Origin of the sequence: Microvirga aerilata (assembly GCF_016743775.1) — a bacterium.
Taxonomy (GTDB): Bacteria; Pseudomonadota; Alphaproteobacteria; order Rhizobiales; family Beijerinckiaceae; genus Microvirga; species Microvirga aerilata.
This window is the reverse complement of the sequence record NZ_JAEQMY010000011.1, coordinates 110,800-157,034: the sequence shown is the minus strand read 5'-3', so window position 1 is coordinate 157,034 and position 46,235 is coordinate 110,800. Positions and strand designations below refer to the sequence as shown.

The window sequence follows — 46,235 nt, the reverse complement described above, 5'->3', positions numbered from 1 at the left end:
GCCACGGGAATGGAGCATGGCCAGAGCGCAGTTCGCCATTCTCTTCGAAGGCCGCTTCAGGCTGGGATGATGAACCCGGCCCGTACACGGAAATTCTGGCAGTTCCCAGAAAACCTCATAGCCCCGACTCATGCAAAGCGCCAAGAAATTCGATTTCTGCACAACCTTAGGATGCTGTCTAGTCCAGCTCACCACTTCGACTTATTTGGTTGTGGAAGAGGTGATACTTTGGTAAGTGTTTCTCTGCTGATAAGATGCAACTTACAGACACAGCCTCAACGAGTTCCAGGTATCTAGAACTTTGGCTACGCTCAAGCGATTAACTCGGCTCAATCCGAAGCCACACGATCATTCCTTTATTCACCAAGCCAAAACATCCTGCCCCCCATACCGCAATCGTCCCCTACAACAGGAACGCAGGTCCGGTTCGCTCACGCTGCTAGCCGAACAGGTCATCGTCATCACGGGAGCCAGCCGCGGCATCAGGCTGCTGGCGGCAAGGCAGGCAACGCGCAACGGGGAGGCACTGGGTGCCGAGAGCGACGGCAGGCGCGGTGAGGCCTATGTCACTGAGGCAGTCGATGGATAAGACTTGGAGCACCTCACGCAGGCTCGGTCCGGCGGTTCAACGCGTGAGCCACCGACTGCCCCATAGCACCTACGAGTCCCTCTCCCAAAAACCAAAAGGGCGGCCGCAAGGGCCGCCCGTTCCGCCTCGATAGTGGATCGCGGGCTTAGAGCCGCCCCATCAGCAGCAGGACGATGAGGATGAGGAGGACGACGCCGAGGAGGCCGCTCGGGCCGTAGCCCCAGCCGCGGCTGTGCGGCCAGGCCGGCACCGCGCCGATGAGCAGCAGGATGACGAGGATGAGCAGGATGGTGCTGATACCCATGAGAAATTTCCCTTTTCGTTAGGCTGCCGCCAAGCGCGGCCGTTCGGAGGGGGAAACTTGGCCATAAGGCAGAAAGTTCCCACAAAGGTGCCTGTGGATAGCCCTTCCGGGAATGGGGTCCTAGGGGAACGATCACAATGGCTTGACGTTACCTCCTCGCCGATAGGGTGCCGCCACTAGAGCGTCCCCTGCGGGAGGTCGCCAAGCCTCGATGGTCCAGGACAACCCCATGCAGAAGAAGAATCCCCCTTACATGCCCCCACATGATTCAGAGACTGTCCCGGGCCTCGGTTCCTCCTCACCCGCCCTCAGCCGCTCGGTGCAGGCCCAGCTCGGGCAGCGCCTGCGCCAGTTCTACGAGACCCTAGCCCTGGGCGAGCAGCCGGTTCCGGACCGGTTCATCGCGATCATCAGCCAGCTCGACGACGGGAAGCGCGAGAAGCAGCAATCATGAGCATCGACGGTGACATTCGCAATTCCATGCTCAAGGCGACCCCGAACCTGCGGGCCTTCGCCATCTCGCTGACCAACAACGTGGACCGCGCGGACGACCTGGTGCAGGAAACCCTCATGCGGGCGATCGCCAATATCGACCGCTTCCAGCCCGGCACCAACATGCAGGCCTGGCTCTTCACCATCCTGCGCAACCTGTTCCACTCGGAATACCGCAAGCGCCGCCGGGAGGTGGAGGACGCGGACGGGAAATACGCCGCCGCCCTTTCGGTGCAGCCGGACCAGCTGCCCCATCTCGATTTCGAGGACCTGCAGAAGGCCCTCGCCCGCCTGCCCCACGACCAGCGCGAGGCGCTGCTCCTGGTGGGAGCCTCGGGCTTCTCCTACGAGCAGGCGGCGGAGATCTGCGGCTGCGCGGTGGGCACCATCAAGAGCCGCGTGAACCGCGCCCGCAACCGCCTCGCCGAGCTGATGCACTTCACCGACATGGACGAGGATATCGGCCCGGACCGGGTCACCCTCTCGGTGATGCACGCGGTCGCCTGACGGACAGGCAGGCCCTCACGGCAATCCGGCGAACGCAATTCACAGACCAGAGCCCGATCGTGGATCCCCTTCCCTCGCTTCGCTCGCCGGGGATGACAGCGGAGCGCTGACCGTGGTGCTCTCACCCCGGTGTCATTCCCGGCCGGAGCGTCAGCGGAGGGGAAGGGAATCCACTCTCACGCGCACCGCCATGGATCCCCGTCCCTCGCCTGCGGCTCGCGGGGATGACAGGGGAGCGCTAATCTTGTGGCGCTGACCCCAGTGTCACGTCCGGAAGAATGCGCCGCGGAGGCGAAGGGAGTCCGCTCGAACGCTGGCGCTGTGGATCGCTTGTCCGGCCCGAGGTCGGGGATGGGACGGGAAGGCCGGAGCACCGGGCCTCGAAGGCGGACCCGGTTCCGCAGGAGGCTTCAGCGACGCCGGAACTGCTGGTTGCCGCGCTGCGGCGGGCGGGGGCCGGAGGATGCGCCCGAGTCCTTGTGACGGAAGATGAGGCGGCCCTTCTCCAGGTCGTAGGGCGACATCTCGACGGTCACGCGGTCGCCGGCGAGCGTCTTGATGCGGTTCTTCTTCATCTTGCCGGCCGTGTAGGCGATGACCTCGTGCCCGTTGTCGAGCTGCACGCGGTAGCGCGCGTCGGGCAGAATTTCGGTCACAAGTCCTTCAAAGGTGATCAGTTCTTCCTTTGCCATGCAAAGCTTTCCTCACAACAAAAAAGCCGCCCCTGACCCGGAACGGCTGATCGGCAAGAGAGCGTGCCGTGGCACGCCCCCCGTCATCAAACCTTATGCGTTCTGCAGGTTCACTGCAGACGCGCGGCCGGTGCGCTGGTCGGTCTGAAGCTCGTAGGAGATCTTCTGACCTTCGCGCAGGCCGCGCATGCCGGCACGCTCGAGCGCCGTTGCGTGGACGAACACGTCCTTGCCGCCGTTGTCGGGCTGAATGAAGCCATAACCCTTGGTTTCATTGTACCACTTCACGGTTCCCGTTTCCATGGGAATTCCTTTCACTGTCGTTTGCACGTGGATATGGGCCGCAAAGCCAGACATCCGTTAGTCGATAGATGGTAGAGAAGGAACGTGCGCTCGGCAGTGCCAAAGCGTGAAGCCCAGTCGTCCGGCCAAATGTCGATACGAATTTAACTAGGGGAAGGTTGGGGCAATTGCAAGGCAACGCTGCCAAAGGAACGCTCTTCGGCAGCCCTTGGAATTTCAGCCGCCCCTGATGCTGGAGATGAGGCCCTGCAAGGCTTCCTCGCCCTCCGGCGTGAAGCGGATTTCATCGCCGTCGGCCTCGATGAGCCCCTGCCCCTGGAGCTCGCCCACGGCCGTGTCGCTGGCCTTGTGGCCCGAGCCGTCCCGCTGCACCACGCTGCGCACCGTCTGCCCGCTCGACAGCTGGTGATAGGCCGCAAAGGCGAAGACCGCCAGCGCCTCGTCGCTCAACCCTGACAAACCCGCCATACTATCCTCGCCGTTCACGCATCCCGCAGCACGATTGCGGCGGGACGATTGCACCACCGGTTCAATGCGAAGGCGGCCGGACCGTTCAAGCGCGGCGTTAAAAACACCCGGAACGGGCCCGGCCCCGTCCCAGGAACGCACCTTGCGGCCTCCACGTTGGATGGTGGGGACCTGCCCATGTGATCAGGACAACCAACCGATCAGGACAACCGACGCGATCAGGACAACCGAGGAGCGCTCTCATGGCAAACGACCGGCACCGCTATGATCAGGACCGCAACCAGGATTTCGACCGGCGCGACCGCGAGGACGACGGCTACATCGCCCGGCGCGGCTTCGGCAACCGGAGCGCGGGCTACGACCGCGGCTCCGGCTCCGACCGGCGCAACGCCCCGGGCCACGACCGATCCGGCTCCGAGAGCTTCGGCCGCGGCTCGCGCGACTACAACGAGGACCGCGGCTTCCTCGAGCGGGCGGGCGACGAGCTCAGGTCCTGGTTCGGGGACGACGAGACGGAGGACCGCCACGGCGGCGGCATGCGCGGGACCGGCGGGCACCGGGGCCGCGGGCCCAAGGGCTACCAGCGTTCCGACGCGCGCATCCTGGAGGACGTGAACGAGCGCCTCACCGAGGATCCGCACATCGACGCGTCCGAGATCGAGGTGACGGTGTCCGACCGCGAGGTGACCCTGACAGGCACGGTCAACAGCCGCTTCGAGAAGCGCCATGCGGAAGACCTCGCCGAGTCCGTGTCCGGCGTCGCCCATGTGCAGAACAACCTGCGCATCCAGCAATATGCCGATGCGGGCATGGGCGGCAGCATGCTGTCCGGGGCGGGCGCCGCAGGCGCGGGCTCCACCGGCACGCCGCAGGTGGGCGCCGGCCCGACCGCCACGCCCCGTCGACGGGGCGGATCGAACCAAGGATGATCCCGCCCCGCCCGCGGCTTTTCCCCTGAAAAGCCGCAGATCGCCCGTGAAGATGCGCCCCGCCCTCTTGGGTGACGGGGTGCATCTGTCGTACCAAGGCCCTTACCTTTCCCTGGACGCCCGCAACCCCATATGTGACGGGAAGGACGAGGACGACAATGGCAGGAATATCCGTCACGCTTGAAGGCGACAACATCCAGCTTGCTTTCCAGAAGGGCGAACAATCGACGGCCGTGGTCATGGATCCCCACGCCGCGCGCTCGCTCGTCAAGGCTGTCGGCCAGCTCCTGGCCGCCATCGGCGAGAGCAGCGAAGAAGGCGAGGATGCGCCGGAGGAGCTGGTGGACGTCACCTCCCAGACGATCGATGTGGGCATGGACGAGCACGGCATGGCGGTGGTTGCCCTTCAGGCCGGCATGATGCCGCCCTTCCTGCTGCGCCTGAAGGACGACGAGGCACGGCACATCGCCACGAGCCTTTTGGAAATCCTGAACAGCCCCCGGGACGTTCGCGTATCGCACGGGGATCACTAGAGCATCGGGTGACCGGACAGCCAGGCAGCGGCACGAATTGGATGACCTTCGCCATTCGCGTCACTCCCGGCCGGGTGGTAAGGGGAGCGAATTCATAGGCTGAGGCTCGTCGTGGATCCCCTTCCCTCACTTCGTTCGCCGGGGATGACAGGGTAGTGCCGACCTCGTGGCTCTCACCTCGCAACGCCCGCCTCAGTGTCATTCCCGGCCGGAGCGCAGCGGAGGGGAAGGGAATCCATAGCGCGGAGCATGTGGGTGGATCCCCTTCCCGGTCCTGCGGACCGCCGGGGATGACAACGGCACACCCTCACTGTGATTCCCGGCCGGAGCGAGGCGAAGGGGAAGCGAATCCACTCAGTGGCCCTCCCCCATCGCTCCCCTTCCCGGCCTGAGGCCGCCGAGAACGACACAAGGGCGGAGCACCCTTTGAGGTCTGCACGATGCGCTGGCCTGACCCAACGTTTCGCGAGCATTCAGAAAAGAATTGATCCCACTACACACGTCTGACATATGTAATGTTATAAACATAAACTTGGCTGTGCCGGCCGGCACGGGCGCATGCGAGACTATGACATGACGGACTGGTCGGCGGGCTATGTTGTCGATGTGGATTACACCCATGGCTTCTATCAGGAGCTGACCCCCAGCCTCCTGAGCTTCTTCGCGTTGCTGCAGGGCGTTCAGGCGCCCGATCCCGGCGCAAGCTCGCTGGCCTATTGCGAGCTTGGATGCGGCCAGGGCTTCTCGACCAATCTGCTCGCCAGCGCCAATCCGCACATCGAATTCCATGCCACCGACTTCAACCCCGCCCACATCGCAGGCGCGCGGGACCTGGCCCGCTCGGCCGGGATCGAGAACGCACATTTCTACGACGACAGCTTTGCCGAATTCCTGACCCGCAACGATCTTCCGGCGTTCGACTTCATCACCCTTCACGGCATCTACAGCTGGATCTCTCCGGAGAACCGGCAGGCCATCGTGGGGTTCATCCGCAAGAAGCTGAAACCGGGCGGGCTCGTCTACCTGTCCTACAACGCCATGCCCGGCTGGGCCTCCATGATGCCGCTCAGGCGGCTACTCGTGGAGCATGCGGCGGCTCAAGGGTCCGCGCAATCGCTCCAGGCGCGCATCGCCGCGTCCCTCGGCTTTGCCGACAAACTCGGCAGCCTCGACGCACGCTACTTCGCCAATCACCCCAAGCTCGCGGGCCGCGTGGAAAAGCTCAAGGGGCAGAACCCCAACTACGTCGCCCATGAGTATTTCAACCGGGACCTGACCCCGTTCTACTTCATGGACGTGGCGCAGGAGCTTGCAGAGGCGAAGCTGACATGGGTGGGCCCGGCCAATGCGCTCGACACCCTGGACGAGATCAACCTTACGCAGGAGCAGAGGGAGTTCCTCGCCGGCATCGACAACGTTGCCCTGCGCCAGACCACGCGCGACCACATCGTCGACCAGCAGTTCAGGCGCGACATCTTCATCAAGGGTCCCGTGCGGCTTTCGCCCCACCTCGTCCGCGAAAAATGGCTCGAGACGCGCTTTGCCCTGTCCGGCCCCAGCGCCAGGATCCCGCGCGAGCTGCGCGGCATGCGCTATACGATCAGGCTGCAGAGTGCGGTGTACGATCCGCTGATCGCAGCCCTCGAAGCGGGCCCGCGATCCCTACGCGAGATCGCAGGCGAGCCGGCTCTTGCGGGCATCTCCGTCAACCGCCTGATGCAGGCGATCACGATGGTTGCGGCGGCGGGCGTTTGCCATCCTTGCCTTCCGGCACAAGGCCTTGCCGAGCGAAAGCTCCGGACCGACCGGTTCAACAGGACGGTTGCCGCGCACGCCCGCTTCGAGCGCCGGTACGGCTCCTTCGCTTCGCCGGTGACCGGCGGCGGCATCGCGGCCGAGCACATGCATCAGCTCATGTGGCTCGGCCTGCAGGCCGATGCCGATATTCCGCGCTTTGTCGCAAAGGTTCTGGCGCAGGCCGGTCAAGGCCTGCTGAAGGACGGCAAGCCCTTGCCGGCGGACGAGACCGTGGCGGAGCTGCAGCGGCGCTTTGCCGGGTTCGAGCAGGAGACCCTGGGCGTCTGGAACGCCCTCGGCCTCGGCGCTGCGTCCCCCCGCAAAGTTGCGAACGCGGCAGCCTAGGGCTCGAGCCGCAAGGCCCGCGCGGGGTGTTAAGCCCGGCCGCTGCGGAACTTCATCAGGGCCATTCTGTTGTCGAACGCGGGTCACTATTGGCCGCGCTTCGGACAAGGACCATGGCCGTTCACGATCCAGATCTCACCTCCAACGCCCTTGCGGGCGTTCCCGTCATGGACGCCAAGGCGGAGCCGACCCTCAAATACCCGGAGTCCGAGGCTTTCTACGCCGAGGCCCTGCGCGAGCTGAACCAGCTCGGCCTGCCCTTCCTGCTCGCGGGCACCTACGCGCTTTCGGCCTATACGGGCATCACCCGCCCGACGAAGGATCTCGACATCTTCTGCAAGGCCGGCGACTACACGCGGGTGCTGTCCCACTTCAAGGGACTGGGCTACTCCGTGGAGATCGAGGACGACCGCTGGCTCGGCAAGGTCTTCAAGGGCCAGTACTTCTTCGACGTGATTTTCGCCTCCTCGAACGGCACGATGCCCATCGGCGATCCGTGGTTCGAGCATGCGCGCCAGATCGAGGTGTTCGGCTCGCCCGTGCGCATCGTCGGGCCGACCGAACTCGTCTGGTCGAAATGCTTCATCCAGCTGCGCCACCGCTACGACGGCGCCGATGTGGCGCACACGATCCTGAAAGCCCACGACCAGATCGACTGGCACGGGTTGCTCGCCTACATGGAAGTGCATTGGGAGGTGCTGCTCATGCACCTGCTCAACTTCCGCTGGATCTACCCGTCGGAGCGCGACAAGGTGCCGGCCTGGGTGATGGACGAGCTTCTCGACCGGCTCTCGAAGCAACGGGACCTTCCTCCCCCGCAGATGAAGGTCTGCCGCGGGCGGATGTTCTCGCGCATCGATTACGAGATCGACGTCAAGGAATGGGGCTTTGCCGACGTGGGCGGTGAAGGTGAATGGCGGAATGAGTGACGAACAGGAACCCTTGCAGGAATCCTTGCAGAAACCCTTGCACAAACCCTTGAGGATCGCGGCCATCGGCGATCTTCACGTTCGCGAGGACAATGCTGAATCCTATCGCGACCTGTTCGGTGAAATCTCCAGGGAGGCCGATGTGCTCGTGCTTGCCGGCGACCTAACGGATCTCGGCAAGCCGAAGGAAGCGGAGCTCCTGGCGCAGGACCTGAAGGCCTGCTCGATTCCCGTCGTCGGCGTGCTCGGCAACCACGATTACGAATGCGGCGCACACGAAGAGGTGGCGCACATTCTGCGCGAGGTGGGCATGAAGGTGCTCGACGGGCAATCCGTCGAGATCGACGGCGTGGGCTTCGTCGGCGTGAAGGGCTTTGCCGGCGGCTTCGGGCGGCGCATGCTGGGCTCCTTCGGCGAGCCGGCCATCAAGCAGTTCGTCAACGAGACCATGAACGAGACGCTGCGGCTCGAGAACGCCATGCGCCAGGTGCGCGCCAAGCGCTCCATGGTGATCCTCCATTACGCGCCGATCGCCGAGACCATCGAGAGCGAGCCGCTGGAGATTTATCCGTTCCTCGGCTCGTCGAGGCTCGCCGAGACCATCGACCGCTTCAAGGTCAACGCCATCGTGCACGGCCATGCGCATCGGGGCCGCTTCGAGGGGCGCACGCCGGGCGGCCAGCCGGTCTACAATGTGGCCAAGCACATCGAGAAGCCGACCGGAAAGCCCTACGCCATCCTGGAGATATGAGCCGGCGGCCGAAGCCGTCGGCTCATGGGGTCGGCATCCTCAAAGACGAATGCCCGGATCGGTCGGATTGCCCGGCAGGTAATCGGGCTCGGAGCCCGGCCCCTTGGGGTCTGTGATGCCCGGATCGTTGACCGGATAGGGCGTGCGCGGCCCCGTCGGTCCCGTATCCGGCTCCTCGTCGGGGAACGATCCCGGCGGCACTTCGCTCGGGATGTTGCCCCCTGGCAAAGGCTCGTTCGTCGGCACTCCTGGATTGACCATCGTGTCTTCCTCAATCTGTTAAGCCGTGACTGGGTCAACCGGCCCATACGGAAGGGGTTCCGGCCTGGGGCCGTGCGGAACACCTCCCCGGCTCATCCGTTCCCAGGCTGATCCCAAACAATGGAGAAGTGCCATGCCTGACATCAAACAGGCCAAAATCCTCATCATGGCCACCGATGGCTTCGAGCAGTCGGAGCTGATGGTCCCGCAGGAAAAGCTCTCGGAGGCCGGTGCGACGGTCGAGGTCGCGGCCCCGAAATCGCGCATGAAGTCCGGCAAGATCTACGGCTGGGACGAGAACGACTGGGGCAAGACGGTTTCCGTCGACAAGGACATCGAGGACGTGGATCCGGCGGACTACGACGCGCTCGTGCTGCCGGGCGGGCAGATCAATCCGGACAAGCTGCGCGTGGAGCCGAAGGCCATCGAGATCATCCGCGCCTTCTACGCCTCGGGCAAGACGGTGGCGGCCATCTGCCATGCGCCGTGGCTGCTCACCGAGGCCGGCGTGATCAAGGGCCGGCAGTGCACGTCCTATCACTCGATCAAGACCGACGTGATCAATGCGGGAGGCCAGTGGCGCGACGAGACGGTGGTCACCGATCACGGCCTCATCACCAGCCGCAACCCAGGCGACCTCGATGCCTTCGTGGCCAAGATCATCGAGGAGGTGCGCGAGGGCTCCCATGCGGGCCGGCGCGAAGCGGCGGAGTAAGTTTTCTCGACCTCTGAGGCTGCTCGGGCGACCGGGTGAGGCCTCTTCGTCATGATCTTACTCGGTCGTCATGGAACCCTCCACGTCATGGCCGGGCCTGTCCCGGCCATCCCGACACGGAACGGCGCAGCGTCTCAGACAAGCGGGATCACCTGCACAAGGCCGGCGACCACGCGAGGAGGCTGATGGACCTTTATGAGTGATCTTCTCAGGACATGAAAAAAGCGGCCGGTGAGAACCGGCCGCTTTCGTATTCGGATGGGTGAGGCGTTGTTAAGCCTGCTGGATCGCCGAGATCTTCCACGAGCCGCCCTGATCGCGGCGGAAGGTCCAGAGCTCGGTGGCTTCCTCGATCTTCGTCGGGTCGCCCTCGACCACCTTGCCCGTGGCCTTGTCGAGCATCACGTCGGTGATCGCAAAGCGCATGGCGACGGTGGCGTAGTCCGTGGCGCCCTCGCGCCAGGCCTCGGCCAGGTCGCCCTGGTTCAGGCTCACGTTCGACAGCTTGTTCACGACGCCGCGGGAGGTGTTGTCGTTGAGCTCCTCCTGGATGTAGCCGGCCATCTCGGGGGTCGCCAGCGTCCAGAGCTTGGCGACATCCTGGCGCGAATAGGCGTCCTGCATCTCGACCAGGCCACGCTCGAACTCGGCGTAATCCCGCTCACCGATGCCGATCTCGTCGCGCACGCCGGGGCGGCGCTGCGCCCCTTGCGGCTGCGCGCCCTTGGCCATCCCGCCGAGCGCGCCGCCAAGGGCACCGCCCAAGCCGCCGCCAAGACCACCACCGAGCCCGCCACCGAGCCCGCCTGCCATGCCGCCCGTTGCGGGGCGTCCACCGGTCGGCGGCACGCTGCCGCCCATGGTGGAGCGGGCATAGCCGTCACCCGAGCCCGCATAGGCCGGCTGCTGGCGCCGGTTGCGGAACCACTTCATGGCGAAGGACACCAGCAGGACCACGAGGCCGATCTGCAGCAGAAGGCCGAAGATGGAAGCCAGGCCCGCGAGCCCGCCGAAGAAGCCGTTGCCCATGAGCATGCCGAGCAGGCCCGCGCCGAAGAGGCCGGCCATGAGGCCCGTGCCGAAGCCGAAGCGGCGCGGCTGCGCCACGTTCGGGGCGGGTGCGCCCGGACGGGTCACGTTGGGGCCTTGGTTCGGGATCTGAGAGCGCTGAATCGGGGCAGCCGCATCCGGCGCCGTCCTGGTTGCCGGCGGAGGCGTGTAGGTGCGCGAGCCGCGCGAGCCGAAGCCGCCGCTTCCCCGCCCGACGCGAGCTTCGGCCGCGCTGCCGGCAAGGACCAGAGCGGTCGCCAGGGCGATCATCACGCGGCTTCGGCGAGAAGCAAGGTTCATCATCGGTTTGTTTTCATCCCTTGGAGCACGATGCTCTTGAGAGATAATGTGGTGATGCCGTGAGGGTTGCGAAAGGGCTCGGCCGTTCGATTTTCGTCTAAGGCCGGTCCGGCAAATCCAGCCCGGCACCGTCATCCCGGGGCCGCTGAAGCGGAGCCCGGGATCCATGAACACGACGTTTTCAGGAAAGAGCGAGCAGCGTTGCGCCTCGCCCTGTCATCCCGCCGGTGCGGGGATGACAGGGCGAGAATGACATTGGGGGCTCAGAGCCTCAGTGTCCCTTGGCCTGCTTCAGCCCGTCGATGCGCTTCGAGGCTTCGGCCTTGTCGAGATCCGGGTCGAAGGCCTCCGGCTTGTGGGCCTGCTCGGACAGGGTCTTGAGGTAGGACGCCTGGGCCCCCGTCATGGGCTCGTCGCCGGTCACCCAATCGGCCGGGTCCTTGATCTGGTTGTCGGACGGATCGGGATTGGTCTTCGGATTGGATGCCTCTGCGGAATCCTTGTGGTGCTTGGAAGAACCCGTCGAGGCTTTACCGTTCGTCGTCATGGGAGACTCCTATTGTTCTAGTTTTGTTCTTTCAGGAGAACACCCTTTCAGGGCATTGGTTCCTCAGGGAAAGACGGATTACTCCACCGGACTCATCCCCGTTATCCACAGATCCCGCCCTCGACTTGCCGCCAAGCTTATGTTCTTGCTTTGTTCATTGTACGCGAAGCGGATGGATGGCGATGCGCAAGCCCACGGGCCTGGAGCGGCTTTATGTCGACTTCGATTCCTTCTTCGCCAGCGCCGAGCAGCACCTCCGGCCCGCTCTCCGGGGCAGGCCCGTCGGGGTCATTCCGGTCGATTCCGAGCACACGGGCCTCATCGCCGTCAGCCGCGAGGCCAAGGCGCTCGGCCTCAAGCGCGGCACCTATGTTCGCGACGCCCGCAGGCAATGCCCCGGCCTCGTCCTGGTGACGGCCCGGCACGAGCTTTATGTGGAGCTGCACCGGGCCATCATAGCGGCTATCGAGACCGTGGTCCCGGTCAAGGCCGTGTGCTCCATCGACGAGATGGTCTGCGCCCTTCTGCCGTCCGAGCAGGCCCAGGCGCTGGCGGTCGGCAGGCGCGTGAAGGAAACCATCGCCCGCGATATCGGCCCTACCCTCACCTGCTCGGTGGGCCTCGGCCCCAACGATCTTCTCGCCAAGATCGCGGCCGAGATGGAAAAGCCCGACGGCCTCGTGGCCCTCGGCCCGGACAGCCTGCCGGGTCCCCTGCTGGCCCTGAGCCTGACCGACATTCCCGGCATTGCCAAGGGCAATGCGGCCCGGCTCGCCCGCGCGGGCGTCTGCGACATGGCCGCCCTCCTGCGGCTTCAGCCCAAGGAGATGCGCCGGCTCTGGGGCAGCGTCGAGGGGGAGCGGCTTTGGATGGGGCTTCACGGCTACACGGTGGAGCGGCCCGAGACGCGCCGGCGCATGTTCGGCCACGGGCGCGTTCTTCCCGCCGAGTGGCGCTCGCTCGACGGCGCCTACGCGGCTGCCCGGGTTCTTCTGGCGAAAGCGGCCAGCCGCATGCGCCGGTCCGGCTTCTCGGCCCGGGCGCTCGCCCTTTGGCTCACCGACCGGCACAGCGCCGGCTGGTACGGGGAGGAGCGGTTCGGGCCGACCTGGGACGACCCTTCCCTACTGGCCTCGCTCGCCCGCCTCTTCCTCCACGCCGAGCGCGAGAGCATGAGCCGCAGCCGCAGCGTCCACATCGCCCTGCACGATCTGGTGCCCTTGTCCGACATCGAGGGGGATCTGTTCGACCACACGGCGCAGGCGCAGCTCAAGCACCGCCTGGAATCCCTGTCCGTGATCGCCGACCGGCTCAACGCCCACCACCGCAAGACGCTCCTGCATTGGGGGCCGCTGGTCACGATCCCCGGAGGCTATGCGGGCGCGAAGATCGCCTTCAACCGCATTCCCGACGCGGAGGATTTTTGAGATTTGAACAAAGTATCATTGCTCGGCAAATGGACGAATGGCACGTTGGGCCTATTGGCCGCTTCAGCCCGTACTGGAGAAGCTGCTTCTGAAGGGCCCTCAATGACCAAACGTGCAATCATTCCGCCTGAATTTCGAACGACAGCCGAACAATTGAAAATGTCCCCCGCCGTTGTGTCCGGCGACCATGTTTTTCTGACAGGCGTCACAGGCAGCGATGCACGGGGGCAGATGCCGGATGATGCGGAAGCTCAAATCAGAACCGCTTTTGAGAAGATCGGATGCGTTTTGCGCGCGGGCGGCCTGACATTTCACTCCATCGTCGAGATGACGACCTATCATATGGGGCTGCGGGATCATTTCGATCTCTTCAACTCCATTCGTCTCGAATACCTGAATGAACCTTATCCAGCTTGGACGGCGGTTGAAGTCGCAGGTCTCAGGCGTGAGGGGGCGATCGTCGAGATCCGTGTGATCGCTTATTCTGAGCCTCGTGATTGAGGCTTTGAACCTGGACTGGTCGTAACAGCCCTTGGGATCGATGCGTCCTGCCTTCAGCAGTCCCTTGGCATCATGTTCTTGGCGCCCTTGGACGTGAATGCCCGGCGCGAAGCCGGGCATGACGCTGCAGTGACGGGGCGGGTAAGCCTTATGCCGCCTTGGCCTTGGGCTGAACTTCGGACATGTAGTCCTCCATCAGCACCTTGGTCATGTTGCCGGGCTTGTAGGTGTGGGGGCCGATCTCGGACACGGGGGTCACTTCCGCGGCCGTGCCGGTGATGAAGCTTTCGTTGAAGCTCGGGAGTTCGTCCGGCATGATCCGGCGCTCCGCCACCTCGAAGCCGCGGCGCTTGGCGAGATCGATCACCGTGCGGCGCGTGATGCCGTCGAGGAAGCAGTCGGCCATGGGCGTATGCACCACGCCGTCGCGGATGAAGAACACGTTGGCGCCCGTGCATTCGGCCACGCGCCCCTGCCAGTCGAGCATCAGCGCGTCGGCATAGCCCTTGCGCTCCGCCCTATGCTTGGAGATGGTGCAGATCATGTAGAGGCCCGCAGCCTTCGCCTCGGAAGGCGCGGTCGCCGGATCGGGACGGCGGTACTCCGCCATGTCGATGCGGATGCCCTTCATCTTCTGGGCCGGGTCGAAATAGCTCGGCCACTCCCAGGACGCGATGGCGAGGTGGATCTTGTTGTCCTGGGCGGCCACGCCCATCATCTCCGATCCGCGCCAGGCGACAGGGCGCAGATAGGCGTCCTTCTGGCCGTTCTTCTCCAGAACGAGGCGCTTGGCGGCGTCGATCTCGGCCGCCGTGTAGGGGATCTCGAAGTCGAGGATCTGGGCCGACTTCTTGAGGCGCTCCGAGTGTTCGGTGCACTTGAAGATCTCGCCCCCATAGGCGCGCTCGCCTTCGAACACGGAGGATCCGTAGTGCAGCCCGTGCGAGAGCACGTGAAGCTGGGCGTCCCTCCAAGGTACGATCTGCCCGTCGTACCAGATCCATCCATCACGTTGATCGAAGGGGGTCGCGGACATCATCTATCTCCTTGGCTATCGGCCTTTGCGGCTGCCGGGGCCGTGTAATTTCCGGCTTGCTTCCACATGATTTCGATTTCATTCATTTCGCGGAAGCGGCTTGACGAGTAACAATCGTCCTGAGATATGTCAACAAGGCTGACATAAAATTTGGGACACGGATGGTGCCTGACGCAATCCCGGCTTTGAAGACCCAGCAACCCGGCAAGGATCCCGGCAAGGATCCTGGCAAGGACATCCTGGCCGAGCTGCCGGCCTACGACCTCATCGAACTGTTCTTCTTCGCCTATCGCGACTTCGTCAGCGATCCGGACAGGATCCTGGACGAATACGGCTTCGGGCGGGCCCATCATCGGGTCCTGCACTTCGTCAGCCGCCAGCCGGGGCTGACCATCGCGGAGCTTCTGGACATCCTGAGGATCACGAAGCAGAGCCTCAATCGCGTCCTGAAGGAACTCCTGGAGAAGAACTTCATCGAAAGCCGGACGGGCACCTCTGACCGGCGCCAGCGGCTTCTCTTCGCCACCGCCCAGGGCCACGAACTCGCCCTGAAGCTCGCCAAGCTGCAGACCCGGCGCATCATGCGGGCCTTGTCCGAGATGGAGCCGGAGGCCAAGGAGCTGGTGAGCGGCTATCTCCTGCGCCTCATCGACCCGGACGACACCGCCCATGTGAAGCAGCTCGTGTTCGGCCCCAAGGAGACCCACAAGGAGACCTGATCGCGCAAACCTGATAAAGCAGGGTCCGACACAAGAAGCCTGGCGCCCCATGGATGCACGCATCGACATTCCCGACCATGCCCCGCACGTACTCGTGGTGGACGACGACCGCCGCCTGCGCGACCTCCTCACCCGCTTCCTCACGGAGAACGGCTACCGGGTGACCGCCGCCGGCAGCGCCGCGGAGGCGCGGGCGAAGGCGGGCAACTTCGTCTTCGACGCCCTGGTGCTCGACGTGATGATGCCGGGCGAGAGCGGGTTCGACTATGCCCGCAGCCTGCGCGAGCACTCGCAGGTGCCGATCCTGATGCTGACGGCTCGCGCCGATACGTCGGACCGGGTGACCGGGCTCGAGATCGGCGCGGACGACTACCTGTCCAAGCCCTTCGAGCCGCGCGAGCTGCTGCTGCGCCTCGGCAACATCCTCAAGCGCGCGGCGCCCGTGGCGGGCGCGCCGGGCGGGGATGCGCCGGAGACCATCCATTTCGGCCCGTTCTCGTACCGCTTCGACCGCGGCGAGCTGCGGCGCGGGGACGAGGTGGTGCGCATCACCGAGCGGGAGCGCGAGATCCTCACCATTCTCGGCACCCAGGCCGGAGGCCACGTGCCCCGCGAGGCGCTCGCCGGCAACGGGATCGCCGCCAACGAGCGCACGGTGGACGTGCAGATCAACCGCCTGCGGCGCAAGATCGAAACCGATCCGGCCAACCCGCTCTTCCTGCAGACCGTGCGCGGCATCGGATACCGCCTCGTGACCGACCGATGAAAATCGGCGCGACCCTGCGTTACTCCCCTCTCGACCATGCCGGGCGCTGGCTCAGCCGGTATCTGCCGAAGGGCCTTTACGCCCGGGCGCTCATCATCATCATCGCGCCGGTGATCCTGCTGCAATCGGTCGTGGCTTATGTGTTCATGGAGCGGCATTACGAGCTCGTGACGCGCCGCCTGTCCTCGGCGGTGACGGCGGATATCGCGGCCCTCATCGACATCTATGAGAGCTACCCGCAGGATCAGGACACCACGGTCTTGTCCCGCATCGCGTCCGAGCGCCTGCAGCTCGACGTGGACATCCTGCGCGACACGGACCTGCCGCCCCCGGGGCCGAAGCCGTTCTTCTCCATTCTCGACGAGACCCTGTCCAACGAGCTGCGCCGCCAGATCGACCGTCCCTACTGGATCGACACGGTGGGGCGCTCGAACTACGTGGAGGTGCGCGTCAAGCTCGACCAGCGCGACGTGATGCGGATCCTGGCGCGGCGCAGCCAGGCCTATGCGTCCAACTCGCATATCTTCCTCGTGTGGATGGGCGGCTCCTCCTTTGTGCTGCTCGGCATTGCCATCCTGTTCCTGCGCAACCAGATCAGGCCCATCCTGCGCCTTGCGGAAGCCGCCGAAGCGCTCGGCAAGGGACGCGAGATCGAGTTCCGCCCGCGCGGTGCGCGGGAGGTGCGCCAGGCGGGCCATGCCTTCATGGAGATGAAGCGGCGCATCGAGCGCAACATCGAGCAGCGCACCACCATGCTCAACGGCGTCAGCCACGACCTGCGCACCATTCTCACGCGCTTCAAGCTGTCGCTGGTGTTCCTCGATCAGACCCCCGAGGTGGAGGATCTCAAGCGCGACGTGGACGAGATGAGCCGGATGCTCGAAGGCTACCTGGCCTTTGCCCGCGGCGACGGGGGCGATGCGGGCGAGCAGGCGGTTGCGACCGATCTGCGCCAGCTGCTGGAAGAGGTGCAGGCGGACGCCGAACGCCAGGGCCATGTGACGGAACTCGACATCGTCGGCGACCCGATCATCACGGTCCGGCCCGACGCCTTCCGCCGGCTTCTCTTCAACCTGGTCTCCAATGCGGCCCGGCACGGGGACAGGATCGAGATCACGGCCAACCACGAAACGCGCTGGCTCGTTCTGCATGTGGACGACGACGGGCCGGGCATTCCGGCAAACCTGCGCGAGGAGGTGTTCAAGCCCTTCGTGCGCCTGGACGAGGCCCGCAACCAGGACGAGGGCGGCTCAGGGCTGGGTCTCGCCATCGCCCGCGATGTCGCCCGCTCCCACGGCGGCGACATCGTGCTCGGCGACAGCCCGCTCGGGGGCTTGCGCGCAACGGTGCGGCTGCCGGCCTAGTGCCTCGACAGATCGTCATCCTGGGCGGCGAAGCCGCTCCGGGAGCGCGAGCAGAACGAAGCGCGGAGACTCAACCCTATCATTCCCGGCCGGAGCGTAGCGAAGAGGAAGGGAATCCATAACCGCTGACGACGCCAGGATGAAGCATCGTCAGCGGTTATGGATTCCGGGCTCCGCTTCGCGGCCCCGGAATGACAGTGCTAGGCTGGTTTGCGTCAAGCCTAATACAGCCTTCCGCCCACCGGCACGTCCCGGTCGGGTCGGATCAGCATGACGTTGCCGTCCGCATCCGGTACCCCCAGGGTCAGAACCTCCGACAGGAACGGCCCGATCTGGCGCGGCGGGAAGTTCACCACCGCCATGACGAGCGATCCGACGAGGTCGTCCGGCGAGTGGTTCACCGTGATCTGCGCCGACGAGCGCCTGGTGCCGATCTCGGGCCCGAAATCGATGGTGAGCTTGAAGGCGGGCTTGCGCGCCTGCGGGAACGGCTCCACGGCGGTGACCCGGCCGACGCGGATGTCGACCTTCAGGAAGTCGTCGAAGGCGATCTGCGGTACTGCCGAATTCGTCTGATCCATCGTGCCCCCTGATCGATAGTTCTAGATGGCCGCCGCGGGATTGTCCGCATCCCCGTCGCCGGTGCGGCGCGTGTCCCGGCGGGACGACCGGCGGCCTTGCATGAAGGCGCGCCCGACGGCCCGCAGGGGCGCGCTCAGGCGGCGCAGGTCCTCGGCACCCTCCAGGATGCGCTCGCCCCGGCGCAGTTCCCGGTCGAGCCGCGCCATGGTTCTGGCAAGGGTCGGATCGTCGTCGTCGAGCCAGGTGCGCATGGTGTTGGCATAGACCAGAACCGCGCCCTGGAGCTTCAGGGCTCCGAGCGGCCCTTCCGTGCTGATGCCCGCGGCAGCCAGCATGAAGCGCTGGGAATTGAGCGATACCTGGTTGAGGGCCGCCAGCGACGCGGGGTCGTAGCGCAGATCCTGCGAGATCCGCCGCAGGGCGGTTTTATAAGGCTCGAGCGCATCGAAACGGCGCATCAGCACGTCGAAGATGCGCTCCCGCGCGGGCTCGCCGGCAAGATCTTCGGTCGTTCCCTCGAGCACCTGCCGGTCGACCTGTCGCGACAGGGCGCCCAGCACCGCTCCCTTCGACGGAAACAGATCGCGGAACTCGGCCAGCGACACGTGTGCGGCCTTCGCCACGTCGTTGATCTCGATCTCGTGCCAGGCTCGCTTTGCCGCGAGATCCATGAGGGCCTCGACGATTGCCTTGCGCTTATCCGTTGGAGCTTCTGCCGTCACGATAAACCTCCTGAACACCAATTTTCAGGACTTGATATAGGTGCTCGCAGCCCGATCCCCATGCCGGTCAGCCGGCGAGTTCCTCCGCACGCCGCTTTGCCGCAGCCACCGCGGCGCGCATGAGCGCCTTCAGGCCGTTCGGTTCCGCCATGAGAACCTCGAGGGCCGCCGCCGTGGTGCCGCCCGGCGAGGTCACGTTCTGCCGGAGCGTTGCAGGCGGCAGCTCGCTCTGGAACAGCAGCTCGCCCGCCCCGGTCACGGTGGCCCGGGCAAGGCGCTGCGCCAGGTCGGCCGGCAGGCCGGCGGCGGCGCCGGCCTCGGCCAGGCATTCCACGAGGTGAAACACATAGGCCGGGCCGGAGCCCGACACGGCCGTCACCGCGTCGATCAGGTCCTCGGACGGGAGCCATTCGACGATGCCGTTGCTGCTGAGCAGCGCGTGGGCCATGAGCCTCTGCGCCTCGCTCACCCGCTCGTTGACGGCGGCTCCCGTGGCGCCGCGCCCGATGCTAGCGGGCAGGTTCGGCATGGCGCGCACGACGGCGCCGGCAGCGGGAAGCCGGCCCAGCAGATCGCCGATGGTCTTGCCCGCGAGAATGGAGATGATCAGGGTGTTGGGCCCGAGCCAGCCGTTCAGGGCGGCTGCGGCCTCGTCCAGCATCTGCGGCTTGATCGCCAGCACCAGCACATCGGGAGCAGCCGGGCTCGCAGGGTTCAGGGCGATGCCCTTCTCCCGGCAGAACCGGGTCATGTCGTCGGACGGTTTCGGATCGAGAACGGTAACGCCCTCAGGCCTCATGCCGACCTTCAGCCAGCCCTCCAGCATGGAGCCGCCCATCTTGCCGGCTCCGACGAGTACCAGGGACGACGGCAGGTGCGAGGGGCTGGACAGCATGGCAGATCCTGACAGGTGGGAAGTGGAAGGAATTGTCTATCAACTTCCAGCTCGCCCTGTCGAGGCGCTCGTCAAAGCTCTAGGCCGAGCCCTCGGTTTCGAACAGGACGCTGTCGAGGGCTTCGCGGGCCGACTTGCCGGCCCAGATCACGAATTGGAACGCCTGGAAATACCGCTCGCAGGCCTCGACGGCCACGCGCAGCATGGTCTCGCACTGACCGTCGGTGGGATCCGCGCCGCCCGCCAGCAGGAGGGCATGGCGGAACATCACCACGCTCTCGGTGCTCCACAGGTCGAAATGCCCGACCCAGAGCTGCTCGTTGATGTAGGAGATGAGCTGCAGCACCTCCTGGCGCCGCCGCTCGGGAACCTTGAGGTCGAAGGCGCAGGCCATATGCAGGGCCTCCACATCCTCGATCCAAGTAAACGCAACGTCGTAATCCGCCCAGCGGCCCGATACGGACACGGACATCTCGTCCGCTTCCGCCCGGTCAAAGATCCAGTGCCGCAGGGACGCAAGCCGCTCAACGACGTCGAGGGGATGTTCCGATCGGTCTACTTCAAGATGAATCTGCGACATGTGGATCCAAGAAGCTCGCTTGCCTGAATATGGTAAACACATCCAGCCAACACCATTGCGTCCATTCGAGTTATATTTGGAAGGCTCTTCCGGAATACCTTGGATATTCGGAAGTCCTGCCGCCTCAGCCTCGAATCGGCTCGTGATTCACAGTGTTAGATTTCAGCCTTGGCCACAATGCGTTTGGCTCACCTGTCCACAACAGGAGCCCTGCCCCCGGCGCAGGCTGGCCGCCCGCTCAGGTCAGGGCGCGGCGGTGCCCGCGCTGCCGGCGGGGGAGAGCTTCGCCTCGAGCTCCTTCACCCGAGCCTCCAGCCGCTCGTTCTCCTCGCGAGCCGCAACCACCATCTCCCGCAGGACCTCGACCTCCTCGCGGGTGGCCACGTCCATGTCCTTGATCAGGCGCTCGAACTGGCTGCGGACCACGGTCTCGACCTCCCTGCGGACCCCCTGCGCCGCGCCGGCAGCGTCAGTGGCGAAGCGGGCGAGTTCGTCGAAAATCCGATTGGAAGATTGGGTCATGGGTGCAAAGTCCACAGCGTGCGGCGGGCCTCTTCAGCCCTGGAACGCCACATGTGGGCGCATTCGCCACAAACTGCAACAGGGTTGACGATCCAGGCCTCAAGGGTCCAATGGCAGGGCGTTCGATCAGGGCCCCCTCATGCCGCTCTCCTTCCCCATCATCGATCCGGTCGCCATCGCCATCGGCCCCATCGCGATCCGCTGGTATGCGCTTGCCTATGTGGCGGGCCTCCTAGGCGGCTGGTTCTATGCCAAGCGCCTTGCGGCCAGAGCCGATCTCTGGGGCTCCCTGCGCCAGCCGAAGCCCATCGACGTGGACGATCTGATCGTGTGGGTCGCCCTCGGCGTCGTCCTGGGAGGGCGCGTCGGCTACGTGTTGTTCTACAACCTGGGCTCCTATCTCTCGCAGCCCTCGGAAATCTTCGCCATCTGGCGCGGCGGCATGTCGTTTCACGGCGGCTTCCTGGGCGCCATCCTGGCCATCGTGCTCTTTGCCCGCTCCCGCCGGCTCAATCCGCTGGCCATGCTCGACATGGCCGCCGTGGTGACGCCCATCGGCCTGTTCTTCGGGCGCATCGCCAATTTCATCAATGGGGAGCTGTGGGGCCGCCCCGCACCCGATTTCCCCTATGCGGTGGTCTTCCCTCATGCGGGCCCCGAGCCCCGGCATCCGAGCCAGCTCTACGAGGCCCTGGGCGAAGGACTGATCCTGTTTATCGTCATGGCCTTCGCGGCGCGCCGGTTCGGCTTTCGCAGGCCCGGCCTCCTCGGCGGCATCTTCGTGCTCGGCTATGCGGTCGCCCGCATCGTCTGCGAGTTCTTCCGCGAGCCCGACGCCCAGCTCGGCTTCCTCTTCGGCTCTTCCGTTCAGGCGCTCAGCGGGGGCATCACCATGGGCATGCTCCTGTCGATTCCCATGGCGCTCGTCGGAGCAGGCGTCATCGTGATGGCCGCGCGCGGGCTGACGCGGCCCTCGGCACCCGCCGCCGAGGCCGCGTGAAGCGTCTCGCGAACACGATGCGCGAGATGATCGCCCAGGAGGGGCCGATCACCGTCGAGCGCTACATGAGCCTGTGCGTCCGGCATTACTACGCCACGCGGGATCCCCTGGGAGCTGCGGGCGATTTCACCACGGCTCCCGAAATCAGCCAGATGTTCGGGGAGCTGATCGGCCTCTGGATGCTGGAAGTCTGGAACGCCATGGGCCGCCCGGCCCCCTGCCGGCTCGTCGAGCTGGGTCCGGGGCGCGGCACCCTCATGGCGGACCTGCTGAGGGCGACGAGGCTCCTGCCCGACTTCAAGGCTGCCGCATCCGTGCATCTTGTCGAGACGAGTACCTCTTTAAGGCAGCGGCAGCAGGCGATGCTTGCCCCCTTGGGCTTTTCCGTTGAATGGCACGACCGGCTGGAGGACGTGCCGCCGGGCCCGACCCTGCTCGTCGCCAACGAATTCTTCGACGCCCTGCCCGTTCGCCAGTTCGTGGCGACCGAGCGCGGCTGGTGCGAGCGGCTGGTGGGCCTCGAGGGCGAGTGCCTGATCTTCGGGCTCAGGCCCGAGCCGGAGCAGGCCCTCGGCAATCCGCTGCGCCTTGGCGATGTTCTCGAATGGCCCGCCGCCTCGGTCGATCTCATGGGCAGCCTTGCCAGGAGGCTCGCGCTGGATACGGGCGCGGCCCTGATCGTGGACTACGGCTATTGGGGCCCCGCCTTCGGGAACACGCTGCAAGCGGTGAAAAAGCATGCTCCTGTGGACCCGCTGGACGAGCCGGGAGAGGCTGACCTGACCACCCATGTGGACTTCCAGCGTCTGGCCCATGCCGCCTCGCAGCAGAACGTGCGCCTCCACGGCATGGTCCCGCAGGGCAGTTTTCTCGAGATCCTCGGCCTCGGGGCAAGGGCCTCCGCCCTGAAAGCCCGCGCAACGCCCGCGCAGGCGGATGAGATCGACAAAGCCCTCGCGCGCCTGACGGAACGAGGTCCGAAGGGCATGGGGGAGCTGTTCAAGGTCATAGCCCTTACACACGAGGGGCTTGAAGCCGTCCCCGGATTGCCCGCCCTTTCGTCTTTTTCATGAGATCCTGGAAGCCATGTTCATCGAAGCGCCCACTCTCGCCTCCCTTCCCCAAGTTCGCCACGCTTTCTTCACCCGGCAGGGCGGCGTGTCGGACGGGATCTATGCTTCGCTCAACGGCGGGGTCGGCTCGTCCGACGAGCCGGCAAGGGTGCAGGAGAACCGTCGCCGCATGGCAGAGGCGCTAGGCGTTGCGCCAGGTGCCCTGATCAGCGTCCATCAGGTTCATTCGCCGGACGCGGTTCTCGTTGAAGGCTCCTGGACGGGCGAGCGCCCGAAGGCAGACGCCATGGTGACGGCGGTGCCGGGCCTGGCGCTGGGCATCACCACGGCCGACTGCGGCCCGGTTCTGTTTGCCGACCCTGGCGCTCGCGTGATCGGCGCGGCCCATGCGGGCTGGCGCGGGGCCGTGACGGGGGTGCTCGAATCCACTCTCGAAGCCATGGAGCGGCTCGGCGCCCGGCGCGAGGCGACCATCGCGGTCCTTGGTCCCACGATCAGCCAGAAGGCCTATGAGGTCGGCCCTGATTTCATCGAACGCTTTACGAAGGAGGCCGCCGGCTTCGAGCACTTTCTCGGGCAGGCGGAAAAGCAAGGGCACGCCATGTTCGATCTTCCAGGCTTCATCGGCGCCCGCCTGAACGCGGCAGGAATCGGCGCGTTCACCGATCTCGGGCTCTGCACGTATTCGGACGAGGAGCGGTTTTACAGCTACCGCCGCACCACTCACCGTAAGGAGCCCGATTACGGCCGCCTGATCTCGGCCATCGTGCTCACTCCTTGATGCCGGCCACGTCCGGGGTTTCCCAGGCAAGATGCTGACCGCCGTCGACGGCGATCATCTGGCCCGTGACGCTGCGGGCGCCGGCCAGATAGAGCACCGCGTCGGCGATCTCATCCGGCGTTCCGCCATGGCCGAGAGGCACGGCGCTGCTCTGCTTGGCAAAGTCGTCATCGCCCTGGCGCACGTTCGACAGGGTGGGACCGGGACCGATGGCGTTCACGCGGATGCGCGGGGCAAGGGCCTGGGCCATGGTCTGCGTCGCGGTGAACAGGGCGGCCTTCGTCAGGGTGTAGGAGAAGAACTGCGGCGTCAGCTTCCAGACGCGCTGGTCCACGATGTTGATGATGCACCCTTCCCGATCCGCCGGCAGTTGATGCGCGAAGTCGCGCGCCAGGAAGGCCGGTGCTCGCAGGTTGACGGCAAAGTGCCGGTCCCATCGATCCTGCGACAGGGTCTCCACCTCGTCCGGCTCGAATTCCGAGGCGTTGTTGACAAGGAGCGTTAAGGGACCGAGCGCCCGCACCGCATCCCCGACCAAACGCCCGACGGCGTCCGCATCCGCCAGATCGCCCTGGACGATGGCCGCCCTGCCGCCGCTCCCCCGAATGTCGGCAGCGATCCTCTCCGCCTCATCGGCCGAGCGGCGGCAGTGGATGGCCACCGCATATCCCTCACGGGCCAGACGTTCGACGAGCTTTCGGCCGATCCGCTGGGCACCGCCGGTAACGAGAGCCGCTTTATCCATATTTTCCTCACAGATCGTCATCAAGTGGCGTCAGCTAGGCCGGCCGAACAAGAAAATGACATTTTTTCGCTCCGCCGTCGAACAAATGGCCAAGCTCCGCGTTGGGGACTCCAGCGATGCCAAAGGGGAATTGCACGCACAATGCCGCCACAATCCTGCCACAGCTCTTCTTGGCTGCTGTGGTTGTCAGGTCACAGCCCTCGACCGGTTGTCGCTCTATAAACGTATAGTGCCCGGCCCGATCCCACGGATTGGCGGATCAGGCTGGCATGACATCGATTAGGAAAGAGAAACCATGAAGAAGATTCTTCTCGCCAGCGTCGCTCTCTTCGGCTTCGCCGGAGCTGCCTCCGCTGCGGACCTCCCGATGCGCTCCGCTCCCCCGGCTCCGATCGTGGCGGCTGCTCCGATCTTCACCTGGACCGGCTTCTACGTCGGTGTGAACGCCGGCTATGGCTGGAGCAACGACGACTTCGACGCATTCGACGCAGCCGATGTGGATGACGACGGCGGCTTCGTGGGCGGCGCCCAGGTTGGTTACAACTACCAGATCGGCTCCTTCGTGGTCGGTCTCGAAGGCGACATCCAGTACGCCGACTTCGGCGCCGAGGGTGCGTTCGACTTCGACGGCGACGGCGATGACGACACGTTCGAGAGCAGCGACTGGTTCGGCACGGTGCGTGCTCGCGCCGGTGTGGCCTTCGGCCAGGCTCTGATCTACGCCACCGGTGGTTTCGCCTTTGCTGACGACGCCAACGGCTGGACCGTCGGTGGTGGTCTCGAGTACGCCTTCACCAACAACCTGTCGGCCAAGATCGAAGGCCTGTATGTCAACTTCGAGGAAGATGACATTGCCGGCTTCGAGATGGAAAACGACTTCGGCGTCGTGCGCGCTGGTCTGAACTTCCGCTTCGGCACCTACTAAGATCCGTCTCTCCCGAGACAGAAAAGGCCCGGAGAAATCCGGGCCTTTTTTATTTACGGCGTCACCCGGGTCTTGGCGAAGGCCGGGACGCGGGCTTCGAAGTCGGCAAGCCATGCCACCAGCCCGGGATGGCTCTCCCGCCACCGTCCGCCAAAGCGAAGATCCAGATAGCCCAGGGCGCAGGCAAGAGCGATCTGGCCGATGTGCAGCTTCTGGCCGGGGGTCGACAGGTGGGCTTCCGCATGGGCGAGGCCGCGCCGCACCTTGTCCGCCTGGTGCTCGACCCATTTCGCCTCATGCCTGTCCGCCGGCCGGAAGCGGTTCTCGTAAACCTGGAGCAGGGCCGCATCCATAATCCCGTCCGCCAGAGCCTGATCGCGCAACGCGGCGAACCTCTCCTCGCCGCCCGGGACGACCTGCCCGCCTCCCGCCAGGTGATCCAGGTACTCCACAATGACGCGCGAGTCGTAGAGCACCTCGCCGCTCTCCAGGATCAGGGCCGGGATCTTGCCCAGGGGATTCTGCTGGCGAATGGAGTCTTCCGGGTTCAGGGTATCCGAATCGACGATCTGGATCCGATCGGACAGGCCGAGGATCGATGCCGAGAGTTTGACCTTCCGGCCGAAGGGTGACGCGGGCGAAGAGCGAAGAACGAGCATAGTGTGAATCCTGTCGATGAGACTGGCAGGATTCATGGACGCCCGGGGCTCAAGCGGCAATCGGTTTTATGGAGGCGGCCCGAAGGCTTCACAGCGATAAGCGCCATAGCCGCCCCGCGACAGCCGTTCGGCCAGGGCCGGCAGGAGCGTTTCCGCTTCCTGCTGCAGGGACCAGGGCGGGTTGAGGACGAAGAGCCCGCTGCCGTTGAGCCGGGTCGGATCGCGCGGATCGTCCACATAGAGCTCGAGGCGCAGTCCGGGACGCGGACTCTCCTGGTGCAGCCTTGCCGCAACAGCATCGACGGACCCGACATCCTTGACCGGATACCAGCCGGCATAGACGCCCGTCGGCCACTTCCTGAGAGCAGCAATCAGTTCGGTGCCGAGGCGCTCCAGTTCATTCGGTTTCTCGTAAGGCGGATCGATCAGCACAAGGCCCCGCTTCTCCTTCGGCGGGATCAGGGCATGAAGCGCCGTCCAGCCGTCGAGGTGCATCACCTTGAGGTTCGCGACCTCGTTGAAGGCCTCGCTCAGCACCGCATGGTCGGCCGGATGCAGCTCCACGAAGACCCCCCGGTCCTGCCGCCGCAGGACCTCGCGCACGATGGCCGGCGAACCGGGATAGGCGGTGTCGCCATGCCTTGCGCGCACATCCGCGATCACCCTCCGATACGGCGCGAGGATCTCCTCCACCTCGGGCGCGAAGGCCTCGTCCAGGCGCCCGATCCCTTCGGCCCACTCCCCCGTCCGCCCCGCTTCGTCGCCGGCAAGGTCGTAGAGGCCGATCCCCGCATGGGTGTCGATGACGCGAAGCGGCGTGTCCTTGCGCTGGAGATAGGCCAGGATCCGCACCAGAAGGGCGTGTTTCATGACGTCGGCGAAGTTGCCGGCGTGAAAAGCATGACGATAGTTCATGGTCGTCCTATCGGACCGCCGGGACCGTGATCTCGCCCGAGCGGCAGCCGTCGCGATCGACCTCGGGGCACTGGCGGAACCCCCGGAGATCCTTGTCGAGGCAGATGCGTACTTCCTGGAAGATCCGCCGTCCACAGGAAACCGAAATCATGTCGGCGCGCAGGCCCGGATTGCTGCCGATGAAGGCTCCCTCGATCTCGCTTGGGAGCACCTTGGACCTGCTGTCCAGGACCTTGAGGCTGTCGGGGATGCGCACGAGATCCCGAGCCCGCCGGACCGCCCGGAAATAGCCGCTGGGCGTTTCGCCCGTGCAGGTTCCGTGCTTGCGCCACTGGTAACGGGCCAGATTGTCGTCGGGAAAGAGACCCTGGCTTTCCGCGATGGAGGTCTGCGGCACGAAGCGTCCGCCGGGCTCGCAGAAGCTGGGATAGCCCTGCTCCCTCTGCGGCCAGAGGCCATGGGTCACGAAGCCAAGGCCGCTGCCGCTGCTGCATTGCTGGCTCCGGCTGCCGCTGTTCTCACAGAATCCGGGCGACCAGGACAGGGCCAGCACATAGAAGTCGAACTGTCCCATGGGCGCGCCTCTCGTCTCCCGGGGAGATTGGGCCGCAGACGGGAGGGAGAGAAGGCAGGCGCCCGCGAAGGCCAGGCACCGGCGCAGGATCAAGGAGCGGCCTGCTTGCAATGGGGCGCGTAGGCATAGTGGCGGTCGAGGCCGTCCACGCAGGCTTCCGTATCCCAGCCGATGCCGATGAAGCCCAGATCCTCGCGGATCGAGAAGTTGATCTTCCGCTTGTAGCCGTCGGACACGATCACGGTGCCCGTGCAGAAGCGGCGGGGAATGTAGTCGAGGCCCCAGGGACGCCATGCCACCTGCTGAACCCTTTCGAAGCCCACAATCTTGAGATTGGAATTCCAGAACCGGTATTCCTTGTTCTCGAAGTTCGAGCTGATGTCCTGAAGCACCGAAGGATCGGCGCAGGCAGGGAGCGATGCGTCGAAGGGTTCCTCGCGCCGCTCCGCCGGGTTTATCTCGCGGGCAAGCGCCGGTGCGCTCAACAGCATGCAGGAGATAAAAGCCGCCAGCCACTTCATTCGGATGCTCCAACAGATCTTCGGTCTTTATAACGTCGACCATGTGGGCGAAGCCTAAGAAGGTCAAGGCTCCGCTTGCGGTTTAATAGATCCCGTGGCTGTTCAGCACCATCGGCTCGCCTGTCCGAGGGCGCCCGCTGGCCGGTGGAGCATAGGTCTGTTCCGGGGAGCGGCTCAGGGGGCGCAGCGGCTGGGCATAGGGCTGCGATGGCAAAGCCCGCGACGAACCCGCGCTCTGGCCCGGCAGGTCGGCCACATATCCATTGGCAGCCGGATAGCGCGGTGACGGAGGCTGAGACACAGGGGCGGATACGGCAGGCGGAGCCAGGGGAGCCCGCATGGACGAAGCCGGCGCTGCGGGGGCATAGGCCTCCCCTTCCGGCACATCCTGCTCCAGATCCACGGACGGCAGATCGCCGGATGCGGCGACGCTTTGAATAACCTCGCGGCTCCGCTCGGGATCGATCCGGGGCGTGAACTTGAGTAGCGGCTTGCAGATGCGCCGCACGCCGCGGGGATCATGCCGGGCCAGATCGATGTGCAGGTGATCGTAATGGAAGGCATCCGATCCCGGGCCCAGAACGGTCGTGAAATAGCGGCAGGCGCCGATGAAGGCCTCCCGCAGGAACTCCTGCTCGTCGGAGGCGCCCTTCCATCCTTTCACGACGGAGATCTCCCGCCCATCCGCAAGGACGAAGCCCATGACGTCGAGAGCATTGCCGAAGGAGTGCTCGGAGAGCTTGGCGCCCCTCTGGTTGTTGCGGGGGCGGCAGGAGTAGGACCCGGCCTTCAGATCGGCTAGGGGAACGCCGAAATACATGAGAGCTGCGGGCTTCACGATCTCTTCGAGCCAGGTGTCGATGCGCGGAATGATCGGACAGGCCAGGGTGACCTTCGATTTCAGCCCCACCTCACCATTGGTAAAGGCCGAGACCTTGAAGGGGTAGTCCATCCCGCAGACGCCGGGGCCCTCGATCTTGGAGGACAAGGCCATATAGGCCGAGGGCTGCACGAGGCGTTGCGACAGGCACGCCTCCTCGGCCTGCGCGCGCCAAGGCTCGCGCTGCTCGAAACGGAACAGTCCGCAACCGGTAAGCCCAAGCCCGACGAGCGATAGGGCGAAAAACGCAACAAACCCATGACGCATGATCGGCACGCTAAGGCAGGCCCGTAAACATCCCGTCAACGGAAGAGCAAGCTGCGGCGCCAAAGAGCGATTCGCCTCGATCGCTGGGTTATTCCCGCAGTTATCCGATGGGTAAGGCGGTGCGACACAATAGAGCAGGAACTATTTTCGCGCACGGCATCAGGGGATAAGTTTGGAATAAAAACAACAGGTTAACCTTTCATTAACCATTTCTTGAAGCGGATGGGCCGGCTGCTTCGCCCGGGCAAGGAGCTTCTCAGGAACCCGCAGGTTTGATAGCCTACCTCTCTATTCAGATAGGGGCATAACCCCTTCAAACAGACAGGGGCATGAGATGAACCTGACATCGAACCTGGACTGGACGTCCAAGCTGAACATCGCAGCCGTCTGCGTTTCCTTCACGTATATTCTTGCCGTCGTCACCGGCCTTTTCTAGGACGACCTCCCAGCCCTTCATGGGCTGAGCACCCGCTTCATGGATTCCACGCTGCCACATTTCTGGCGGCGTTTTTTATGCCTCCGGACAGGGCGTGTCCGTCAGGCTCCAGGACATGACGTTGATCTCCATCCCGCATTGGGCGAGCCTCGGCCCCTGGGCGGTCTTCAGGCAGATCTTCTCCCCTGGAGCAAACATCCGCCCCTGCGCACGGCAATAGCAATCGAGCGGATTGTGATCCGGCACCTGAGCCGGCTGAGCCATAGGCCTGTCGTGGGCATTTGCCGGGCCCGCGACGATCAGGCCGAGAAGGACAACGACGCTGCGCATGAGGCATCTCCGCGTCTGACGGGGAGATGCTCCTCCTCTGCGGCGGCTCCGTCAAGTAAACTTCAAAGCCACCTCGCCAGCGCCCTGTCATCGGCGTCCTTCGCCTCGACCCAGCTGCCGATTGTGCCGTCCTTGAGATGCTCCCGCTTCCAGAACGGTGCCCGGGTCTTCAGGTAGTCCATCAGGAACTCGGCCGCCTCGAAGGCGGGGCGGCGATGGGCGCTTGCGGCGAGAACCAGCACGATCTCCTGAGCCGGACGGATCAGGCCGTAGCGGTGGATGATCGTCAGACCCAGGAGAGGCCAACGGCTTTCCGCCTGCGCGGCGATGCGGGCGATCTCGGCTTCCGCCATGCCGGGATAATGCTCGAGTTCCAAGGCTGCGAGCTTTCCGCCTTCGTCCCGGCACAGCCCGGTGAAAGCAACGACGGCCCCGATATCCGCCCTCCCCCCGGTCAGGGCCGCCGTCTCGGCGGCGGCATCGAAGCTCTCGGTCTGGATGCGGATGGTGACGGCCATGACCTGCCTGTTGGACCTGCCTGTTGCACCTGCCTGTTGGAGGAGCTAACCGCCCGTCATCGGAGGAAAGAAGGCAACTTCCTGCGCCCCTGCAAGCCGGGCATCGGGTTTTACATGAATATGGTCGATCGCGGCCCGGACGATGCCCTCATTCTCAAAGGCATACTGGTATTCCTCGCCCCGGCCTTTCAGCCAGCGCACCAGATCCGCAACGGTTTCGATCCCTTCAGGAACGGTCACCTGCTCGTCCGTCTTGCCGACCCGCTCGCGCACCCAAGCGAAATAGAAGAGCTTCATGGCTCCTAGCCCTCGTCCATGAGGTGGTGGATGCCGTTCTTGAAGTAGTCCCAGCCCGTGTAGATCGTCAGGATGGCGGCGATCCAGAGCAGGATGGTTCCGATCAGGATGTTGTTGGGCAGAACGGTCTCCCCGGCAGGCCCGGCAATCAGGAAGCCGAGGGACACGAGCTGCAGGGTGGTCTTCCACTTGGCGACCCGGCTGACCGGAACGCTGACTTTCAGCTCCGCCAGGAACTCGCGCAGGCCCGAGACCAGGATCTCGCGGCAGAGGATCACGATGGCGGCCCACAGGGACCATCCATGGATCGTGCCGTCGGCCACCAGCATGAGAAGGCATGCGGCCACCAGGAGCTTGTCGGCGATGGGATCGAGCATACGCCCCAGGGACGATTGCTGCGCAAAGGTGCGCGCCACATACCCGTCGAGATAGTCCGTGATCGCCGCAACAGCGAACACCGCGAGCGCGAACCACCGCGACCAGAGATCCTCCGGCCAGAACAGAAGGCCGACAACCGCTGGCACCGCCACGAGCCGACCATAGGTCAGCAGGTTCGCAAGGTTGAAGGCCTTCGAGCGGCCTAAGGGGGAAGCAGTCTTCATCACAAGCGCAGGAAGCATGACGACGGTTGATCCGTCAATCGGACAGACACCGATTGCCAACCCTCGCCGTTCGAAGGACACAGCAATGTGACGCCAGCCCTGCGGATGTGAACAGCCTTACCGGCGCAGCCGCACATGCCTACCCCCGCTCGTGAAAGAAGTCATGGACCGCGCGGGCCGTGGCGGCATTCACCCCGGGCGCCTTCATCAGGTCCTCCAGGGCGGCCCGCTGGATCGCCTTGACGGTTCCGAAATGATGCAGGAGCGCCCGCTTGCGGGTCGGCCCGATGCCGGGGATCTCGTCGAGGGGGTTCTTCACCAGCTCCCGCTTGCGCTTGGCCCGGTGCGCCCCGATGGCGAAGCGGTGAGCCTCGTCGCGCAGGCGCTGGACGAAATAGAGCGCCGGATCGCGCGGCGGCATCTTGAACGGCGGCTGGCCCGGCTTGAAGAAGGTCTCACGCCCCGCATCCCGGTCCCTGCCCTTGGCGATGCCGATCAGGGCCACGTCGTCCTCGCTGACGCCCACATCCGCCAAGGCCTGCCGCGCCGCCTCGAGCTGCCCTTTGCCGCCATCGATCAGAACGAGATCGGGCCAAGCGGGAAAAGCGTCCTCGCCACTCTCCTGCCCCCCGTCCGAGGCTCTCGGCTCCTCCTTGACCAGACGGGCGAAGCGGCGCTGCAGCATCTCACGCATCATGCCGTAATCGTCGCCGGGCTTCAGATCCTCGGACTTCATGTTGAAGGTGCGGTAATGCTGCTTCATGAAGCCGTTGGCGCCTGCCACCACCATGGCGCCCACCGCGTTGGTGCCCATGATGTGCGAGTTGTCGTAGACCTCGACGCGGCGAGGCGCCCGCGGCAGCCCGAAGGCTTGGCCCAGGGACACGAGAAGCTTCTGCTGCGAGGCCGTATCGGCCAGGCGCCGCCCCAGGGCCTCCTTGGCGTTGCGGAGCACGTAATCGATGAGCTGGCGCCTCTCGCTCCGCTGGGGCGCATGGATCTCAACCTTGGCCTCGGTTCTGGTGGAGAACGCCGCCGCCATGAGGTCGGCATCTTCGATCTCGTGGGAGAGCAGGATCAGGCGCGGCGCCGGCTTGTCGTCATAGAACTGGGCGATGAAGGAGCCCAGAACCTCCTGCGGGCTCATGGACTTGTCGGCCTTCGGGAAGTAGGCCCGGTTGCCCCAGTTCTGCCAGTTGCGGAAGAAGAACACCTCCACGCAGAACTGCCCCGCCTGCTCGTCGAGGGCGAACACGTCGGCCTCTTCCACAGACTGGGTGTTGATGCCCTGCACGCCCTGGATCGCCGAGAGCGCAGCCAGGCGGTCGCGGCAGCGCGCGGCGCGCTCGAACTCGAGGTCTTCGGAGGCCCTCTGCATCTCCTCCGTGATGCGCTGCTTCACGGCGTTCGACTTGCCCGCAAGGAAGGCCCGCGCCTCGGAAACGAGGCCCGCATAATCCTCGTGCGAAATCTCATGGGTGCAGGGGCCCGAGCAGCGCTTGATCTGGAAGAGCAGGCAGGGCCGCGTCCGGTTCTCGAAATAGCTGTCGTTGCAGGAGCGCAGCAGGAACGCGCGCTGCAGGGCGTTGATCGTGCGGTTCACGGCCCAGACATTGGCGAAGGGGCCGTAGTAGTCACCCTTGCGCTTGCGGGCGCCGCGGTGCTTCACCAGCTGCGGGGCCTCGTGGTCGGCGGTCAGCAGGATGTAGGGGAGCGACTTGTCGTCCCGCATCAGCACGTTGTAGCGGGGCTTGAGCTGCTTGATGAGGTTGGCCTCGAGCAGCAGCGCCTCGGTTTCCGTGGCCGTGGTGACGAACTCCATCGAGGCGGTTTCGCCGATCATCCGGGCAATGCGGTTGGAATGCGCCTGCCCCCGCGCATAGGAGCCGACGCGGTTTTTCAGGCTTTTCGCCTTGCCGATATAGAGAACGTCGCCCTTGCCGTCGAACATGCGGTAGACGCCCGGCGCATTGGGCAGGGTCGTCCAGAAGCGCCGGATGACCTCGGTTCCGCGCTTCACGGAACCCGGATTGGCCTCCAGATCGAATTCGACATCGGAGCCGCTCTCGACGGCTACAGCCTCATCGTCTTCCTCGTTTTCCAGGATATCCGGCGGAACGTCGTTGGTGGTGTTGCGACTCATGAGGGAGATTTAAGAGCTTGGGAGTCCGAGGAAAAGGGCTTCACGAGCCCCTCCCGAACAAATCCCGCAAGTCATCTCCCTGCCGATCTAGATCACGAAGAAGTCCTTTTCGGTCAGTTTCAGGTTCTTGGACAGGGTGGCGACCTCCACGGCCTTGACCTTCGAGCCCGATCCGTCGGCATCGTAGAGCAGCACGCCCTTCTTCTTGTCGTAGATGATGGTGTCGTTCTTGTCCTTGGCCTTGGTGCCCGTCACGAAGAAATCCTCCTTCAGTTGAACCGGCTTCGTCTCGGAGCCTTTCTTGCCCAGCTTGCTGAAGACTTTATTGTCGAGCCAGATCGTGTCGTCCTTGACGTTGAAATCCACGATCCTGTCCTTGTTCGTGCTCTTGTGCGCCTTGGTGTCGAACACGAAGATGTCCTTGCCCAGCTCGCCCGTGAGTTGATCGTTGCCAAGCCCGCCCCAGAGCTTGTTCGCAGCGCTGTTGCCGGCAACCGCATTGGCAAGATAGTTGCCCTTGAGCGCAACAGCAGCCCCGCCCACGGCTGTGAGAGTCTCGATCTCCTGGCTCGCACTCAGGGTAAAGCTCACGTCGGTGTAGACCATATCCAGACCGCCACCTTGGGCCTCCATTACCTGGTCGCCCGTATCATCGACATAAAAGGCATCGTCACCCATACCGCCGGTCATCTGATCAGCGCCTGCACCGCCATCGAGAGCGTCATTCCCGGCCCTGCCGTCGAGGGTATTCCGGCCGGCATTGCCGGTGATCCTGTTGGACAATTCATTGCCGTTCAGAATGATGGCGCCGGCACCCGAGGCAGTGAGGTTCTCGACCTCGTCCCAAAGATCCTGGCTGACCTCGGCGAACACGTGATCCACACCGGAATTCGCCCACTCGACAATCCTGTCGTCCAGGCTGTCGACGTAGTAGGTGTCGTTACCGCTCCCGCCGAACATCAGATCGCCGCCGAGCTCGCCATTGAGTATGTCGTTGCCGCCCTCACCCAGGAGCCGGTCTGCGCCTCCGCCGCCTCGTAAGGCATCGTCGAAGCCGGTTCCTGTGAAACGGTCGCTCGCATCGTCGCCGGAGACACTCACGCCCTTTGTGCGCGGGTCATAAGCCTGGAAATGCATGGCTTGGCCTTCCATGTCATTCCAGCCGACCACGAAGCGGCCGTCTTTCATCACTGCGATAGAGGGAATGGATTGCGATCCGGTCGTCCGTCCGACGGCGGACGGAGCCTCGATGGTAGCGCCAGTAGCGGAATAGATCCCGAGATACACATCGGTTCCGACCCCTTCCACGCTCGAGCGATTCACGAAGGCCGTTGCGAATCCGCCTTCCGGCAACGCCTCGATCTTCAACTCCTCGAGCGAGCCGGAGGTGGCCTGGTGGAGGGTGATCTCGCCTCCGAGAACGTTGCCCTGAGCCGTGACGATGCGGGCTTTCAGTGCATTGTCCTCGCACCAGACGACAACGACATTGCTGTTGGCGAGAGTGATAACCTCAACCATGTCCGAAGAGCTTTCGAATTCCGCAAGTGCGATGGTCTTGGTCTGCCCGTTCGCCCCTCGCAGATAGGCTGTGATTGTGGTGCTGGTCGGCGTTGAGTAGGACATGGCGACACTCAGCACGCTGCCATTACTTAGACCTGTGATACCCCGCAAATCGTCTGTTGCGGCACCGAAAGTCTCTGGTGTGACCGGGGCACCATCATGGCCGAAAAAGGCGAGCTTGTTATACTCCGCCTGCCTGTAGGCGACAGCATAAACGCCATTGGGCAAGGGCGTGATCGCCCGATTATACATCGCGTCATCAATAGTCCTGATGCTCCCCTGGAGCTTTCCGGCGGCATCGAAGATCGCGGTTTGGAATGCAAAGTCTCCCACTCCATCCTTATTGTCGTTCCATGCCATCGCGAAGCGGCCGCCGCTCAGTGAAACGGCAACCGGGGAGCTCAGTGAGCCAGCCGTGACGGATGCTATGGTGAAGACGCCTTGGCTGGAGTAACTGCCGTCAGCTTCCAGAATCTGTCCTCGAATTTGTCGTCCTTGGCCATCCTCATGCTCAACCCATATAGCCAGAAAGGTGCCATTGCTGAGCCCAAAGACATCCGACGCCAACATGTCGGATGCCGTCCACTCGGAACCTATTTTCTTCAACGCCATGATAGTTGCCGCCGATTTTGATGTTATGGTATTGCGCTTATACGATCACATCTGTTTTGCAACATCATTCCACAACGGCATCTGCAAGCTTTGCTTTTAGAAAACCTGTCCTGCGATGTATGGCGCAAACGTGATGCTGCCGGTAAACCGCCAAGCTCGGAAAACGGTAACGGAGCCGGATCATGCGCCTGTCGATTATCACATCAGCCGTCGTGGCGGCCCTGGTGGGCTTCGGCAGCACGATTGCGATCATCATCGCAGCAGCACAGGCCGTGGGCGCGAGTGCCGCGCAGACCTCCTCCTGGGTGGCGGCCCTTTGCCTCGCCATGGCGGCGACGAGTGGCTTCCTGAGCGTCCGCTACCGGATGCCCGTGGTCACGGCCTGGTCCACACCAGGCGCTGCCCTCATCGCAGCCTCCAGCGGCATCTCCATCCATGCGGCGGTCGGGTCCTTCATTCTGGCGGGCTGCCTCATCATGCTGGCCGCCCTGATCAGGCCCTTCGGGCGGCTGATCGAGCGGATTCCCACCTCCATCGCCGCGGCGATGCTGGCGGGCGTGCTGATCCGCTTCGTCATGGCAGTTTTTGAGAGCGCCCAAGGGGCTCCTGCCCTCGTCCTGCCCCTTGTGGGCGTCTTCCTGCTCATCCGGCTGTTCAATCCGGCTTTGGCGGTTCTGGCGGTGCTGCTGGTGGGCCTCGGCCTGTCCTTCGGCGGCGGGCTTGCCCAGCCCCTGCCGGCAGGCCTCTCCCTGTCCTCGCTTGCCTTCATCGCTCCGGCCTGGGAGCCCACGGCGCTGATCGGACTCGGCCTGCCGCTCTTTCTGGTCACCATGGCGTCCCAGAACCTGCCGGGCCTGGCGGTGCTCAAGGCTTCCGGCTACCAGCCCCCGTCCCGCCCGATCCTGGCCGCAACGGGACTCGCCTCCGTGGTGACGGCCTTCTTCGGCGCCCACACGAGCAACCTTGCCGCCATCTCGGCGGCGATCTGCACCGGGCCGGACACGCATCCGGATCCGGCAAAGCGCTGGATGGTCGGACCGTTCTACGCCTTGACCTACCTGATCTTCGCCGCTTTCAGCGCGGCCCTCATCGGCCTCATCGCCGCGCTCCCGCCCGAACTCATCAGAACGGTGGCCGGATTGGCCCTGATGGGCGCGTTCGCGGGGGCGCTCGGTTCCGCCCTGTCCGAGGAAGCCAAACGGTTCCCGGCCGTTCTCACCCTGGCGGTCACGGCCTCCGGCCTGACCCTCTTCGGCATCGGCTCGGCCTTCTGGGGCCTCGCGGCCGGCCTCCTGGCTCTCGGCCTCGATGTTCTGGCCCTCAGGCTGCGCAAGCGCGGCTGATCTAGACGGCTCCCTCCGTTAAGCTTAAAACTTCGTTACCAAGAACAAAAACGGGGGGGCATGATGGCTGGGATGAAGGGTGCGGGGCGTCTGGCTGCCCTTATCGTAACGGCAGCTCTTGGAGCCTGCCAAAACTCCTTCGGCGGCTCGCCGGAGGGCGTTCCCGTGGCTCTCGAGAGCATCGACGGTGCACCGGCCCCCATCCGCACCGCCCTGGCCGATGAGCTTGCAGCCGCCGCATCCGACCGGAAGGTCGATCTCGTGGGCGCGAGCGGCACGGCGCGCTACCGGGTCCGCGGCTATTTGTCGGCCTCGAACGAGGATGGGGAAACCAAGGTCGCCTATGTGTGGGACGTGTTCGATGCCCAGAAGCGCCGGGCCAAGCGCCTCGCAGGGGCAAGCCCCATTCCGGCAGCCTCCATCTCAACCCTCGACAAGGAGGCGCTTTCCAAGCTGGCTCAGGCCAGCATGGACGAGATCGCCGCGTTTCTGAGCGCGTCCAAGTCCGAAGCCAAACAGGAGCCCGAACCCGCCATTCAGACGGCGGAAGCCCTGGACGATAAGAACCCTGTTGCGATGCAATAATTGCATGCCCATAAACCATTATTCCGGCGCATCGGGGGCTTCACGTGTATTGTGACGGTTTCGCATCGCTGCTAAGACCCTAGCGCCCGGAGGCGCATGGGCTACGGCGTTGCGCAGCGGGCCCGGTCGGTCACACAGAGCCAAAGTTGTCTTCATGAAGCTCGTTGCGGGAAATTCCAATCGTCCGCTGGCGGAAGCCATCGCCTCCTATCTCAACCTTCCCCTGGCCAAGGCCCAGGTCAGGCGCTTTGCGGACATGGAAGTGTTCGTCGAGATCCAGGAGAACGTACGCGGCGAGGACGTGTTCATCATCCAGTCGACCTCGTTTCCCACGAACGACCACCTGATGGAGCTGCTGATCATCACGGATGCGCTGCGCAGGGCCTCGGCCCGTCGCATCACGGCGGTGATCCCCTATTTCGGCTATGCCCGGCAGGACCGGAAGTCCGCATCGCGCGCGCCGATCTCGGCCAAGCTGGTCGCCAACATCATCGCCCATGCGGGCGTCGACCGCGTGCTGACGCTCGATCTCCACGCCGGCCAGATCCAGGGCTTCTTCGACATCCCCACCGACAACCTGTTTGCGGCCCCGACGCTGGCCCGCGACATCAAGGATCACCTCGACGGCGGTGACCGCATGGTGGTCTCGCCGGACGTGGGCGGCGTGGTGCGCGCCCGCGCCCTCGCCAAGCGCATCGATGCTCCGCTGGCCATCGTGGACAAGCGCCGCGAGCGCCCCGGCGAGTCCGAGGTGATGAACATCATCGGCGACGTGTCCGGCCGCTCCTGCATCCTCGTCGACGACATCGTGGACTCCGGCGGAACCCTGGTGAACGCGGCCGACGCTCTTCTGGCCAATGGGGCCAAGGAGGTCTACGCCTATATCACCCACGGGGTCCTTTCCGGCGGCGCGGTCGCCCGCATCGCAGGCTCGCGGCTGAAGGAGCTCGTGATCACCGACTCGATCATGCCGACCGAAGCCGTGAAGGTGGCCCACAACATTCGGGTGATCAGCATCGCCCAGCTCATGGGCGAAGCCATCGGCCGCACGGCAACCGAAAGCTCGGTGTCGAGCCTGTTCGACTAAGCCGTCATTTCGGCGCTGAAGCGCATCCAAAGCTCGATTGCCGTCACCACCGGCACACGGTGTCGGTCCCGACACTTCGACCACGACCGAAGCACCGGCTATGGACAAGCTTAAATGTTCTCTTTATGTTCATAGATACGTTATATCTATGGAACCGGAACATGCACTCCTCACAGGGCAGTAACGCTGATATCCCACAGCATCGCGTGATCGAGCCGCCGGTTCTCTATTTTGGAACGCCGGTCGCTCTCATTACAACGCTGAACCCGGATGGCACCCCCAACATCTCGCCCATGTCCTCTGCCTGGGCCTTGAATGACCGGGTCGTTCTGGGGATGGGAACCAGCGGTCAGGGAACCGAGAATATGGTGCGCGAAGGCGAGTGCGTGATCAATCTCGTTCCGGCCAAGCTGTGGGAACAGGTGGAGCGCATTGCCCGGACGACCGGTCGCAATCCGGTTCCCGAATACAAAGCAGCCAGCGGCTATTATCATGAACCCGACAAATTCGAGGCGGCAGGCTTCACCCCCCTGCCCTCGGACCTCGTTCGGCCGCCGCGCATTGCCGAATGCCCGCTTCAACTGGAGGCCCGCATCGTCGCGGCCCACGCGCCGGGCGGGGAAAAATGGGAGATCGGCTGCCAACATTCCTTCGCGATCATCGAGACGCAGGTCAAGCGTGTGCATGCCCATGAGAACGTGACGCTTGCGGACACCAACTACATCGATGTCAGCCGCTGGCAGCCCCTGCTTTACGTCTTCCGCCATTATGTGGAAGCCGGCAGGGATCTCGGCCGGAATTTCAGGGCAACCGATTAACCCCCTGCCAACTTGTTGCGTTTCAGGCAATCTGCCGCTATAAGCCGCCTCGCGCCCGCTCGACACCCTTGGAGGCACGGGCGCGGACCTCATGGCCGCCCAAAGGTTTCAGGACCTTGGCGGCCATCGGTTTTTCAACCCAATCTATAGGACCACGACCATGAGCGAAGTAAAGCAAATCAAGGCCGTGGCGCGCGACCGGGCCGGCAAGGGGGCCGCCCGGGCCGTTCGTCGCCAAGGCCAAGTTCCCGCCGTCATCTACGGAGCCGGCCAGCCGGCCCAGGCGATCGCCCTCGACTTCAACCAGACCAAGCAGCTGATCTTCGCCGGTCACTTCCTCACCACGATCTTCGAGATCGACGTGGAAGGCCAGTCGATCCGCGCCATTCCGCGCGACTACCAGCTCGATCCGGTTCGGGACTTCCCCGTTCATATCGACTTCCTGCGCGTTTCCGCCGGTCAGTCGATCAAGGTCGTGGTTCCGGTGCACGTGGTCGGCCAGGAAAAGAGCCCCGGCGTGAAGCGCGGCGGCACTGTCCAAGTCGTCGAGCACTCGGTGGAACTGCTCGTGTCCCCCGACGCGATCCCGGACTACATCGAAGCTTCGGTCGCCGATCTCGACATCGGCTCCTCGGTTCACCTGAACGATGTTGCCCTGCCGACCGGCGCCAAGGCCGCGTCGTCCGAGAACGTGACCCTCGTCACGGTCGTTGCTCCGTCGGGCATGACGGAAGATACGGGCGCCGCCACGGAAGGCGCTGCAGCCTAAATGCCTTGATCGGGCGTTAAAAGCCCATTGATCGGCTTCAACGCTCCGACCGCAAGGCCGGAGCGTTTCTTATGAGCAGGACCAAGCGATGCGCCTCTTCGTCGGCCTCGGCAATCCCGGAGCCCGCTACGCCCGAAACCGCCACAATATCGGTTTCATGGCCGTGGACGAGATTGCGCGCGTTCACAACGCGGGCCCCTGGCGCAAGCGCTTCCAGGCCGAGACCGCGGATGCGGTGATCGGCGGCGAGAAGGTTTTGCTGATCAAGCCGCAGACCTTCATGAACCTCTCCGGGCAAGCCGTTGGAGAGGCGCAGAACTTCTTCAAGATTCCGCTTGAGGATGTGACGGTTTTCTACGACGAGCTCGATCTGCCGCCCGCCAAGCTCCGGGTGAAGGTCGGCGGCGGCAATGCCGGCCATAACGGCCTGCGCTCCATCTCGGCCCATTGCGGCAACGATTACCGCCGGGTGCGGCTCGGGATCGGGCATCCGGGTCACAAGCCCCTGGTGCAGAACCATGTGCTGGGCGACTTCGGGAAAGCCGAGGAGGCATGGGTCGAGGACCTGTGCCGGATCATCGCCGATCACGCTGCCCTTCTGGCCAAGGCCGAGGACGGCAGCTTCCAGAACAAGGTCCACCTCGCCATGGAGGCGAGAGGCTGGACGGATGTGAAACGGCCCGGAGAAAAGGCCACCTAGAGCATCGCGCGAAGGAGTGGGGACCGGGTCCTCGCCAAGCACGATGCGACACGATTGAGAAATAAGGCCGGCTGACGCCGGCCATGGCAAGGAGTGAGGCTATGGGCTTCAAAATGGGCATCGTCGGCCTGCCGAATGTGGGCAAGTCCACCCTCTTCAACGCATTGACGCAGACGGCGGCCGCGCAGGCCGCGAACTACCCGTTCTGCACCATCGAGCCCAATGTGGGCGACGTGGCGGTGCCGGACGACCGGCTCGACCAGCTCGCCGGCATCGCAGGCTCGGCGCAGATCATCCCCACCCGCCTCACCTTTGTGGATATCGCCGGGTTGGTGCGCGGCGCGTCCCGGGGCGAAGGGCTGGGCAACCAGTTCCTGGCCAATATCCGCGAGGTCGATGCCATCGCCCATGTGGTGCGCTGCTTCGAGGACACGGACATCACCCATGTGGAGGGCAAGATCGACCCGGTGGCCGACATCGAGACCATCGAGACCGAGCTGATGCTCGCCGACCTGGACAGCCTGGAAAAGCGCGTCACGGCCTTGGAAAAGAAGGCCAAGGGCAACGACAAGGAGGCCAAGGAAACCCTCGACCTCGTCAACCGCGCCCTGCCCCTCCTGCGCGAAGGGAAGCCCGCCCGCCTCGTGGAGCGCAAGCCCGAGGAGGAGCGCCTGTTCCAGATGCTCGGCCTCCTCTCCTCCAAGCCCGTTCTCTACGTGTGCAACGTGGAAGAGGCCTCGGCCGACCAGGGCAATGCCTTCTCGGGCCGCGTCTTCGAGCGCGCGCGCGAAGAAGGCGCCAAGGCCGTCGTCGTCTCGGCCAAGATCGAGAGCGAGATCGCGGTTCTCGCCGCCGACGAGCAGAAGGACTATCTCGATGCGGTCGGCCTTGCCGAGCCCGGCCTCAACCGGGTGATCCGCGCCGGCTACGAGCTTTTGGGCCTGATCACCTACTTCACCGTCGGCCCTAAGGAAGCCCGCGCCTGGACCATCACCAAGGGCACCAAGGCCCCTGGGGCCGCCGGCGTGATCCATACGGATTTCGAGAAGGGCTTCATCCGCGCCGAGACCATCGCCTATGCGGACTACACCACCCTGAAGGGCGAGGCCGGGGCGCGCGACGCGGGCAAGCTGCGGCTCGAGGGCAAGGAATACACGGTGCAGGACGGGGACGTGATGCACTTCCGGTTCAATACCTGACGGAATCCTGAACGCGGGCTTTTTCGCCCGTTCAGGACAGCTCTGCCACAAAGCCTGCATGGAGGATGCAATCCATGCAGGCTTTTTTTGAGAACCTCGTCTCCCCGGGCTTTGGCAACGCCGAATTCTTCGTCGGCGTGCTGGTCGCCTGCGGCTTCGTCATGATCGGCATTTCGTCCCTGCTGCCCAAATCGAGCGGGGACAAGCTCGAATGGTGGGAGCGCTGAAGCGGCATCAAGGAAGCCGCAGGGCCTTCGGTCCGATCCCGAGGCCGATCTGCAGGCTATCGGCAATGCGCCGCGCCCGGTCCACGAAGAACGCGGCCGCCTCCGGCGCGCAGACCTCCTGAGCGGTCGCCTCGAACAGCTCCAGCCAGCGTCCAAAGAGTTCCGGCGTGAGGTTGAGGCCGAAATGGGCAGCCTGCGGCTTGCCCCCGTAGCGGCCCGTCCTCAGGGCGATCGAGGACCAGAAATCAACCATGAGAGCCAGATGGTGGCTCCAGCGGCCTGAGAGCGCCTGGTGGAAGATGGGCCCGAGCTCCGGATCGCGGATCACCCGGTCATAAAAGGCTTCCACCAACGCGCGGATCAACTCCTCCGACACGCCTTCCGCCGGGCTTATGATCGGAATGCTGCGGCTTGCGGCTGAATGCGCCAAGGCGGATCTCCTTTCAACGACGACAGGACGGGAGCATCATGCCCCCATCCCGTTCGGACAACCTTTGCGAAAGATCAAGCCGGGACGATCTCTCCATCGGCCCGGCTCGTCAGCCTTAGTGATGGCTGTGGCTGGTTTCAGGCTTCGCCTGCGGTCCGTGCGGATATTCCTTGCTGTGGGAATGGGTGGTCTGCTCGATCTGCTGGTCCGTTCCATACGCGGCGCCGTAGAACACCCCATGCAGGCCCCAGTATCCGCTCACCAGCACCACGAGGGCAACCGCCAGGCCTGCAGGAACCGAGGCCAGGCTGCCGAGGCGGGGCAGAGCATTCGGCACCTTGAGGGCAACGGCCTTGGCCTCACGGCAGGGATCGGCGGCGACCAGGAAGAGGGCTGCCATGATCAGGGCGTGGCCCACGAGGTCGATGCGGCCGAAGGGGTACACGGCGGTGAAGAAGATCGCCAGCAGGGACACGGCCGAGAGGCGGCGCACCAGCGGGGTCCAGAGCAGGCCGAAGCCCAGGGTGAACTCAGACACGCCAGCCATGGGGATGAACACGTCACGGGGCATGCCGAAGGTCAGGAAGGGCTTCTCCTCGACGAGCGGATAGAACCAGTTCGGATAGGCGAACTTCTCAAGCGACGACCACATGAGAGCGATCGCGATGCCCCAGCGCAGGGCCAGGAACCGGCGGGCGCGCCATTTCTCGTCGCTCGCGGAGGCCATTACCAGATAGGCGGCGACGCCCACGCCGAGCGCCAGGTAGTCGAGCAGGTGGAACAGATCGTATTCACGCAGCGCCACCACCCACAGGGTGATGATGCCCGCTGCAGCCACCGGCATGGTCCGGCGCGAGAACACGCAAGCCGCGATCAGGAGCTGGGCCCAGGAGATCAGCTCGGAATCGGTTTTAAGGTCGGGGGTGAGATAAATGCCGCCCACCGCGAAGATGGCGACGAAGAAGGCCGCGATGGAGGAGCGCATGAAGTCGTCCGAGCGGCTCCAGAGCGGTGCGCTGATCCGGTCGAGGCCCCCTTGGATGGCGCGGCCCAGGGTCATGCGCTCGACGGCGAGCGTCGCCAGGAAGAAGGCCAGCACCAGGCCGATACCGGTCCAGAACCACTGGTTCGTCAGCGTCGCCGAGATCGGCTGGGGAGCGGCGTCGACGATGTAAGGGGCGAACCACTTCACATGGGCCTCGGCCGGCAGCGTCCAGGCGGCCCCGGTGCCCAGGGCGATGAGGCCGGCTGCGGCCCGGCGCAGGAAAAACCGGCTCGTTGCTTTTGGCTCACGGGCCGCAAGGCCGTTCGTGGCATATACGCTAGACATGACATCCTCGCTCTTGAAGATCGAATTCCGATGGGCTGAGGAATAGACCCATCGGGTGCCGGGCAACATTCAGATCATGCCCCTAAGGGGTTTTGCGTAGTGGCGTCATAGGCTTGGCCATAAGTCAGGGCTTTCGAGGGCCCTGGATCCCGCAGGGATCGATCCCGAACCGTGAGCGTTGACCGGATGTCACCTTCAGTATCCGAGCGCATGCACCTTCACCGCCGCCACCCCTGGAATCTCTCCCCCTCGGAGGCCATCGCCCTTCAGCAGGAGCTGAGGACGGAGGTCGTCTCCAACCGGCCCATCGACCTCGATGCGGTCGGGCTGGTGGCGGGCGTCGATGTGAGCGTGAAGAACGAGCAGTCGCAGGCTGCCATCGTGGTGGTCACCTATCCGGGCTTCCTGCCGGTGGAAACCGTGCTGGCGCAGCGCCCCACGCCCTTCCCTTACGTTCCAGGCCTCCTGAGCTTTCGCGAGGGGCCCGTGCTGGAAGAGGCGTTCGAGAAGCTGAAAAGCGAACCGGACGTCTTTCTCTTCGACGGCATGGGCATCGCGCATCCCCGCCGCATCGGCATCGCCAGCCATATGGGCCTGTGGCTCCAGCGCCCCACTGTCGGCTGCGGCAAGACGCTTCTGTGCGGGCGCTATAAGGATCTGGCCGAGGAGAAGGGCTCGTCCGCGCCGCTGATCGACCGTAAGGAGACCATCGGCGTGGCGCTGCGCACCCGCACGGCCAAGAACCCCATGTTCATCTCCCCCGGCCACCTCGCGGACATCCCGACTGCCGCGGAACTCGTCCTGCGCTGCTCGCCCAAATACCGCCTGCCCGAGCCGATCCGCCTGGCGCATAACGCGGCGGGGCAGTTTTCGCCTTAAGTGCAGCGGAATGACGCAGAACGACGGCGTCCGGGATTATCGCCTGCGTCCGCTAGGCTTTTTCGCGGCTTGGAGCATGCAAACCTAACGCTTCGGCAAGAGTCCTCCCCGTTCAGAGAGTTGTCGCAGTCAAGCCCCTCGGCGATGGATGGAGAAAGTAACACTTTTCAATGTGGGGCAACGACTATGGCGACTATCTACGGCACATCTGGCGCGGACTCGCGCACCGGTACGTCTGACGCGGACACGATCTATGGGTACGATCCCAATGCGTCCGCAATCGTCGGCACGCGGATTGCATCAGGCCTGACCCAGCCGCTCTTCGTCACGGGTGCTCCGGACAATTCAGACCGTCTGTTCATCGTGGGCAAGCAAGGGACAATCCATATCGCTGGTACGCCGACGCCATTCCTCGATGTATCCTCGCAGGTTGCGACGGCTGGCGAGGTCGGCCTCCTCGGTTTCACCTTCCATCCCGACTTCGCCAATAACGGCAAGGTTTATGTCTTCTTGTCCATCAAGGACTTGGACCCTGTAACCAACCAACCTACCCCCCGGCACAATCAATCGCAGATCCGGGAGTATACGGTGGATCCGAACTCTCCGAATGTTCTTGATCCCAATAATTTTAAGGTGATCCTGGAGACGACAGAGTACACGCAGTTCTCAGGCAACCACCGCGCGGGCTGGATTGGTTTCAGCCCCACGGACGGGTACCTGTACGCTGCGATCGGCGACGGCGATCAGAACGCGAAGGCGCAGGACCCGACCAGCCTTCCGGGCAAGATCCTGCGGCTCGACGTCAATATCGACGGGTCCAACCCGGACGCTTATCCCGCCGATGACAAGAAAAACTTTGCCATCCCGAAGGGCACAGCCGGCAATCCGATCGTCTTCGACAATGCGCCTGATCTGGCTCAGCAGTCCGAGGTCTACGCCATCGGCTTCCGCAACCCGTGGCGCGCCAGCTTCGATCAGAATGGCAGACTCTTTGTGGGCGATGTCGGCGCGGACACGGCGGAGGAGATCAATCTTGTGGTCCCCGGCGCGAACTATGGCTGGGGGCGACAGGACAACGGCAGCGTTCCCGACGACGGGCCAACTCCTGGAACCAACGACGGCTACACGGACCCGATCCACTACTATCTACATGACGACGGCATTGGATCGTCGATTACGGGCGGTTACGTATACAACGGCCCCATCGTCTCCTTGCAGGGCAAGTACATTTTCGGAGACTTCGGCAGCGGCAAAATCTGGACGCTAGAACAAACTGGCGCCGGCTGGGTGAGAAATGACATCACCGCTATGATCGCTCCGAGCGCCGGCGTGATTGAGAGGATTGCCTCCTTTGGAACCGACAGGAACGGCAACCTCTACGTAGTCGACATCACTGGCGAGGTA

At 64.4% G+C, this 46,235-nt stretch carries 54 protein-coding genes (1 of these 54 running past the window's edge); 27 read left to right on the top strand and 27 right to left on the bottom strand.

Annotation, left to right across the window (positions count from 1 at the left end; genetic code table 11):
• Window positions 1-734: 734 nt before the first annotated feature.
• Window positions 735-893 carry a DUF3309 family protein gene (locus tag JKG68_RS10440; protein ID WP_202059007.1) on the bottom strand — a complete coding sequence of 53 codons (159 nt, stop codon included), beginning with the start codon at window positions 891-893 and terminating at the stop codon, window positions 735-737.
• A gap of 229 nt (window positions 894-1,122) precedes the next feature.
• On the opposite strand from JKG68_RS10440, the gene JKG68_RS10435 reads away from it, so the two are divergent.
• Both JKG68_RS10435 and JKG68_RS10430 read left to right on the top strand, forming a co-directional pair.
• Window positions 1,123-1,347, top strand: a complete 225-nt coding sequence (locus JKG68_RS10435) for a NepR family anti-sigma factor (protein WP_202059005.1) — start codon at window positions 1,123-1,125, stop codon at window positions 1,345-1,347.
• Complete coding sequence (locus JKG68_RS10430) at window positions 1,344-1,892, top strand: sigma-70 family RNA polymerase sigma factor (RefSeq protein WP_202059003.1); 549 nt, start codon at window positions 1,344-1,346, stop codon at window positions 1,890-1,892. Before JKG68_RS10435 ends, JKG68_RS10430 begins: the two co-directional genes overlap by 4 nt.
• 410 nt (window positions 1,893-2,302) lie before the next feature.
• Here JKG68_RS10430 and infA read toward each other — a convergent pair whose 3' ends face one another.
• From infA to JKG68_RS10415, 3 genes are all read right to left on the bottom strand, one after another.
• Complete coding sequence (gene infA / locus JKG68_RS10425; protein WP_009494617.1) at window positions 2,303-2,584, bottom strand: translation initiation factor IF-1; 282 nt, start codon at window positions 2,582-2,584, stop codon at window positions 2,303-2,305.
• A gap of 93 nt (window positions 2,585-2,677) precedes the next feature.
• Window positions 2,678-2,887, bottom strand: a complete 210-nt coding sequence (locus JKG68_RS10420) for a cold-shock protein (protein WP_091138623.1) — start codon at window positions 2,885-2,887, stop codon at window positions 2,678-2,680.
• Between the two features lie 216 nt (window positions 2,888-3,103).
• On the bottom strand, window positions 3,104-3,496 hold the full coding sequence (locus tag JKG68_RS10415; protein WP_202059001.1) for a hypothetical protein: 393 nt from the start codon (window positions 3,494-3,496) through the stop codon (window positions 3,104-3,106).
• 101 nt (window positions 3,497-3,597) lie between these two features.
• On the opposite strand from JKG68_RS10415, the gene JKG68_RS10410 reads away from it, so the two are divergent.
• From JKG68_RS10410 to JKG68_RS10390, 5 genes are all read left to right on the top strand, one after another.
• The gene (locus JKG68_RS10410) at window positions 3,598-4,284 is read left to right on the top strand and encodes a BON domain-containing protein (protein ID WP_202058999.1); all 687 of its coding nucleotides are present in this window, start codon (window positions 3,598-3,600) and stop codon (window positions 4,282-4,284) included.
• Window positions 4,285-4,442: 158 nt separating this feature from the next.
• A complete protein-coding gene (locus JKG68_RS10405; RefSeq protein ID WP_202058997.1) occupies window positions 4,443-4,817 on the top strand; it encodes a hypothetical protein in 375 nt (124 codons plus the stop codon).
• A 573-nt stretch (window positions 4,818-5,390) separates the two neighbouring features.
• Window positions 5,391-6,959, top strand: a complete 1,569-nt coding sequence (locus tag JKG68_RS10400) for a class I SAM-dependent methyltransferase (RefSeq protein ID WP_202058995.1) — start codon at window positions 5,391-5,393, stop codon at window positions 6,957-6,959.
• 113 nt (window positions 6,960-7,072) lie between these two features.
• Window positions 7,073-7,888, top strand: coding sequence for a nucleotidyltransferase family protein (locus JKG68_RS10395; RefSeq protein ID WP_246515284.1), 816 nt, complete (start codon window positions 7,073-7,075; stop codon window positions 7,886-7,888).
• Window positions 7,881-8,639, top strand: coding sequence for a metallophosphoesterase family protein (locus JKG68_RS10390; RefSeq protein WP_202058993.1), 759 nt, complete (start codon window positions 7,881-7,883; stop codon window positions 8,637-8,639). Before JKG68_RS10395 ends, JKG68_RS10390 begins: the two co-directional genes overlap by 8 nt.
• 39 nt (window positions 8,640-8,678) lie before the next feature.
• On the opposite strand, the gene JKG68_RS10385 is transcribed toward JKG68_RS10390, so the two are convergent.
• Window positions 8,679-8,900: a hypothetical protein gene (locus JKG68_RS10385; protein WP_202058988.1), complete on the bottom strand. Its 222-nt coding sequence runs from the start codon at window positions 8,898-8,900 to the stop codon at window positions 8,679-8,681.
• Between the two features lie 133 nt (window positions 8,901-9,033).
• Between JKG68_RS10385 and JKG68_RS10380 the strand changes: the two genes are divergently transcribed.
• The gene (locus tag JKG68_RS10380; RefSeq protein ID WP_202058987.1) at window positions 9,034-9,615 is read left to right on the top strand and encodes a type 1 glutamine amidotransferase domain-containing protein; all 582 of its coding nucleotides are present in this window, start codon (window positions 9,034-9,036) and stop codon (window positions 9,613-9,615) included.
• A gap of 273 nt (window positions 9,616-9,888) precedes the next feature.
• Here the strand turns inward: JKG68_RS10380 and JKG68_RS10375 are convergent, their stop codons facing one another.
• Both JKG68_RS10375 and JKG68_RS10370 read right to left on the bottom strand, forming a co-directional pair.
• Window positions 9,889-10,968: a Tim44 domain-containing protein gene (locus tag JKG68_RS10375; RefSeq protein ID WP_202058985.1), complete on the bottom strand. Its 1,080-nt coding sequence runs from the start codon at window positions 10,966-10,968 to the stop codon at window positions 9,889-9,891.
• A gap of 268 nt (window positions 10,969-11,236) precedes the next feature.
• Complete coding sequence (locus tag JKG68_RS10370) at window positions 11,237-11,512, bottom strand: DUF3072 domain-containing protein (RefSeq protein ID WP_202058983.1); 276 nt, start codon at window positions 11,510-11,512, stop codon at window positions 11,237-11,239.
• A gap of 182 nt (window positions 11,513-11,694) precedes the next feature.
• Here JKG68_RS10370 and JKG68_RS10365 point away from each other — a divergent pair, with 182 nt between their 5' ends.
• Window positions 11,695-12,939 carry a Y-family DNA polymerase gene (locus tag JKG68_RS10365; RefSeq protein ID WP_202058981.1) on the top strand — a complete coding sequence of 415 codons (1,245 nt, stop codon included), beginning with the start codon at window positions 11,695-11,697 and terminating at the stop codon, window positions 12,937-12,939.
• A 102-nt stretch (window positions 12,940-13,041) separates the two neighbouring features.
• Window positions 13,042-13,440 carry a RidA family protein gene (locus tag JKG68_RS10360; RefSeq protein WP_202058979.1) on the top strand — a complete coding sequence of 133 codons (399 nt, stop codon included), beginning with the start codon at window positions 13,042-13,044 and terminating at the stop codon, window positions 13,438-13,440.
• A gap of 148 nt (window positions 13,441-13,588) precedes the next feature.
• Here the strand turns inward: JKG68_RS10360 and JKG68_RS10355 are convergent, their stop codons facing one another.
• Window positions 13,589-14,476 (bottom strand): branched-chain amino acid aminotransferase, encoded by an 888-nt coding sequence (locus tag JKG68_RS10355; RefSeq protein ID WP_202058977.1) that lies wholly within the window; start codon window positions 14,474-14,476, stop codon window positions 13,589-13,591.
• Between the two features lie 161 nt (window positions 14,477-14,637).
• Between JKG68_RS10355 and JKG68_RS10350 the strand changes: the two genes are divergently transcribed.
• From JKG68_RS10350 to JKG68_RS10340, 3 genes are read left to right on the top strand one after another with little or no spacing between them, the layout of a single operon-like run.
• Entirely contained in the window at window positions 14,638-15,195 is a 558-nt protein-coding gene (locus tag JKG68_RS10350; protein ID WP_202058975.1) for a MarR family winged helix-turn-helix transcriptional regulator, read from the top strand.
• A 49-nt stretch (window positions 15,196-15,244) separates the two neighbouring features.
• Window positions 15,245-15,961: a response regulator gene (locus JKG68_RS10345; RefSeq protein WP_202058973.1), complete on the top strand. Its 717-nt coding sequence runs from the start codon at window positions 15,245-15,247 to the stop codon at window positions 15,959-15,961.
• The gene (locus JKG68_RS10340; protein WP_202058971.1) at window positions 15,958-17,325 is read left to right on the top strand and encodes an ATP-binding protein; all 1,368 of its coding nucleotides are present in this window, start codon (window positions 15,958-15,960) and stop codon (window positions 17,323-17,325) included. Before JKG68_RS10345 ends, JKG68_RS10340 begins: the two co-directional genes overlap by 4 nt.
• A gap of 221 nt (window positions 17,326-17,546) precedes the next feature.
• Here JKG68_RS10340 and JKG68_RS10335 read toward each other — a convergent pair whose 3' ends face one another.
• The 5 genes from JKG68_RS10335 to JKG68_RS10315 all read right to left on the bottom strand — a co-directional run bounded on the left by JKG68_RS10335 (window position 17,547) and on the right by JKG68_RS10315 (window position 20,626).
• Window positions 17,547-17,906 carry a tRNA-binding protein gene (locus JKG68_RS10335; RefSeq protein ID WP_202058969.1) on the bottom strand — a complete coding sequence of 120 codons (360 nt, stop codon included), beginning with the start codon at window positions 17,904-17,906 and terminating at the stop codon, window positions 17,547-17,549.
• A gap of 21 nt (window positions 17,907-17,927) precedes the next feature.
• Window positions 17,928-18,578, bottom strand: coding sequence for a TetR/AcrR family transcriptional regulator (locus tag JKG68_RS10330; RefSeq protein ID WP_246515298.1), 651 nt, complete (start codon window positions 18,576-18,578; stop codon window positions 17,928-17,930).
• A 118-nt stretch (window positions 18,579-18,696) separates the two neighbouring features.
• Window positions 18,697-19,524, bottom strand: coding sequence for a pyrroline-5-carboxylate reductase (proC, locus tag JKG68_RS10325; RefSeq protein WP_202058965.1), 828 nt, complete (start codon window positions 19,522-19,524; stop codon window positions 18,697-18,699).
• 79 nt (window positions 19,525-19,603) lie between these two features.
• Window positions 19,604-20,104, bottom strand: coding sequence for a type III secretion system chaperone family protein (locus JKG68_RS10320; protein WP_202058963.1), 501 nt, complete (start codon window positions 20,102-20,104; stop codon window positions 19,604-19,606).
• A gap of 243 nt (window positions 20,105-20,347) precedes the next feature.
• Window positions 20,348-20,626, bottom strand: a complete 279-nt coding sequence (locus JKG68_RS10315) for an accessory factor UbiK family protein (protein WP_202058961.1) — start codon at window positions 20,624-20,626, stop codon at window positions 20,348-20,350.
• 139 nt (window positions 20,627-20,765) lie between these two features.
• On the opposite strand from JKG68_RS10315, the gene lgt reads away from it, so the two are divergent.
• From lgt to pgeF, 3 genes are read left to right on the top strand one after another with little or no spacing between them, the layout of a single operon-like run.
• Complete coding sequence (gene lgt / locus JKG68_RS10310; RefSeq protein ID WP_202058959.1) at window positions 20,766-21,626, top strand: prolipoprotein diacylglyceryl transferase; 861 nt, start codon at window positions 20,766-20,768, stop codon at window positions 21,624-21,626.
• Window positions 21,623-22,699: a class I SAM-dependent methyltransferase gene (locus JKG68_RS10305; RefSeq protein ID WP_376773128.1), complete on the top strand. Its 1,077-nt coding sequence runs from the start codon at window positions 21,623-21,625 to the stop codon at window positions 22,697-22,699. Before lgt ends, JKG68_RS10305 begins: the two co-directional genes overlap by 4 nt.
• Window positions 22,700-22,712: 13 nt before the next feature.
• A complete protein-coding gene (gene pgeF / locus JKG68_RS10300) occupies window positions 22,713-23,480 on the top strand; it encodes a peptidoglycan editing factor PgeF (protein WP_202058957.1) in 768 nt (255 codons plus the stop codon).
• On the opposite strand, the gene JKG68_RS10295 is transcribed toward pgeF, so the two are convergent.
• The gene (locus JKG68_RS10295) at window positions 23,470-24,225 is read right to left on the bottom strand and encodes an SDR family oxidoreductase (protein WP_202058955.1); all 756 of its coding nucleotides are present in this window, start codon (window positions 24,223-24,225) and stop codon (window positions 23,470-23,472) included. The two genes, pgeF and JKG68_RS10295, sit on opposite strands and share 11 nt — an antisense overlap.
• A 295-nt stretch (window positions 24,226-24,520) precedes the next feature.
• Between JKG68_RS10295 and JKG68_RS10290 the strand changes: the two genes are divergently transcribed.
• A complete protein-coding gene (locus tag JKG68_RS10290; protein ID WP_202058953.1) occupies window positions 24,521-25,150 on the top strand; it encodes an outer membrane protein in 630 nt (209 codons plus the stop codon).
• Between the two features lie 53 nt (window positions 25,151-25,203).
• Here the strand turns inward: JKG68_RS10290 and JKG68_RS10285 are convergent, their stop codons facing one another.
• The 11 genes from JKG68_RS10285 to JKG68_RS34515 form a co-directional block, all read right to left on the bottom strand.
• Window positions 25,204-25,809, bottom strand: a complete 606-nt coding sequence (locus tag JKG68_RS10285; RefSeq protein WP_202058951.1) for a glutathione S-transferase family protein — start codon at window positions 25,807-25,809, stop codon at window positions 25,204-25,206.
• Window positions 25,810-25,875: 66 nt separating this feature from the next.
• Complete coding sequence (locus tag JKG68_RS10280) at window positions 25,876-26,724, bottom strand: 23S rRNA (adenine(2030)-N(6))-methyltransferase RlmJ (RefSeq protein WP_202058949.1); 849 nt, start codon at window positions 26,722-26,724, stop codon at window positions 25,876-25,878.
• A 7-nt stretch (window positions 26,725-26,731) separates the two neighbouring features.
• Window positions 26,732-27,391: a ribonuclease T2 family protein gene (locus tag JKG68_RS10275; protein ID WP_202058945.1), complete on the bottom strand. Its 660-nt coding sequence runs from the start codon at window positions 27,389-27,391 to the stop codon at window positions 26,732-26,734.
• The gene (locus JKG68_RS10270; RefSeq protein ID WP_202058942.1) at window positions 27,388-27,819 is read right to left on the bottom strand and encodes a hypothetical protein; all 432 of its coding nucleotides are present in this window, start codon (window positions 27,817-27,819) and stop codon (window positions 27,388-27,390) included. The genes JKG68_RS10275 and JKG68_RS10270 overlap by 4 nt, the downstream gene beginning before the upstream one ends.
• 82 nt (window positions 27,820-27,901) lie before the next feature.
• Window positions 27,902-28,966 (bottom strand): extensin-like domain-containing protein, encoded by a 1,065-nt coding sequence (locus JKG68_RS10265; RefSeq protein WP_202058940.1) that lies wholly within the window; start codon window positions 28,964-28,966, stop codon window positions 27,902-27,904.
• A 511-nt stretch (window positions 28,967-29,477) separates the two neighbouring features.
• Window positions 29,478-29,732, bottom strand: a complete 255-nt coding sequence (locus JKG68_RS10260; protein ID WP_202058937.1) for a hypothetical protein — start codon at window positions 29,730-29,732, stop codon at window positions 29,478-29,480.
• 62 nt (window positions 29,733-29,794) lie between these two features.
• Window positions 29,795-30,250, bottom strand: a complete 456-nt coding sequence (locus tag JKG68_RS10255; protein ID WP_202058935.1) for a molybdenum cofactor biosynthesis protein MoaE — start codon at window positions 30,248-30,250, stop codon at window positions 29,795-29,797.
• 45 nt (window positions 30,251-30,295) lie between these two features.
• On the bottom strand, window positions 30,296-30,547 hold the full coding sequence (moaD, locus tag JKG68_RS10250) for a molybdopterin converting factor subunit 1 (protein ID WP_202058932.1): 252 nt from the start codon (window positions 30,545-30,547) through the stop codon (window positions 30,296-30,298).
• Between the two features lie 5 nt (window positions 30,548-30,552).
• Window positions 30,553-31,149 (bottom strand): CDP-diacylglycerol--glycerol-3-phosphate 3-phosphatidyltransferase, encoded by a 597-nt coding sequence (gene pgsA, locus JKG68_RS10245; RefSeq protein WP_246515282.1) that lies wholly within the window; start codon window positions 31,147-31,149, stop codon window positions 30,553-30,555.
• Window positions 31,150-31,288: 139 nt separating this feature from the next.
• A complete protein-coding gene (gene uvrC / locus JKG68_RS10240; protein ID WP_202058928.1) occupies window positions 31,289-33,292 on the bottom strand; it encodes an excinuclease ABC subunit UvrC in 2,004 nt (667 codons plus the stop codon).
• Between the two features lie 87 nt (window positions 33,293-33,379).
• The gene (locus tag JKG68_RS34515) at window positions 33,380-35,185 is read right to left on the bottom strand and encodes a calcium-binding protein (protein WP_202058926.1); all 1,806 of its coding nucleotides are present in this window, start codon (window positions 35,183-35,185) and stop codon (window positions 33,380-33,382) included.
• Window positions 35,186-35,646: 461 nt separating this feature from the next.
• Here JKG68_RS34515 and JKG68_RS10230 point away from each other — a divergent pair, with 461 nt between their 5' ends.
• The 8 genes from JKG68_RS10230 to JKG68_RS10195 all read left to right on the top strand — a co-directional run bounded on the left by JKG68_RS10230 (window position 35,647) and on the right by JKG68_RS10195 (window position 42,192).
• Window positions 35,647-36,807, top strand: a complete 1,161-nt coding sequence (locus tag JKG68_RS10230; RefSeq protein ID WP_202058924.1) for a benzoate/H(+) symporter BenE family transporter — start codon at window positions 35,647-35,649, stop codon at window positions 36,805-36,807.
• Window positions 36,808-36,879: 72 nt separating this feature from the next.
• A complete protein-coding gene (locus JKG68_RS10225) occupies window positions 36,880-37,392 on the top strand; it encodes a hypothetical protein (protein ID WP_202058917.1) in 513 nt (170 codons plus the stop codon).
• A 154-nt stretch (window positions 37,393-37,546) separates the two neighbouring features.
• A complete protein-coding gene (locus JKG68_RS10220; protein ID WP_202058915.1) occupies window positions 37,547-38,479 on the top strand; it encodes a ribose-phosphate pyrophosphokinase in 933 nt (310 codons plus the stop codon).
• Window positions 38,480-38,640: 161 nt separating this feature from the next.
• Entirely contained in the window at window positions 38,641-39,297 is a 657-nt protein-coding gene (locus JKG68_RS10215) for a flavin reductase family protein (RefSeq protein WP_202058914.1), read from the top strand.
• 160 nt (window positions 39,298-39,457) lie between these two features.
• A complete protein-coding gene (locus tag JKG68_RS10210; RefSeq protein WP_202058913.1) occupies window positions 39,458-40,066 on the top strand; it encodes a 50S ribosomal protein L25/general stress protein Ctc in 609 nt (202 codons plus the stop codon).
• Window positions 40,067-40,154: 88 nt separating this feature from the next.
• Window positions 40,155-40,766, top strand: coding sequence for an aminoacyl-tRNA hydrolase (pth, locus tag JKG68_RS10205; protein WP_202058912.1), 612 nt, complete (start codon window positions 40,155-40,157; stop codon window positions 40,764-40,766).
• A 101-nt stretch (window positions 40,767-40,867) separates the two neighbouring features.
• Window positions 40,868-41,965: a redox-regulated ATPase YchF gene (gene ychF / locus JKG68_RS10200; RefSeq protein ID WP_202058911.1), complete on the top strand. Its 1,098-nt coding sequence runs from the start codon at window positions 40,868-40,870 to the stop codon at window positions 41,963-41,965.
• Between the two features lie 74 nt (window positions 41,966-42,039).
• Entirely contained in the window at window positions 42,040-42,192 is a 153-nt protein-coding gene (locus JKG68_RS10195; RefSeq protein WP_202058910.1) for a hypothetical protein, read from the top strand.
• Window positions 42,193-42,199: 7 nt separating this feature from the next.
• Here the strand turns inward: JKG68_RS10195 and JKG68_RS10190 are convergent, their stop codons facing one another.
• The gene (locus tag JKG68_RS10190; RefSeq protein WP_202058909.1) at window positions 42,200-42,622 is read right to left on the bottom strand and encodes a group III truncated hemoglobin; all 423 of its coding nucleotides are present in this window, start codon (window positions 42,620-42,622) and stop codon (window positions 42,200-42,202) included.
• Between the two features lie 115 nt (window positions 42,623-42,737).
• Entirely contained in the window at window positions 42,738-43,952 is a 1,215-nt protein-coding gene (locus JKG68_RS10185) for a hypothetical protein (protein ID WP_246515280.1), read from the bottom strand.
• A gap of 210 nt (window positions 43,953-44,162) precedes the next feature.
• Between JKG68_RS10185 and nfi the strand changes: the two genes are divergently transcribed.
• Window positions 44,163-44,831, top strand: a complete 669-nt coding sequence (gene nfi, locus JKG68_RS10180; RefSeq protein ID WP_202059015.1) for a deoxyribonuclease V — start codon at window positions 44,163-44,165, stop codon at window positions 44,829-44,831.
• A 186-nt stretch (window positions 44,832-45,017) separates the two neighbouring features.
• On the top strand, window positions 45,018-46,235 hold the start of the coding sequence (locus JKG68_RS10175; RefSeq protein WP_202058907.1) for a PQQ-dependent sugar dehydrogenase. The gene runs 2,670 nt beyond the window's last position; only the first 1,218 of its 3,888 coding nucleotides appear in the window; its start codon is at window positions 45,018-45,020; the stop codon falls past the right edge of the window.

Bases quoted from the DNA above. Each gene is read 5' to 3' on its own strand.
- JKG68_RS10395 (WP_246515284.1), top strand. From the start codon at position 7,073: ATGGCCGTTCACGATCCAGATCTCACCTCCAACGCCCTTGCGGGCGTT.
- JKG68_RS10270 (WP_202058942.1), bottom strand. From the start codon at position 27,819: ATGAAGTGGCTGGCGGCTTTTATCTCCTGCATGCTGTTGAGCGCACCG.
- infA (WP_009494617.1), bottom strand. From the start codon at position 2,584: ATGGCAAAGGAAGAACTGATCACCTTTGAAGGACTTGTGACCGAAATT.
- JKG68_RS10410 (WP_202058999.1), top strand. From the start codon at position 3,598: ATGGCAAACGACCGGCACCGCTATGATCAGGACCGCAACCAGGATTTC.
- JKG68_RS10390 (WP_202058993.1), top strand. From the start codon at position 7,881: ATGAGTGACGAACAGGAACCCTTGCAGGAATCCTTGCAGAAACCCTTG.
- JKG68_RS10220 (WP_202058915.1), top strand. From the start codon at position 37,547: ATGAAGCTCGTTGCGGGAAATTCCAATCGTCCGCTGGCGGAAGCCATC.
- JKG68_RS10335 (WP_202058969.1), bottom strand. From the start codon at position 17,906: ATGGATCAGACGAATTCGGCAGTACCGCAGATCGCCTTCGACGACTTC.
- pgeF (WP_202058957.1), top strand. From the start codon at position 22,713: ATGTTCATCGAAGCGCCCACTCTCGCCTCCCTTCCCCAAGTTCGCCAC.
- JKG68_RS10435 (WP_202059005.1), top strand. From the start codon at position 1,123: ATGCAGAAGAAGAATCCCCCTTACATGCCCCCACATGATTCAGAGACT.
- pgsA (WP_246515282.1), bottom strand. From the start codon at position 31,149: ATGAAGACTGCTTCCCCCTTAGGCCGCTCGAAGGCCTTCAACCTTGCG.
- lgt (WP_202058959.1), top strand. From the start codon at position 20,766: ATGCCGCTCTCCTTCCCCATCATCGATCCGGTCGCCATCGCCATCGGC.
- JKG68_RS10255 (WP_202058935.1), bottom strand. From the start codon at position 30,250: ATGGCCGTCACCATCCGCATCCAGACCGAGAGCTTCGATGCCGCCGCC.
- JKG68_RS10405 (WP_202058997.1), top strand. From the start codon at position 4,443: ATGGCAGGAATATCCGTCACGCTTGAAGGCGACAACATCCAGCTTGCT.
- JKG68_RS10360 (WP_202058979.1), top strand. From the start codon at position 13,042: ATGACCAAACGTGCAATCATTCCGCCTGAATTTCGAACGACAGCCGAA.
- pth (WP_202058912.1), top strand. From the start codon at position 40,155: ATGCGCCTCTTCGTCGGCCTCGGCAATCCCGGAGCCCGCTACGCCCGA.
- moaD (WP_202058932.1), bottom strand. From the start codon at position 30,547: ATGAAGCTCTTCTATTTCGCTTGGGTGCGCGAGCGGGTCGGCAAGACG.
- JKG68_RS10350 (WP_202058975.1), top strand. From the start codon at position 14,638: ATGGTGCCTGACGCAATCCCGGCTTTGAAGACCCAGCAACCCGGCAAG.
- JKG68_RS10185 (WP_246515280.1), bottom strand. From the start codon at position 43,952: ATGTCTAGCGTATATGCCACGAACGGCCTTGCGGCCCGTGAGCCAAAA.
- JKG68_RS10440 (WP_202059007.1), bottom strand. From the start codon at position 893: ATGGGTATCAGCACCATCCTGCTCATCCTCGTCATCCTGCTGCTCATC.
- JKG68_RS10365 (WP_202058981.1), top strand. From the start codon at position 11,695: ATGCGCAAGCCCACGGGCCTGGAGCGGCTTTATGTCGACTTCGATTCC.
- JKG68_RS10370 (WP_202058983.1), bottom strand. From the start codon at position 11,512: ATGACGACGAACGGTAAAGCCTCGACGGGTTCTTCCAAGCACCACAAG.
- uvrC (WP_202058928.1), bottom strand. From the start codon at position 33,292: ATGAGTCGCAACACCACCAACGACGTTCCGCCGGATATCCTGGAAAAC.
- JKG68_RS10385 (WP_202058988.1), bottom strand. From the start codon at position 8,900: ATGGTCAATCCAGGAGTGCCGACGAACGAGCCTTTGCCAGGGGGCAAC.
- JKG68_RS10295 (WP_202058955.1), bottom strand. From the start codon at position 24,225: ATGGATAAAGCGGCTCTCGTTACCGGCGGTGCCCAGCGGATCGGCCGA.
- JKG68_RS10400 (WP_202058995.1), top strand. From the start codon at position 5,391: ATGACGGACTGGTCGGCGGGCTATGTTGTCGATGTGGATTACACCCAT.
- JKG68_RS10355 (WP_202058977.1), bottom strand. From the start codon at position 14,476: ATGTCCGCGACCCCCTTCGATCAACGTGATGGATGGATCTGGTACGAC.
- JKG68_RS10345 (WP_202058973.1), top strand. From the start codon at position 15,245: ATGGATGCACGCATCGACATTCCCGACCATGCCCCGCACGTACTCGTG.
- nfi (WP_202059015.1), top strand. From the start codon at position 44,163: ATGCACCTTCACCGCCGCCACCCCTGGAATCTCTCCCCCTCGGAGGCC.
- JKG68_RS10380 (WP_202058987.1), top strand. From the start codon at position 9,034: ATGCCTGACATCAAACAGGCCAAAATCCTCATCATGGCCACCGATGGC.
- proC (WP_202058965.1), bottom strand. From the start codon at position 19,524: ATGCTGTCCAGCCCCTCGCACCTGCCGTCGTCCCTGGTACTCGTCGGA.
- JKG68_RS10375 (WP_202058985.1), bottom strand. From the start codon at position 10,968: ATGATGAACCTTGCTTCTCGCCGAAGCCGCGTGATGATCGCCCTGGCG.
- JKG68_RS10285 (WP_202058951.1), bottom strand. From the start codon at position 25,809: ATGCTCGTTCTTCGCTCTTCGCCCGCGTCACCCTTCGGCCGGAAGGTC.
- JKG68_RS10225 (WP_202058917.1), top strand. From the start codon at position 36,880: ATGAAGGGTGCGGGGCGTCTGGCTGCCCTTATCGTAACGGCAGCTCTT.
- JKG68_RS10195 (WP_202058910.1), top strand. From the start codon at position 42,040: ATGCAGGCTTTTTTTGAGAACCTCGTCTCCCCGGGCTTTGGCAACGCC.
- JKG68_RS10315 (WP_202058961.1), bottom strand. From the start codon at position 20,626: ATGACCCAATCTTCCAATCGGATTTTCGACGAACTCGCCCGCTTCGCC.
- JKG68_RS10215 (WP_202058914.1), top strand. From the start codon at position 38,641: ATGCACTCCTCACAGGGCAGTAACGCTGATATCCCACAGCATCGCGTG.
- JKG68_RS10265 (WP_202058940.1), bottom strand. From the start codon at position 28,966: ATGCGTCATGGGTTTGTTGCGTTTTTCGCCCTATCGCTCGTCGGGCTT.
- JKG68_RS10420 (WP_091138623.1), bottom strand. From the start codon at position 2,887: ATGGAAACGGGAACCGTGAAGTGGTACAATGAAACCAAGGGTTATGGC.
- ychF (WP_202058911.1), top strand. From the start codon at position 40,868: ATGGGCTTCAAAATGGGCATCGTCGGCCTGCCGAATGTGGGCAAGTCC.
- JKG68_RS10230 (WP_202058924.1), top strand. From the start codon at position 35,647: ATGCGCCTGTCGATTATCACATCAGCCGTCGTGGCGGCCCTGGTGGGC.
- JKG68_RS10320 (WP_202058963.1), bottom strand. From the start codon at position 20,104: ATGTCGCAGATTCATCTTGAAGTAGACCGATCGGAACATCCCCTCGAC.
- JKG68_RS10330 (WP_246515298.1), bottom strand. From the start codon at position 18,578: ATGGATCTCGCGGCAAAGCGAGCCTGGCACGAGATCGAGATCAACGAC.
- JKG68_RS10430 (WP_202059003.1), top strand. From the start codon at position 1,344: ATGAGCATCGACGGTGACATTCGCAATTCCATGCTCAAGGCGACCCCG.
- JKG68_RS10340 (WP_202058971.1), top strand. From the start codon at position 15,958: ATGAAAATCGGCGCGACCCTGCGTTACTCCCCTCTCGACCATGCCGGG.
- JKG68_RS10210 (WP_202058913.1), top strand. From the start codon at position 39,458: ATGAGCGAAGTAAAGCAAATCAAGGCCGTGGCGCGCGACCGGGCCGGC.
- JKG68_RS10290 (WP_202058953.1), top strand. From the start codon at position 24,521: ATGAAGAAGATTCTTCTCGCCAGCGTCGCTCTCTTCGGCTTCGCCGGA.
- JKG68_RS10260 (WP_202058937.1), bottom strand. From the start codon at position 29,732: ATGCGCAGCGTCGTTGTCCTTCTCGGCCTGATCGTCGCGGGCCCGGCA.
- JKG68_RS10280 (WP_202058949.1), bottom strand. From the start codon at position 26,724: ATGAACTATCGTCATGCTTTTCACGCCGGCAACTTCGCCGACGTCATG.